The sequence below is a fragment of the Chryseobacterium sp. SIMBA_028 genome, from assembly GCF_046535285.1.
In the GTDB taxonomy this organism is placed as follows: Bacteria; Bacteroidota; Bacteroidia; order Flavobacteriales; family Weeksellaceae; genus Chryseobacterium.
The window spans coordinates 172,144-229,814 of the sequence record NZ_JAWRWZ010000005.1; the positions used below are offsets into that span (position 1 = coordinate 172,144).

At 35.9% G+C, this 57,671-nt stretch carries 56 protein-coding genes and 1 riboswitch (2 of these 57 only partly in view); of the genes, 26 read left to right on the forward strand and 30 right to left on the reverse strand.

Annotation, left to right across the window (positions count from 1 at the left end; all coding sequences use genetic code 11):
- The 5 genes from SCA31_RS08425 to SCA31_RS08445 all read right to left on the reverse strand — a co-directional run.
- A protein-coding gene (locus SCA31_RS08425; protein ID WP_410696502.1) for a chorismate-binding protein crosses the window boundary here: on the reverse strand, positions 1–657 show its 5' portion. The gene continues 312 nt to the left of window position 1, outside the view; only the first 657 of its 969 coding nucleotides appear in the window; it begins with the start codon at positions 655–657; its stop codon lies beyond the left edge, outside the window.
- A 258-nt stretch (positions 658–915) separates the two neighbouring features.
- A complete protein-coding gene (locus SCA31_RS08430) occupies positions 916–1,344 on the reverse strand; it encodes a PaaI family thioesterase (RefSeq protein WP_410696503.1) in 429 nt (142 codons plus the stop codon).
- A 37-nt stretch (positions 1,345–1,381) separates the two neighbouring features.
- Positions 1,382–1,978 carry a 1-acyl-sn-glycerol-3-phosphate acyltransferase gene (locus SCA31_RS08435; protein WP_410696504.1) on the reverse strand — a complete coding sequence of 199 codons (597 nt, stop codon included), beginning with the start codon at positions 1,976–1,978 and terminating at the stop codon, positions 1,382–1,384.
- Positions 1,979–2,294: 316 nt separating this feature from the next.
- Complete coding sequence (locus SCA31_RS08440; RefSeq protein ID WP_410696505.1) at positions 2,295–4,019, reverse strand: PspC domain-containing protein; 1,725 nt, start codon at positions 4,017–4,019, stop codon at positions 2,295–2,297.
- Positions 4,020–4,030: 11 nt separating this feature from the next.
- Positions 4,031–4,360 carry a PadR family transcriptional regulator gene (locus SCA31_RS08445; protein ID WP_002977573.1) on the reverse strand — a complete coding sequence of 110 codons (330 nt, stop codon included), beginning with the start codon at positions 4,358–4,360 and terminating at the stop codon, positions 4,031–4,033.
- A gap of 598 nt (positions 4,361–4,958) precedes the next feature.
- On the opposite strand from SCA31_RS08445, the gene SCA31_RS08450 reads away from it, so the two are divergent.
- Both SCA31_RS08450 and SCA31_RS08455 read left to right on the forward strand, forming a co-directional pair.
- Complete coding sequence (locus SCA31_RS08450) at positions 4,959–5,651, forward strand: XAC2610-related protein (protein WP_410696506.1); 693 nt, start codon at positions 4,959–4,961, stop codon at positions 5,649–5,651.
- Between the two features lie 7 nt (positions 5,652–5,658).
- Positions 5,659–6,249, forward strand: coding sequence for an HD domain-containing protein (locus SCA31_RS08455; protein WP_410696507.1), 591 nt, complete (start codon positions 5,659–5,661; stop codon positions 6,247–6,249).
- 106 nt (positions 6,250–6,355) lie between these two features.
- Here the strand turns inward: SCA31_RS08455 and SCA31_RS08460 are convergent, their stop codons facing one another.
- The gene (locus SCA31_RS08460) at positions 6,356–6,739 is read right to left on the reverse strand and encodes an acyl-CoA thioesterase (RefSeq protein ID WP_076352366.1); all 384 of its coding nucleotides are present in this window, start codon (positions 6,737–6,739) and stop codon (positions 6,356–6,358) included.
- 114 nt (positions 6,740–6,853) lie between these two features.
- Positions 6,854–7,035: riboswitch (cobalamin riboswitch) on the reverse strand.
- A gap of 33 nt (positions 7,036–7,068) precedes the next feature.
- The gene (locus SCA31_RS08465; RefSeq protein ID WP_410696508.1) at positions 7,069–7,866 is read right to left on the reverse strand and encodes a hypothetical protein; all 798 of its coding nucleotides are present in this window, start codon (positions 7,864–7,866) and stop codon (positions 7,069–7,071) included.
- A 238-nt stretch (positions 7,867–8,104) separates the two neighbouring features.
- Between SCA31_RS08465 and SCA31_RS08470 the strand changes: the two genes are divergently transcribed.
- A complete protein-coding gene (locus SCA31_RS08470) occupies positions 8,105–9,154 on the forward strand; it encodes a T9SS type A sorting domain-containing protein (RefSeq protein WP_410696509.1) in 1,050 nt (349 codons plus the stop codon).
- Positions 9,155–9,214: 60 nt separating this feature from the next.
- On the opposite strand, the gene SCA31_RS08475 is transcribed toward SCA31_RS08470, so the two are convergent.
- Positions 9,215–11,365, reverse strand: coding sequence for an endonuclease MutS2 (locus tag SCA31_RS08475; RefSeq protein WP_410696510.1), 2,151 nt, complete (start codon positions 11,363–11,365; stop codon positions 9,215–9,217).
- 59 nt (positions 11,366–11,424) lie between these two features.
- Between SCA31_RS08475 and SCA31_RS08480 the strand changes: the two genes are divergently transcribed.
- The 4 genes from SCA31_RS08480 to SCA31_RS08495 all read left to right on the forward strand — a co-directional run bounded on the left by SCA31_RS08480 (position 11,425) and on the right by SCA31_RS08495 (position 13,937).
- A complete protein-coding gene (locus SCA31_RS08480) occupies positions 11,425–11,655 on the forward strand; it encodes a hypothetical protein (RefSeq protein WP_410696511.1) in 231 nt (76 codons plus the stop codon).
- 13 nt (positions 11,656–11,668) lie between these two features.
- Positions 11,669–12,178, forward strand: coding sequence for a GNAT family N-acetyltransferase (locus SCA31_RS08485; protein ID WP_410696512.1), 510 nt, complete (start codon positions 11,669–11,671; stop codon positions 12,176–12,178).
- A gap of 72 nt (positions 12,179–12,250) precedes the next feature.
- The gene (locus SCA31_RS08490) at positions 12,251–13,258 is read left to right on the forward strand and encodes an acyltransferase family protein (protein WP_410696513.1); all 1,008 of its coding nucleotides are present in this window, start codon (positions 12,251–12,253) and stop codon (positions 13,256–13,258) included.
- 37 nt (positions 13,259–13,295) lie between these two features.
- A complete protein-coding gene (locus SCA31_RS08495) occupies positions 13,296–13,937 on the forward strand; it encodes a uracil-DNA glycosylase (RefSeq protein WP_410696514.1) in 642 nt (213 codons plus the stop codon).
- Here the strand turns inward: SCA31_RS08495 and SCA31_RS08500 are convergent.
- Both SCA31_RS08500 and SCA31_RS08505 read right to left on the reverse strand, forming a co-directional pair.
- Positions 13,924–14,421, reverse strand: a complete 498-nt coding sequence (locus tag SCA31_RS08500) for a hypothetical protein (protein ID WP_410696515.1) — start codon at positions 14,419–14,421, stop codon at positions 13,924–13,926. The genes SCA31_RS08495 and SCA31_RS08500 overlap by 14 nt on opposite strands.
- Positions 14,422–14,437: 16 nt before the next feature.
- Complete coding sequence (locus SCA31_RS08505; RefSeq protein ID WP_410696516.1) at positions 14,438–14,929, reverse strand: DUF456 domain-containing protein; 492 nt, start codon at positions 14,927–14,929, stop codon at positions 14,438–14,440.
- A 117-nt stretch (positions 14,930–15,046) separates the two neighbouring features.
- On the opposite strand from SCA31_RS08505, the gene SCA31_RS08510 reads away from it, so the two are divergent.
- From SCA31_RS08510 to SCA31_RS08550, 9 genes are all read left to right on the forward strand, one after another.
- The gene (locus SCA31_RS08510; protein ID WP_410696517.1) at positions 15,047–16,309 is read left to right on the forward strand and encodes a mechanosensitive ion channel family protein; all 1,263 of its coding nucleotides are present in this window, start codon (positions 15,047–15,049) and stop codon (positions 16,307–16,309) included.
- Between the two features lie 142 nt (positions 16,310–16,451).
- Entirely contained in the window at positions 16,452–17,171 is a 720-nt protein-coding gene (locus tag SCA31_RS08515) for a pyridoxine 5'-phosphate synthase (protein ID WP_410696518.1), read from the forward strand.
- A gap of 157 nt (positions 17,172–17,328) precedes the next feature.
- Positions 17,329–18,108 carry an alpha/beta fold hydrolase gene (locus tag SCA31_RS08520; protein ID WP_332560987.1) on the forward strand — a complete coding sequence of 260 codons (780 nt, stop codon included), beginning with the start codon at positions 17,329–17,331 and terminating at the stop codon, positions 18,106–18,108.
- 114 nt (positions 18,109–18,222) lie between these two features.
- Positions 18,223–18,444 carry a microviridin/marinostatin family tricyclic proteinase inhibitor gene (locus SCA31_RS08525; protein ID WP_410696519.1) on the forward strand — a complete coding sequence of 74 codons (222 nt, stop codon included), beginning with the start codon at positions 18,223–18,225 and terminating at the stop codon, positions 18,442–18,444.
- An 87-nt stretch (positions 18,445–18,531) separates the two neighbouring features.
- Positions 18,532–19,488, forward strand: coding sequence for an MvdC/MvdD family ATP grasp protein (locus SCA31_RS08530; RefSeq protein WP_410696520.1), 957 nt, complete (start codon positions 18,532–18,534; stop codon positions 19,486–19,488).
- A complete protein-coding gene (locus SCA31_RS08535; RefSeq protein ID WP_410696521.1) occupies positions 19,481–20,485 on the forward strand; it encodes an MvdD family ATP-grasp ribosomal peptide maturase in 1,005 nt (334 codons plus the stop codon). The genes SCA31_RS08530 and SCA31_RS08535 overlap by 8 nt, the downstream gene beginning before the upstream one ends.
- A gap of 275 nt (positions 20,486–20,760) precedes the next feature.
- A complete protein-coding gene (locus SCA31_RS08540; protein WP_410696522.1) occupies positions 20,761–21,774 on the forward strand; it encodes an NAD-dependent epimerase/dehydratase family protein in 1,014 nt (337 codons plus the stop codon).
- On the forward strand, positions 21,771–23,540 hold the full coding sequence (locus SCA31_RS08545) for an AMP-dependent synthetase/ligase (protein WP_410696523.1): 1,770 nt from the start codon (positions 21,771–21,773) through the stop codon (positions 23,538–23,540). Before SCA31_RS08540 ends, SCA31_RS08545 begins: the two co-directional genes overlap by 4 nt.
- Positions 23,541–23,604: 64 nt before the next feature.
- Positions 23,605–24,663 carry a diphosphomevalonate/mevalonate 3,5-bisphosphate decarboxylase family protein gene (locus tag SCA31_RS08550; protein WP_410696524.1) on the forward strand — a complete coding sequence of 353 codons (1,059 nt, stop codon included), beginning with the start codon at positions 23,605–23,607 and terminating at the stop codon, positions 24,661–24,663.
- Between the two features lie 42 nt (positions 24,664–24,705).
- Here the strand turns inward: SCA31_RS08550 and SCA31_RS08555 are convergent, their stop codons facing one another.
- Positions 24,706–25,746, reverse strand: a complete 1,041-nt coding sequence (locus SCA31_RS08555) for an endonuclease/exonuclease/phosphatase family protein (RefSeq protein ID WP_410696525.1) — start codon at positions 25,744–25,746, stop codon at positions 24,706–24,708.
- Positions 25,747–25,897: 151 nt separating this feature from the next.
- Between SCA31_RS08555 and SCA31_RS08560 the strand changes: the two genes are divergently transcribed.
- A complete protein-coding gene (locus tag SCA31_RS08560) occupies positions 25,898–26,338 on the forward strand; it encodes a nuclear transport factor 2 family protein (protein ID WP_410696526.1) in 441 nt (146 codons plus the stop codon).
- Between the two features lie 31 nt (positions 26,339–26,369).
- Positions 26,370–26,747, forward strand: coding sequence for a VOC family protein (locus tag SCA31_RS08565; protein ID WP_410696527.1), 378 nt, complete (start codon positions 26,370–26,372; stop codon positions 26,745–26,747).
- Between the two features lies 1 nt (position 26,748).
- Here the strand turns inward: SCA31_RS08565 and SCA31_RS08570 are convergent, their stop codons facing one another.
- A complete protein-coding gene (locus SCA31_RS08570; protein ID WP_076352345.1) occupies positions 26,749–27,132 on the reverse strand; it encodes a DUF1634 domain-containing protein in 384 nt (127 codons plus the stop codon).
- The gene (locus SCA31_RS08575) at positions 27,132–27,962 is read right to left on the reverse strand and encodes a sulfite exporter TauE/SafE family protein (RefSeq protein ID WP_410696528.1); all 831 of its coding nucleotides are present in this window, start codon (positions 27,960–27,962) and stop codon (positions 27,132–27,134) included. The genes SCA31_RS08570 and SCA31_RS08575 overlap by 1 nt, the downstream gene beginning before the upstream one ends.
- Positions 27,963–28,059: 97 nt before the next feature.
- Here SCA31_RS08575 and SCA31_RS08580 point away from each other — a divergent pair, with 97 nt between their 5' ends.
- Positions 28,060–28,611, forward strand: a complete 552-nt coding sequence (locus SCA31_RS08580; RefSeq protein WP_410696529.1) for a DUF1543 domain-containing protein — start codon at positions 28,060–28,062, stop codon at positions 28,609–28,611.
- Between the two features lie 25 nt (positions 28,612–28,636).
- On the forward strand, positions 28,637–29,749 hold the full coding sequence (locus tag SCA31_RS08585; RefSeq protein WP_410696530.1) for a 5-(carboxyamino)imidazole ribonucleotide synthase: 1,113 nt from the start codon (positions 28,637–28,639) through the stop codon (positions 29,747–29,749).
- 84 nt (positions 29,750–29,833) lie between these two features.
- Here SCA31_RS08585 and SCA31_RS08590 read toward each other — a convergent pair whose 3' ends face one another.
- From SCA31_RS08590 to SCA31_RS08605, 4 genes are all read right to left on the reverse strand, one after another.
- On the reverse strand, positions 29,834–30,535 hold the full coding sequence (locus tag SCA31_RS08590) for a hypothetical protein (protein WP_410696531.1): 702 nt from the start codon (positions 30,533–30,535) through the stop codon (positions 29,834–29,836).
- Positions 30,536–30,578: 43 nt separating this feature from the next.
- The gene (locus SCA31_RS08595) at positions 30,579–32,702 is read right to left on the reverse strand and encodes a cation:proton antiporter (protein ID WP_410696532.1); all 2,124 of its coding nucleotides are present in this window, start codon (positions 32,700–32,702) and stop codon (positions 30,579–30,581) included.
- A 6-nt stretch (positions 32,703–32,708) separates the two neighbouring features.
- Positions 32,709–33,272, reverse strand: a complete 564-nt coding sequence (locus tag SCA31_RS08600; RefSeq protein WP_410696533.1) for a hypothetical protein — start codon at positions 33,270–33,272, stop codon at positions 32,709–32,711.
- Between the two features lie 89 nt (positions 33,273–33,361).
- Entirely contained in the window at positions 33,362–34,270 is a 909-nt protein-coding gene (locus SCA31_RS08605; protein WP_410696534.1) for a DMT family transporter, read from the reverse strand.
- A 234-nt stretch (positions 34,271–34,504) separates the two neighbouring features.
- On the opposite strand from SCA31_RS08605, the gene purE reads away from it, so the two are divergent.
- Positions 34,505–35,008: a 5-(carboxyamino)imidazole ribonucleotide mutase gene (gene purE, locus SCA31_RS08610; protein WP_410696535.1), complete on the forward strand. Its 504-nt coding sequence runs from the start codon at positions 34,505–34,507 to the stop codon at positions 35,006–35,008.
- 53 nt (positions 35,009–35,061) lie between these two features.
- Here the strand turns inward: purE and SCA31_RS08615 are convergent, their stop codons facing one another.
- From SCA31_RS08615 to ahcY, 4 genes are all read right to left on the reverse strand, one after another.
- Complete coding sequence (locus tag SCA31_RS08615; protein WP_410696536.1) at positions 35,062–36,633, reverse strand: BspA family leucine-rich repeat surface protein; 1,572 nt, start codon at positions 36,631–36,633, stop codon at positions 35,062–35,064.
- 153 nt (positions 36,634–36,786) lie between these two features.
- A complete protein-coding gene (yiaA, locus tag SCA31_RS08620; protein ID WP_410696537.1) occupies positions 36,787–37,179 on the reverse strand; it encodes an inner membrane protein YiaA in 393 nt (130 codons plus the stop codon).
- 247 nt (positions 37,180–37,426) lie between these two features.
- A complete protein-coding gene (locus tag SCA31_RS08625; RefSeq protein WP_410696538.1) occupies positions 37,427–38,227 on the reverse strand; it encodes a hypothetical protein in 801 nt (266 codons plus the stop codon).
- Positions 38,228–38,325: 98 nt separating this feature from the next.
- The gene (gene ahcY / locus SCA31_RS08630) at positions 38,326–39,639 is read right to left on the reverse strand and encodes an adenosylhomocysteinase (RefSeq protein WP_106915141.1); all 1,314 of its coding nucleotides are present in this window, start codon (positions 39,637–39,639) and stop codon (positions 38,326–38,328) included.
- 165 nt (positions 39,640–39,804) lie between these two features.
- On the opposite strand from ahcY, the gene SCA31_RS08635 reads away from it, so the two are divergent.
- Both SCA31_RS08635 and SCA31_RS08640 read left to right on the forward strand, forming a co-directional pair.
- On the forward strand, positions 39,805–40,323 hold the full coding sequence (locus SCA31_RS08635) for a pyridoxamine 5'-phosphate oxidase family protein (RefSeq protein ID WP_410696539.1): 519 nt from the start codon (positions 39,805–39,807) through the stop codon (positions 40,321–40,323).
- 179 nt (positions 40,324–40,502) lie between these two features.
- Positions 40,503–41,117, forward strand: a complete 615-nt coding sequence (locus SCA31_RS08640) for a 4'-phosphopantetheinyl transferase superfamily protein (RefSeq protein ID WP_410696540.1) — start codon at positions 40,503–40,505, stop codon at positions 41,115–41,117.
- Here SCA31_RS08640 and SCA31_RS08645 read toward each other — a convergent pair.
- The 3 genes from SCA31_RS08645 to porU all read right to left on the reverse strand — a co-directional run bounded on the left by SCA31_RS08645 (position 41,098) and on the right by porU (position 48,691).
- Positions 41,098–43,362 carry an FUSC family membrane protein gene (locus tag SCA31_RS08645; protein ID WP_410696541.1) on the reverse strand — a complete coding sequence of 755 codons (2,265 nt, stop codon included), beginning with the start codon at positions 43,360–43,362 and terminating at the stop codon, positions 41,098–41,100. The two genes, SCA31_RS08640 and SCA31_RS08645, sit on opposite strands and share 20 nt — an antisense overlap.
- Positions 43,363–43,573: 211 nt before the next feature.
- Positions 43,574–44,734, reverse strand: coding sequence for a type IX secretion system outer membrane channel protein PorV (gene porV / locus SCA31_RS08650; RefSeq protein WP_410696542.1), 1,161 nt, complete (start codon positions 44,732–44,734; stop codon positions 43,574–43,576).
- A 60-nt stretch (positions 44,735–44,794) separates the two neighbouring features.
- Positions 44,795–48,691 carry a type IX secretion system sortase PorU gene (gene porU, locus SCA31_RS08655; RefSeq protein ID WP_410696543.1) on the reverse strand — a complete coding sequence of 1,299 codons (3,897 nt, stop codon included), beginning with the start codon at positions 48,689–48,691 and terminating at the stop codon, positions 44,795–44,797.
- 165 nt (positions 48,692–48,856) lie between these two features.
- Here porU and gldJ point away from each other — a divergent pair, with 165 nt between their 5' ends.
- A complete protein-coding gene (gene gldJ / locus SCA31_RS08660) occupies positions 48,857–50,458 on the forward strand; it encodes a gliding motility lipoprotein GldJ (protein WP_410696544.1) in 1,602 nt (533 codons plus the stop codon).
- Between the two features lie 66 nt (positions 50,459–50,524).
- Positions 50,525–51,796 (forward strand): UDP-N-acetylmuramoyl-tripeptide--D-alanyl-D-alanine ligase, encoded by a 1,272-nt coding sequence (locus SCA31_RS08665; RefSeq protein ID WP_410696545.1) that lies wholly within the window; start codon positions 50,525–50,527, stop codon positions 51,794–51,796.
- Here the strand turns inward: SCA31_RS08665 and SCA31_RS08670 are convergent.
- Positions 51,789–52,400, reverse strand: coding sequence for an NUDIX hydrolase (locus tag SCA31_RS08670; protein WP_410696546.1), 612 nt, complete (start codon positions 52,398–52,400; stop codon positions 51,789–51,791). The two genes, SCA31_RS08665 and SCA31_RS08670, sit on opposite strands and share 8 nt — an antisense overlap.
- Positions 52,401–52,595: 195 nt before the next feature.
- Positions 52,596–53,159: a hypothetical protein gene (locus SCA31_RS08675; RefSeq protein ID WP_410696547.1), complete on the reverse strand. Its 564-nt coding sequence runs from the start codon at positions 53,157–53,159 to the stop codon at positions 52,596–52,598.
- A 131-nt stretch (positions 53,160–53,290) separates the two neighbouring features.
- Here SCA31_RS08675 and SCA31_RS08680 point away from each other — a divergent pair, with 131 nt between their 5' ends.
- On the forward strand, positions 53,291–53,680 hold the full coding sequence (locus SCA31_RS08680; protein ID WP_076352325.1) for an orotate phosphoribosyltransferase: 390 nt from the start codon (positions 53,291–53,293) through the stop codon (positions 53,678–53,680).
- A gap of 54 nt (positions 53,681–53,734) precedes the next feature.
- On the opposite strand, the gene SCA31_RS08685 is transcribed toward SCA31_RS08680, so the two are convergent.
- The 4 genes from SCA31_RS08685 to mdlD form a co-directional block, all read right to left on the reverse strand.
- Complete coding sequence (locus tag SCA31_RS08685) at positions 53,735–54,778, reverse strand: anhydro-N-acetylmuramic acid kinase (protein WP_410696548.1); 1,044 nt, start codon at positions 54,776–54,778, stop codon at positions 53,735–53,737.
- A gap of 2 nt (positions 54,779–54,780) precedes the next feature.
- Positions 54,781–55,380, reverse strand: a complete 600-nt coding sequence (gene lptC / locus SCA31_RS08690; protein ID WP_076352323.1) for an LPS export ABC transporter periplasmic protein LptC — start codon at positions 55,378–55,380, stop codon at positions 54,781–54,783.
- 1 nt (position 55,381) lies between these two features.
- Positions 55,382–56,662 (reverse strand): hypothetical protein, encoded by a 1,281-nt coding sequence (locus SCA31_RS08695; protein ID WP_410696549.1) that lies wholly within the window; start codon positions 56,660–56,662, stop codon positions 55,382–55,384.
- A gap of 197 nt (positions 56,663–56,859) precedes the next feature.
- Positions 56,860–57,671 carry the 3' portion of an NAD(P)-dependent benzaldehyde dehydrogenase MdlD gene (mdlD, locus tag SCA31_RS08700; RefSeq protein ID WP_410696608.1) on the reverse strand. It continues 556 nt past the right edge of the window, so the window shows 812 of its 1,368 coding nt (coding positions 557–1,368); its start codon lies off the right edge, out of view; the stop codon is at positions 56,860–56,862.

Consider the following 57,671-nt stretch of genomic DNA (forward strand, 5'->3'; position numbering starts at 1 on the left):
TTTTATGGTCGTTTTAAAATCTGTACGAAGATGTTTGATATTCCCGGAGATATGGTCATATGTCTGAGATTGTTGAATTTGACCAGAATAGTTCTTTAAGATATTCTGAATGTAAGTGGTAACTGGTTTCTGTTCTTCAATTTCTTTTTCAGACCATTCTTCCAAGACAGGAAGGGTGCCTGCCAGAGCCATGGTTTCAAATTCGTGGGTTACTTTATTGAATTTTCCCAATACCTCTGAAAAAGCCCCCATCCAGGCATTTTCACCATCATTAAAAAGATATCGGAATGCATTAGGGTAGGATTGGCATAAATTCTTAAAACTCTCTTTATAATCAATGATATTAAAATCTGTAAAGATCTTTCTGCGTGAATACACAAGTTTGGGAAGATCGTTTTCCTTAATAACCTCAATAACCTGTTGTAAGGTGTTGCAATATTCCTCCTTAGTTTCAGCAGTAAAGTTGGTCATATCATTGATTAATGATTCACTGGTGATCTGAGTATTATTAAATTCCTCCTGATCAACTTTGATAATGTTTCCATGAAAGCCAATCTGAATAAGGCTGTTGTAGGAATAAAAATTGACTACATTTTTATAGGCTTTTTCATCTGCGGAATGCAGACATTCGTCGAAGGGAAGTTTGAAATAAATCATTAGCTATGAATGGATTTTGAAAATCACCGGCCGGAAATGATATAGGAAATTCCGAGGTTGATTTTCCTTTCTGCAAAGGTATTATTAGTCTTAAAGATCTCAAAATTAAAAGAGCTGTTTTTTAATGAAACATTGTTCATTTCTGGTTGTATTTTCAAAGAGCTTATTATTTGATCTTGTAAAAATAGGAGCTATGGCTGGTATAAAAAAAGACTCAAAAAAATTGAGTCTTATAATTTTGTACATTTATTTTCCTGGCTATCTCAGAATGATGTTATTGGTCATTGTGGTATGATTAATAAGGGTTCCTTTCTCATCCCTGATCTCAATTTCAGAGACATGCATGGTTTTCCCTTTTCTGATAAAACGTGCGGTAGCAGTTACCACTCCGTCTTTTTTACTTTTTAAATGGTTGGAATTAATATTGGTTCCTACCCCATAATATTTTTCACCGTCAATGAAGATGTTGGACAGGCTTGAACCCAAAGTTTCAGCCAAAACACAGCTTGCTCCTCCGTGCATGATCCCAAAAGGCTGATGCGTTCTTGGAAGCACAGGCATGGTAGCGGTAAGAGTTTCGTTTTCGAGATCAATATCGATGAATTTTATTTCAAGGGTTTTTGCCAGAGTTACGTCTCCCCAGTTATTGATAAATGCTAATATTTCTTCTTTTGTTTGGCCTTTCATTGTGTGATGAATAGATGATTAATAAATAACTTTACTTCTAGCTTTTAGTTTCCTCCCCATTCCCCATAATATTAGGGTTCCAGTTGGCAGGGATTTTAGGACCAATATCATTTTTTATATAATATTCCTCAATCTCCTGCATGATCTCTGCAAAAGGAACGGATGCAAGTCTTTCGTAAGGGATGGTGTACCCTAAATATACAATATTTCTTTTGAAATCTCCTGCTGCCAGTACAATAGGAACCTTTGCTGCCAGAGCCATATGATAAAACCCTTTTCTCCATTTCGGAACCCAGCTTCTTGTTCCTTCAGGGGTGATAACAAGGCTGAAGTCTTCCTTTGCAAATTGATTGGCTACAAAATTAACAAGATCATTTTTCTGGCTCCTGTCTATACCTATTCCTCCCAGTCCTCTTACGACACTTCCGTACCATGCTTTAGTATGAGCATCCTTAATGATAATTTTTAATGGCTTTTCTAAGGACCAATAGGCAAGGTTTCCTAAAATATATTCCATATTGTGGGTATGTGGTGCTACCACAAGGATGCATCTGTTCAGGTTTTTAGCATCGCCCTGCAGAACGACCTTCCATCCTAATAATTTTAACATCAGTTTGCCTATCAGCTTTTTCATAGATTTTTGAATTAAAAACAAAAAAAAATATAACCAATTATTGGTTATACTTTTACAAATATATTGAAATATTATTGCTCTTAAAACAAACCGTTGATTAAATCTACGATTTTCATTACGAATTCCATTGCAAATTGTATCATGATAAGAGTGTGTTTTTGGTTGTTTGGTTATTAAATTTTAACTATACGAAATTAAACTATTTTTTTCACATAGAGAACTAAATACTAGGTTTTTTCACATTTTTGAGAGAAGAAGGATGTGAATTTCAAACGGTTGCCATCCATTCACATCTTCTACCACTCTCTAAAGTTAATTATTTAGTTTGTATGGAAATTTCGTTTTTTCCGTCCTTTATTTTGATGTCCACATCCTTATTTATTTTCTTAATATCGGATGCTACGGAATCAATTACTTTCTTAGCCTGGTTATTAGGAACTTTTTTACCATTGATAATGATACTGTCCTTATCATCAGAATTATATTCTATGCTAGAACCATTTACTGTGATTTTATTTTTTTCGATTCTTACACCGTGGTGGTTCTCATCTCTGGCTTCATCGTTATCATTGATACCGTCACCATCCAGATCTCCGTTGAAATCAATTCTGTCCTTTTTTAATGGAACTACAACGGCTGTTTGAGGAACTACAAGTTCATAATCTACTCTGTAGTCTCTGAATCTGTGATCGTAAGGATATTTGATGTAGTTAGGAAGAATAACTTTATTGTTTACCACTTCTACAGGAACTGTCAGCTGAAGTGGATAGTTATATCCGTTTCCTTCTTTTTTGATGATCAGATAGGGGGTTTTTACATCAGGTTTTCTGGTTACTTCTACAGAGATATAGTCTTCTTCATATACTGAATTTTTGTCTGAATAGATATCATCATCATATGCCTTGTAGTTCTGTGGAATGCTTACTTGCTTTATGTCTACATAGATGGTATCAGATGTAGTATTGATGGCTATGTTTTCTGTATCTTCCTTGCTTCCTTTATAGATCAGGTTTTTCTTCGCCATGCTAAGTCCAAAGTAAGTTCCCAGTCCGATCAGAAGAAGAAATAAACCTCCTATTACCCATCCGATATTTCTAAGTTTTGTTTTCGGCGAAAAGATCTTGATGCTTAATAAGCTGAAAAGAATAGCCGGAATTAAACTTCCAATTACCATAATGGCTGCCAATACCTTGTCCAGACCATTATCGTCCATATAAAATCTTATTTGGTTGGCTCCTGGAAAATCAGTATCCATTCCGAAAAGTCCAAACAATACAAATACTCCGATAATGCTTCCTACTGCCATCAATACGAAGAATCCCCCTACGATGTACTTGAATACATTCCAGATACCACTTCCGGCATTGTTGATGTAAGGTTTGTTTTCTGTGTAGATTTCTCCGACCCTCTGAGTAGATTCATTGGCAAATTGTACCAATTTATTAGACTCATTTTTAAGATTGTCGAAGTTCATAGGCTTTCCCTGCATTTTCAGGAAATCTGCTGCTGTTTCAGCTTTTGGAAGTACAATCCAAAGAATTACATATAAAAGTCCTATTAATGAAGAAGAGATGGCCGCTGTGAAGATTCCTAAAACGAAAATCCCTAGCCAGATAGCTCTCATCGCAGTAATATCCATTCCTACATACTGAGCTAAACCTGCACAAACTCCTGCAATTTTTTGTTTTTCAGGATCACGGAACAATTGTTTTTTGTCTGTGTAACTATTTCCTGTGTTGGTCGTATTTTTAGTTGTATTTTTTTCAGAAAAATAAGCCTCTTCCTGTTCTTCAATCTTCTCAGGGGTTCCGATCTGTGCGATTACTTTTTCTACGTCTGTATCGTTTATCACTTCACGTTTTCCCAGAGAATCTCTGAAAATCTCCACCATTCTTATTTCTATGTCATGCATTACCTCATCTGCTTCAGAAGCATCCAGTGAGCTTCTTAGGGCGTTCAGGTAATCGCTGAGCTTTATATATGCGTGTTCTTCTATGGTAAAAGAAAAACCTGCGAGTCCTATTGAGAGTGTCTTGTTCATAGCTTTGTTTTTTAATTTTGTTGGGTGATTTGGTTTACTGAGGCTGTCAGCTCATTCCACGTATTGAGAAGTTCATCCAGGAAAAGTTTTCCTTTTTCTGTAATTTGATAATATTTTCTGGGTGGTCCCCCGGTAGATTCTTCCCATCTGTAGGAGAGAAACTCTCCATTTTTAAGTCTTGTAAGAAGAGGGTAGAGGGTCCCTTCCACTACATCCAGTTTTCCTTTTTTCAGTTCATCTATAAGATCGGAAACATACATTTCGCGATTATTGATGAGACTTAGAATACAGAATTCCAGAATCCCTTTTCGCATTTGCGCTTTGGTATTTTCAGTATTCATCTTTGATAAGTTTTGTTAATTAGTTATATATTTTAGAAAAATACCCCTAGCTAGTTGGGCCTATTCTAATTTTACATTACAAAGATATGTAAATAAAATGGTATTATGCAATACAAAGTAGTGAAATTTTTTAAATAAATTATTTAATTATCTGATAATCAGTAATATAATTTTATTTTGAATTTTCATGAAATCATTTTCAAGGCAAAATAATTGATTTTAATCTTGAAAATTGAGTACTATGGGTTGAGAAATGGAATGAGATAAGATTTGTTTTAGTTTAAATAGGATGGCAATCTCAAGGGTTTTATTGCGGCTGATATTTTTTGCTGAAGATCAAACTGATTGATATACAATGATAATATTATTGATAATTAGACTTCATAGCCCTGATAGGAGCGGCTACCCCACAGCATATTTGGATTTTGGAGCAGGAGCGAGGAGTATGAGCGGATAGCGGGAATAGCTTCTAAAAATTAAATGTCTGATTTCATATTCTGAGATATAATGCCGTGTGAATTTTGAGGTAGATCGAAGGATTCGTATTTTTGTTATGGAGAGTTTTATAGAAACAATTGAATTCACATTTACTATTACTATGAATATTTTAAATTACTACAAAAGTTTATCAGCCTTTATTTTATTAGGCCCTGTGTGTTTTGGACAGTATCAATTTGAGGTTAAAGATGCGTCGAAAAACTATGATGCTGTAATCCATATTGGAAACTGTGATCACGATGGGTGTATGGGTAAAGGAACTGTGGAGTTGTTTGATAATAAAAACGCCAAGGTGCAAACTTTTACGTCTGATAATCTGGTGTTAAGTTTTGGAAATGATCAAAAACCTATACCAGGAAAAATGACTCAGCTAAGCAAGGAACAAAGCCCTGTGGTTTTTGATGACTTTAATTTTGACGGAACGGAGGATATAGCGATAAGAAATGGAAACCTTGGGAATTATAGCAGTGCTTCCTATGATGTATATGTGTTCAACAAGACAAGGATGGCTTTTGTGAAAAGTAATGAACTTACAGACATTGCTTCCAGCTATTTTGATCTTTTTGAAACAGATCCTGTTCGTAAACGTTTGATTTGCTATGGAAAGTCGGGATGTTGTAATTTTTTTACTACAGAATATAGGGTAATTCCGAATAAGGGACTGGACAAGGTGCTTGAAAAGGAAGAGGATAAGAGTGATGAACGGTATGTAAAAGTGATCACACAAGAAAAAATAAATAATAAATGGGTTACTAAAACCAAGGTATATCCAGCAGAAGAATATAATAAATAAAAGTAAGATGAAGATACAGAAAGAGATCGATTTTATCCTGGCAGTAGATGCCCTGAAAAATGTTCAAAGAAGAAACTATAATGCAGATGACTCCCGAAGAGAGAATACGGCAGAACATTCGTGGCAAATCATTATTCTGGCACAAATTCTTTATCCATATGCTAAAAACCGTACAGATATTGATTTACTGAGGGTAATAAGAATGCTTTCTATTCACGATCTTGTAGAGATTGAGGCAGGGGATACTTTCTTGTTTGATGAGAAAGCAATGGTAGGAAAATTTGAAAGGGAAAAAATCTCTGCCCAAAAGATCTTTGGAATTCTGGATGAGCCTTTGCGTACGGAGTTCTTTAATCTATGGCTGGAATTTGAAGAGGAAAAAACTCCTGATGCTATTTTTGCTTGTGCTATCGATAGAATTATGCCTTTTATACTGAACTCTCATACTTCAGGAAAAAGCTGGACGGAAGCCGGCGTTACAGAAAAGCAGATCAGAAATATGCTTGAAAATGCAATTACCAGAGCATCGGACGAGATGGGTGAAGCATTTGAACTCTTATTAAACAGAAGTTTGGAAACTGACAAAGTGGTAAGATAATAAAAACAGCTCAATATTCGGTCTTGTTTTTCTGATAGAAAGAGGCTGATTTTTATCACTGTTTTGGAAAAATTTCGGGCGGCCAAAGGCCGCCCGAAACTTATTATTATAGTATTTGAATTGGTTTTTTGAATTCGTCAATTGCTACAAAGGTAAAATCACCTACAATTGCTTTTTCTCTTTCGTAGGAGTACATTTGTTCTGTAAAGATCTCCACACTTACCTTCATACTTGTTTTTCCAACATGTGAAACTCTTCCAATCAGCTCAACAATAGTTCCGGCAGGAATAGGTTTTTTAAAATCGATCTTGTCGCTGCTTACCGTTACCACTCTTTTTCTTGCAAATCGGGTAGCAGTGATAAAGGCTACTTCATCCATCAGCTGCATGGCAGTACCTCCGAAAAGAGTATCGTAATGATTGGTCGTGTTTGGGAAAACCGCTTTAAAGATTCTGGTTTCGGCTGCTTCAATTCTTTCTTCTGTAGTCATATTTCATTATTAATTAAGGCGAAATGAAATAATATCAAAACAACAGAATAATGACAGGAATCTTGGAAATCCCTGAAACAATCCATCAGATCAATAAAACTTCAAATCGCGAAAGTTTCTTGTTTAAGAAAAGGCAGGTCTCCTGACTTGTAACATCTTTTATCTCCTTCCCATGCCTCGCACAGTGGATCTTTTGATAAAGATTTCAGTTACTTACAGTTGCGCGACAGTCCGTGATTTTCACACGGTTCCCTTTTAATCTGCGGTTAGGCAGAACCAGTTTCTGTGATGAATAAGCGTTAAACTTTTTCGGTGCAAAAATAATGAATTTATTCCGGATTATGATAAATAATCTGGCTGATCACTCTTCCTTTCTTGATCGTCCAAAGAGTGGTATATCTGTTTTCTCCTGAACCATTGATCATATAAAGGAAAATATTGTCATTGTCCAAAGAAGTAACCCCTATGTTGTTGAAATCCATGGTAGGCTGGAACATATTTTTGATGGCTTCCCTTACAAAAACAGATCCTCTTCCGGGTTGTTGTACTCTGATGGACTTAATTTCCGTCATTCCTTCAGGAAGATCGTTTCCTATTCCCCAAGGCTTTACCTTATCAATGGTAAGAAGCTTTCCTTCAGCATCTTTTTCCTTTTTACGGTAGCCGGCGTTGGATGGATAAATATCGATGACCACTTTGCTTCTTTGAGAAGTAAGAACTTTGGGATCAGAATTATCTGTGAAAATTAATGATTTTCCATTTTTAGATTTTGAGGGAGTGTAGGCTGGAAGCTGATCAATATAAGCAATACGTTCCTTGTTGACCATTCCTTCCTTGTCAAGAGTTTCATAGCGTACAAATGGCTTCTCGTCATCCTGTTTTTCAGGATATTTGATCCAGATCCATTCCGTTTCTCCCGGAGCAGGCTTTACATAAACAAATACATCACCTTTACGCATACGGATCTTATCTACAATTTTTCTGTAGTTATCCTTATGTACACGTACATTGGCATATCCTTCCTCTGCTTTTACAACACCAAAAGGAACTTTATTCTGCCCCTTAACGAGTGCTAAAGAAAAAATACTGAAAGCAGATAAGTAGAATGCTTTGTTGACTGAAATCATTATAACAGATTTTTAATTCCCCAAATATATAAATTAAATGTATTCCTGTTAGTAGATTCATTTTATATAAATCTTAATATTCATTTTTTTTAAAGAAAACTTATTATTTGATTTAATATATGATTTTTTGATGTACAATAACTGTAGAATGTATTTAGTGGTATTTCAGAATAAGACTTCATAACCAAAGAAAAAGAGTTAAATTTGAATGATTTTTTTAATAAAACTACTATAACTCATGAGAAATACACTTTACTTATTAGTGTTCCTATTAACAGGAGCACTCAATCCAAACAAAGCTTTTTCGAGAAATATCGAAAGCTTTACTTTTTTGTCAGTACCTACAAATGTTAAAATATCGGGTATCTCTAGTACGTCTGCTGTAGTGAATTGGGATGCTATTCAAAATTCTAATAATTTTTTGGTAAAATATAGGGTTTCCGGTTCAAATGTTTGGACATCCGTTGCTGTGACGGGAAATACTGCTACTCTTGAACCTTTAGTACCATGTACACCTTATGAAGTTCAGGTCACAGAAGTTTCATCAGGAGAGAACTCGTCATCTGTATTTTTTTCTACATATAAAAATTATTGTACATCAAGTTCTATAGATCCAAATATAGGCCATCTTTCAAATGTTACTGTTACACCGGTTGGTGGACCTGTAATGGAGAGTAATTCAGGACCTTCAACTTATACAGATTATCGTAATGATGGCTACCCGCGTAGGGTCTATCTTCAACCAGGTAGTATGGGAAATACTATAGCTATACATCCTACATGGACAGCTCCCAAACCAATAAGAAGACCAGATATAGTTGCTTGGATAGACTTTAATGGAGATGGTGCTTTTGAAGTTGATGAAAGAATAACGGGAATTTCATTTTATCCCAATCTTTATACTTTTAATGTTCCTACATTCTTTAATACTGGAGACTGCGGCGTTACAATGAGAGTAGCATTGCTGCCTTATATTAATTCCTGTGGTACTAATAATTTTGGAGAAACTGAAGATTATCAGGTGTATTCTTTCAACGGTACTTTATCTATTGATGAAATAAAAGCTTCAGAAAAAATAAGTCTGTATCCCAATCCTGTTTCTGATATTTTAAATATTTCAGGAATACAATCACGCACAGATTTTGAAATTTTTAACACAAGTGGACAAAAAGTGTATAACGGAAAAGTTTCTGATAAGAAAATTGATGTTAAACATTTTTCTAAAGGAATTTATTTTATCCAGTTTAAAGATAAAAATTTAACCAATTTAAAATTCATCAAAGAGTAAAAATAGAAAGAGAGTACTGAAAAGTACTCTCTTTTATGATTTGAATAATCTTCAAACAGATTAAATTCTCTCTAATTCTTCAGAATCAATGGTTGTCTTGAAGGTTCCGTAATTAACGATCACTTTGTTTCTGGAAATTTTCTCAATGGTTCCAACACTGGTACTTCCTGTGATACGGACACGCTGGCCAATTTTCATCCAAACTGCACGATCGGTTTTGCGTTTTTCTTCCAGCTTTTCGTTGGTTTCAGTGATTTTCTCAATGACTTCTTCTTTTTTAAGCTGTTGAGTAATCTTTCTCTTCACTACCTGAAGTCGCTTGGTTTCATCTTTATCAGCTCCAATTTTCCTGAATTTTTCCTGTTCTAAAATTTTCACGAAATCCTTTACCACATCCTTTCGTGATTTTCCTTTTACGTAACTGTCGATAAAAGCTTCAATCTTATTTCCAAACTGTAGTTTACGGTGTTCTTCTTCATAAAGCTTCTGGAAATTGAAAAGTTTCTGCTGAAGCTGATCATTCAGTTTTTGGAGATTATCACGCTTATCTTCTACAGATTCTTTTCTTTCGGCAAGATCTGTTTTCAGTTTTTCAACTTCATATTTTTCCTGCTGTAGCTTTACAATAGTTTTATCAAGATTAACAATATCATGCTCTACCTTTTTCTTGGCCGAATGAATGATAAACCTTGGGATTTTATTCTTTTCCGCCACTTCAAAGGTAAATGAACTTCCTGCCTGGCCAACTTCCAGTTTGTACATTGGCTCAAGGGTTTCCTCATTGAAAAGCATAGCCGCATTCTGAGCATTGGGAAGTTGCTCTATAACCAATTTAATGTTGGTGTAATGCGTTGTAATAATCGCGAAACTCTTTTTATCATAGAAAAACTCCATGAAACTTTCAGCTAAGGCACCTCCCAGTTCAGGATCAGATCCCGTTCCAAACTCATCAATCAATAAAAGGGTATTGGCATCAGCCTCGCGGATGATTCCGGACATTTTCTTTAACCTCGAAGAGTACGTTGATAAATGATTTTCAATAGATTGATTATCACCAATATCGGTCATTATCTTTTCGAAGAAAAACATTTCGGACTTCGGATGTACAGGAACCAGAATACCACTCTGAATCATCAACTGCAATAACCCAACTGTTTTCAACGTAATGGATTTTCCTCCGGCATTAGGTCCGGAAATACAAATGATCCTGTTGTGTTCCGTTAAAGCAAGTGTCTGTGGGTGGATGGTCTTGTTTTCAACCTTATTTCTTAACCATAACAGCGGATGGAATGCATCTTTCAGTTTCAACGTTTTATGGCGGTTGATCTTCGGAAGAATTCCATTAACCTGTTCTCCAAATTTAGCCTTGGCTCTTGTAAGATCAAGATCAAAAATATAAATCTGATACCTCCAAAGCTGAGGTTGAAATTCTGCCAGTTCTGCGGTAAGCTTTCTGAGAACCTTGTCGATCTCTTTTTTCTCTTCCTCCTCATTTTCACGAAGTTTGAAGTAATGCTTTACTACACTGTCCGGTTGGATATAAGTTATGGAACCTGTTTTTGAAATCCCCAGGGTTCTTCCTGCAACTCTTTTCTTAAATCCTGACTTTACGGCTAAAACTCTTTGGTCGTCAATAATTGTTTCTCGTATGTCGTCCAAAAAGTCACTCTGTCCATAGGTGGTAAGAGCGCGGTTGAAGTTTTCCTGAATTGCTTTTTTAGCATGCTGGATTTCGGTTCTCAAATCTTTTAAGGCCGGAGATGCTTCGCTTTTTACCTCACCAAAACGGTTAAAAACCTTATCTACCTTATCAATGATCTCTTTTCTGAATTCCAGTACAGAAATTTCTTCCAACAAAGTAGGAAATGTTTCCGGCATGGTAGGGAAGAACTTTTGTAATCTTCCGATCTGTTCCGTGATGGTTTTTATTTTGATGAAAGCACTGTTTTCCAGACGGTAATTCTCAATCAGCATCAATTTCAGCTCACTTTCAATATCTTCATATTCATCAAACGGAATTGCATTTGAACTTTCAAAACTCGACAGATATTCTGATGTTTTTTTCAATGAAAGTTCCGCCTCGTCAATTTCCATGGGACGAAGTTGAAGAATTTTTTCTCTTGTTTTCGGAGAATACGCAAATGGGGAAATTTCCGCGAGCAATTGCGGAAACTCTAATTCGTCTAAATCTTCTTTATCTATATACACCATGCAAAGTTAGTGAGAATTTTGATTATTCTGTATATTTGAGTGATTTACAAAATTCATCCATGAAACCACTTCTTCTTATTCTGTTTTTTCTGTCAATTGGCATCCAATCTCAGATAAAAAAGGAGGGAACAGAAAAATCGCGTCATCTGAATGCACAGAAGAAGATGGTAATTCCGGTAATTAATGACCATCCGGAAAAATATGATACTGATCTTTTTTCTAAAGAAATAAGAAAGAATGTTAAGGATAGCATCTATATTACAGACATGAAAAATTTATTAAAACCTTAATAAAGAAGATGAAATGAAACTGGAAACTGAAAGATTGATTTTAAACGGAATTAATGAAAGTCATGTAGAAGATATTCTGAAAATCCGAAGTAATGATGTAATTAATCAATATGTAAAAAGGAATTCACCAAAAACCAATTATGATGCTTTGGAGTTTATTTTACATATTAAGAGAAAAACTCAGGAGAAAGAGATTGTTTTCTGGGGAATCTCCTATAAAGGCTATCCAAGACTTATTGGAACTATTTGTCTATGGAAATTTTCGGAAGACAGGAAAACAGCAGAGGTAGGGTATGAATTATTGCCGGATTATCATCATCAAGGAATCATGACAGAAGCATTAAAAGTTGTTTTGGAATTTGGATTTAATGAATTGAACTTACAGAATGTGCTAGCTTTTACGGATAGGCTCAATACTAATTCGCAATTGCTGCTCTTAAAACATAATTTTGTTTTGGAAGAAAGTGAAACAGTTGAAAATAATCCTGATAATGTTATTTTTAGTTTAAAAAAGCCATTCTGAGGGATTGTTCCTTGAATCCATCAGGTTTTTTTTTATCTTTATCGCCAGACAGATCAATATTATACACTATATATGAAAAATGAAATAAAATCCTTGACCGGATTGAGGGGAATTGTAGCATTGTGGGTGACTTTTTTTCATTTTTACATTTATAAAAATAATTTTATTGATAATATCATAGGAAAAGGATATGTAGCAGTAGATATTTTTTTTGTCTTAAGTGCTTTCTTATTGACTATTTCTTATACTGAGAAGTTTAAAAATCTGGATTTTAAAGGAGTACAAATTTTTTACAAAAAAAGAGTCAATAGGATCTATCCCGTATATCTTGTATCGGTTGTATTTATAGCATTGTTTTTAATCGATATTTCTACCACCAAGTTTTTGATCAATGCAGCATTGGTGCAATGTCTTTTTGATCCCGAGTATTTACTCATGTCTGTTTACTGGTCGTTAAGTACAGAGTGGGTATGCTATCTTATATTTCCTTTCATGCTTTATTTCATCATGCTTTATAAGATTCGCAGCGAAATATTGATTGTGGTAAGTCTCCTTTTGAGGTTCATTCTTCCGTATCTTCCAGATCATCTATATATTGGTGGTGACATTTCAACGTATGGAGGAATGTCTTCAAAATATCTGGATATTCCTGACGGATTAAACTCTTTAATAAGAACTGTTTCTTCCTACCTTTTAGGAATAGGGATTGTTTCCTTTAAAGGGATTACCATGAAAAGAAACAATTACTTTATTTATGTTTTAGTAATCCTTTTCATAGGGTTGCTCTTTGTAGAAAAAGGGCTGTTCTTAATTCCGCTATTGTCTGCCCTTATCATAAGACATCTTTATTTTGAAGGTGGACAAAATCTTGTCAAGTCATTTTTAGAAACAAAGGCAGTATATCTTTTGGGGAATATTTCCTACTCGCTGTACATTATACACTATATCATAAGAAAGCAGTATTTTACCATTGTGGAGACTATTTTTGTCAATAATCTTTTATTAATCTTACTTTCATTGGTGTTGTCCTATTTTTCCTATATTTTGATCGAAAGAAAAGTGAAGATATTTAAGGTTTAGGCTATGCTTTTATTTTAATATTAATTATTTTTGCAGCATGACCTGGACAGAAATTTTAGCCCCCATAAAAAGTACCGAATACTTCAAAACCCTTTGGGAAAAAGTAAAAAACGAATATGCAAGCACGAAGGTTTTTCCCCCGAAAGATCAGATCTTCAGAGCCTTGGAGCTGACTTCATTTGACGATATTGAGGTGGTTATTATTGGTCAGGATCCTTATCATAACGATTATCAGGCCAACGGGTTGTGTTTTTCAGTTTCTGAACAGGTAACAGCACCACCATCCCTTAAAAATATTTTCATTGAACTGAAAGATGATCTTGGAGTGGTAAGAACTTCAAAGGAATTAGATGACTGGGGAAAACAAGGTGTGCTTCTTTTGAATGCAACACTTACGGTTCGTGCACACACCCCCAATTCTCATAAAGACCTTGGCTGGGAGCAATTTACCAATTTTATTATCAAAGAAATTTCTGATAAAAAAGAAAATGTGGTCTTTGTATTGTGGGGAGCCTTTGCACAAAAAAAAGCCGAACTTATAGATCCGGCTAAGCATTTTATTTTGAAATCGGCGCATCCGTCACCATTCTCTGTTTATAGAGGTTTTTTTGGAAGTAAACCATTCTCAAAAATTAATGAATATCTTGTTTCCAAAGGGAAAAAGCCTATTGCGTGGTAGAATCGGAAGTTTTTCCTGTTTTTTTGATGGAAATCCCGATCTTATATTTTCCGTTTAATGCCGTTGTTCCTTCATCTGCCTTAGGATAAGGGGTTACCTCCTGCAGTGTAATCGTATATCCGTTAAAATCGGCTGACTGTCGATAGTTCCTATTTGGGTAATCCATACTGGCAAGATTTAAAACCATAGGTCGGGTAGAGGTTCCCATGACTTCAACCTGAGCAAGAGCCACACCGGCCCAGATACAGTTTACCCCTTCAGGACAGCGGCTGTCCTCAGAGATTCCCTTGAAAGTAACATTCATTTGAAATTCTTTCAGGAATTTATTTTCACCCTCATTCAAATAAACAATGCCGTTCTTTTGATCAGGAGTTGTATTGGCAGTCATTTCAGAAGTTTTTGGAGTTGTTTTGGTTTTCTTTTGGGCATCGCATCCTGTTAATGCGAATATTCCCAGACTAAGTATGATAACTTTATGAAACATGATTTCTCTTTTTTTGTTAAATAATATCAAACATATTCAGAAGTACTACCAAAAACATTGCCACACCCACTACAAAGCTGAATCCGGTTCCATAAATAAACCCGATTAATGCTCCTTTGGTAGATTGCAAAGCCTTGTTCATATCCTTGCTGTCATGAAGAAGTTCCCCAATAAATACCCCTGCAAACATTCCGATCAGGAAACCTAAGGGAATGGGAATAAATATTCCAACAATAGTTCCTATTACAGATCCGATGCTTCCCCAGCGCGTGCCTCCATATTTCCTGTTGGTTTTTGCAGGAATTACATAGCTCAGCACTACAGAAGCTAAGGTAAGAATACCAAATGCCCAGACATAGATCATCGGAAGATCAGCATCCGTCCCGAATTTATAGATCAGCAATCCGCAGATACTTAGTAATAAGCCGGGAAGAACCGGGAGAAAAGTTCCCAATATTCCTACAAATAATAAAACAAGACAGAGAATATTAATGATAGTTGTATCCATTTTTTTAAATATAAACGAAGATATGAAAAAAGTAAATTGATAAAAGGTTTAAAATTTGGGATGAAAATTGATAATGAATAGTAAATTCATCATTCTTAATTTTATAAATTTGCTGTAATGAAAAATGAAATACAAGATACCCGAGATTTTTTACAGAATATAAGTGATCAGATCCATTATTTTGTGAGAGATCACGTATATCCTGATCTGGCACTTCCTATTCAGATTATGCTGAAATTTATCTTTCTGGCAGGGATGATCTATCTCTTGGATTTTGTTTTTAAATTCATTGTCAATACTATTTTCAAATTCTTTTTTGATAAAGAGAAATTTCCCATTTTAAAGTCAATCTATGATTCAAGAATAACTAATTCTGTAGTTCACTTGGGAGCACTGAACTTTGCTGGATATGCATTGCTTTCTGTCTTCTACAGACATCCGAAAAGCTTTGCATTACTGGAGATCATTGTGGGTGTGGCTACTATTTTTGTGATTGCAGGGTTGCTATTTAGAGCATTAACTGCTTTTAGAAATTACTTTGTGATTAAGCAGGATTATTACAAGATCATGACGCTTAATGCCATCTCGGAAACTGTAAAAATTTTTGGAATCTTTGTTCTTTCCGTAATAGGAATCTGTTTGATCTTTGGGATTAAAGGCGGAACAATTTTAGGAAGTTTAGGAGCAATAACAGCCGTTTTGGTTTTGGTTTTCAGAGATACTATTTTAGGATTTGTTACCGGGCTTCACGTTGCTACATCCAAGAATATGAAAGTAGGTGACTGGATCAGTATCCCCAAATACAGCATTGAAGGAAACATAACGGAAATCAATCTTTTGACTACAAAGATTACCAATTTTGATAAAACAGTTTCTACAATTCCAACCTATGATTTATTGACCACAGAGATCAAAAATCTTCAGGTGATGTCAGAATCCAATACAAGAAGAATCAAAAAATCTATTTATTTCAATATTAACTCCTTTAAATTCCTTACTGATGAAGATATTGAACGATTAAAGGAAATTAATTTGATTGCAGATTACCTGGAAGAAAAAAGACAGGAGATCAAAAAAGAAAAAGAGAACGTGAGCTACAATGATAAGGATATCAATGGAAGGCAGCTTACCAATATCGGTGTTTTCAGATATTATGCACAGAAGTATATAGAAAATGATCCCGATATTGAAAAAAGCGGAGCCAGAATGGTCCGTCAGCTGGAGATTACCCCACAGGGGCTTCCTCTTGAAATATACTGTTTTGCCAATGATTCAAAGTGGGAACATTTTGAGCAAATTCAGGCAGATATTTTTGACCATTTGCTGGTAGCTTCAAAGGAATTTGAACTTCAGGTAATGCAGGTAAGTGTAAAAGTGTAATAAAAAATTAGAGATTATAGACTAGTTAAGTCTTAAATCTTGCTTAAAAAATAATAAAAGAGTCAGTATTAGAAGTTAATCTTACTATATGATATGGTAAGTCTGCATCCAAAATCTGACGTCTAATATCTTAAATAAAAAAATGACAAAACTAAGCGTAAACATTAATAAGATTGCGACCTTAAGAAATGCAAGAGGGGGAGAAACACCAAGTGTAACAGAAGCAGCGATAAAGATCCAGGAATTCGGAGGACAAGGAATTACCATTCATCCAAGACCTGATGAAAGACATATTACAAGAAAAGATGTCTATGATCTGAAACCATTGGTTACCACTGAGTTCAATATTGAAGGGAACCCGCATCAGTCTTTTATTGATATGGTGCTTGATGTAAAGCCTGAGCAGGTAACACTGGTTCCTGATGCAGATGATGCAATCACTTCCAATGCAGGCTGGGATACTAAAAAACATTTGGATTACCTTACAGAAATTATCGCAGAGTTTAAAAATGTAGGGATCCGTACTTCAATTTTCCTTGATCCAATGCCTGAGCTGGTAGAATATGCAGCAAAAACAGGCGCAGACAGAATTGAACTGTATACCGAAGCTTACGCAAAAGACTATTTGACCAATAAAGAACAGGCTATAAAACCTTATTATGATACAGCGGTTGCTGCTACTGAGTTTGGATTAGGAATCAATGCCGGACATGATCTGAGCCTGGAGAATCTAAAATATTTTGCAGACAATATCCCCAATCTACTGGAAGTATCAATCGGGCATGCTTTAGTTTCCGAGGCGCTTTATATGGGACTGGAAAATACGGTTCAATCTTATTTGAAGAGATTGGCAAAGTGGTAATCAATAATAGAGAAGTTAGAAAGTAATGATAAAAGGTTTGGAGAAGGGTGATGCCTTTTTCCACCCTAATAGTATCAGATTGGAAATGAATATTGAAATTTTTTGCAATCTTTAGATCATCTAACGCCTAATTTCTCGCCTCTAATTTCTAAAAAATATGGAAATCTTAAACTCAAAAATATTTGGTGAAGCTTCAACTGCTACACCACTTTTGGTATTCCACGGATTGTTCGGAATGCTTGATAACTGGGGAAGTTTTGGAAAAGACCTTGGAGAATATCTTCCGGTACATTTAATTGATCTTAGGAATCACGGAAGAAGCTTTCATTCAGAGGATATGTCCCATGATGATCTGGCAGATGATATTGCCCGTTATATGGATCATTACGGTATTCAAAAGGCTCATGTTCTGGGACATTCTTTAGGCGGAAAAGCCGTCATGCAGTTTGCCATAAAATACCCCGAAAGAGTTGAAAAGCTCATTGTAGTCGATATTTCTCCAAAAGCTTATCCGCCACACCATCAAGGGATAATAAAGGCGTTAGAGAGTGTCGACTTTAATACGGTGGGTTCCAGAAATGATGTGGAAGCTGTTTTAAATCAGTATATTCCTGAAAAATCCACGATACAGTTTTTAACAAAGAACCTGTATTGGGATGATAATAAAAAGCTAAACTGGAGATTTAACCTTAAAACGTTATCTGAAAAGTATAATGAATTTGTTTCCAATGCGGTAAAATTTGGAATCTTTGATGGGGAAGCCTTATTTATTGCCGGTGAAAAATCGAATTATATTCTTCCACAGGATGAATATGGGATAAAGCAGCAGTTTCCAAAGGCTAAAATTGTTACTGTGAAAAATGCAGGACATTGGGTACAGGCTGAAAATCCTGTAGATTTTGCTAATGTGGTTAAGCAATTTCTAGGATTAGATTAATTATATACTGTTATTTTTGTTAATATGTTAAAATTTTCTTAAAACGAAAAAATATTTCTCCATGAGTTGAAAATTGTGTATTTTCGATTATCAAAAAAACAAACATATTTACTTATGGAAAACAAAAACTCAAAAAAGAAGCCGTTTTTCGCGTCATTTCTTGAAAAACAACTTAAGGATCCTGAAACAGTAAAAGGAGGAACGGATATTATCACGATTCCTGAAAGAGATACTATTACAAAGCCTACCATAGACAATGTAACATCTCCTCAAGCTGATTTGCAGCATACTATGAAATATCCTTCTGATGGTGATGATGATGCAATCTTACTATAAAATGATTATTTTACAGTAACATATTAACAAAATTGTAATAATAGGGAAACTTAAACTTTAAGTTTCCCTTTTTAGTAAAACAGGCAAATGATTCTCTGTATCACCCACTCGCAGGATTTTTATACTATTGATCTTTTCTTTCAATACCTTTCTTCTAAAAATATTCCTTATTTCAGATTGAATTCCGATCAACTTAATCATCTTCAAAAAATGAGTATCAATGAAAATTCATTTGAAATTACTGATGAATTGGGGAAGATCATTCATTCTGATGATATTAAGGGAGTATGGCACAGAAAAGCATGGCGGATAAGTATTCCGGAAGAACTGGATGAGAACTATGAGAAGATCTTTCAGAATGAATATGGAAGTCTTCGTTATAATCTGTTCACTACTCTTGAAGATATTCCGTGGATCAATCCTTTTGAAAAAGAAAAGAAAATTGATGGAAACAAGATGCTTCAACTGAAAATTGCTGAAAGAAATCACCTTACCATTCCCAACACTGTTTTTTCTAATGATGAAGAGAAAATAACAGCATTCTTTCATCAATATTGCTCAGGAAAAGCAATTGCCAAGCTGCATGGTGTACAATCAAAAACCATGAGTGGTGAAAATTTGATTTCTACTATGATTATTGAGGAAGAAACCCTGGAACACCTTTCTGATATTGCCTATTGCCCGATGATTTTCCAGCCTTACATTGATAAAGAATATGAATTGAGAATCATGTATGTAGATGGAGACTTTTTCACGGGTAAGATTAATAACAGTACCCATGCAGACTGGAGAGTGAGTGATGAAAACTACTTTTGGTCAGCTTATGAATTACCAGAAAATATCAAAATAAATTTGACCTCCATGATGAAAGAAATGGGGCTTTATATGGGAGCCATTGATGTGATCAAAGGAAAGGACGGAGAATATTATTTTCTTGAAGTCAATCCGCAGGGAGAATGGGGAATGCTGCAAAAGGAACTGGGGTTTCCGATAGCAGAAAGAATTGCCGACAACCTTATCAAAAGAATTAATTTCCATGAATAAAATTTTAATTATAACACATACCGCAGATAATTTTTCAATTGAAAAAGTAACAGAATATATTGCAGATAACCACTGTGAAGTTATTCGCTTTGATGTTGATTTGTATCCTTTAGAAAATAAATTGTCTACCATTTTTCAGGATGGAGAATGGGTGAGTATTCTTGAAACACCATCTGCAAAGTATCGTCTGGATGATATTTCAGCAGTATGGTACCGAAGAGCCTACAATATTGGAAAAGGCCTGAAAGAAGAAATGGAACCTAAATTTTTCGGGGCAGCAATGGGGGAGATTCGTAATACGTTATTCGGGTTTCTAGAGTCTATTGATGCTTATTCACTAGGTAAGCCGAGTGTTTACAGAAGACTGGATAGTAAGGAAGAACAGTTGAAATTAGCTTATAAAATAGGTCTTTCAGTTCCGGAAACCTGTCTTACAAACAACCCGGAAGAGGCAAGAAAGTTTATTCTTAAACATCAGAATGTTGTTGCTAAGATGCAGACCGGTTTTGCTATTTATGAAGATGGTGTGGAAAACGTGGTTTTTACCAATGTGGTAAAAGAAGATAAGCTTGAAGAACTGGACTCCCTTTTATATTGTCCGATGCAGTTTCAGGAGATGATTGAAAAGAAAAGAGAACTTCGGGTTACCATTGTAGGAAGAGATGTCTATGCATTTGAAATTGATTCACAACAATTTGAAGATGCAAAGGTTGACTGGAGAAAGGATGGTGTGAATTTACTTGATAAATGGACAAGAACAGAGCTTCCGAAGGACGTTGAAGAGAAACTGTTGGAGCTTCTGGATATTTATAACGTAGACTATGGTGCAATAGATATTATTGTTTCTCCTGAAAATCAATATTACTTTATTGAAATCAATGCCGCAGGAGAGTTTTTCTGGCTGGATAATCTTACAGAAGGAAATCTGATCTCCAGAAGTATTGCGGATGTTCTTTGTGATAAAGCTCCAAGAAGAAATAATGTAGTTTTAGCTTAAATAATAAGATATTTTTTAAATCACAAGAAGCCCTGGAAGTTTTTAATTAAATACTTTCAGGGTTTCATTTTTTTACAATCCTTGAGGTTTAGACTATTTTAAGCTTCATAATTCTTGTTTTCAGAGTGATAATATTGGTTAAATAAAGTTGAGTTTTGCTTTAAAAATCGCAAATTTGCAAAAGCAGTTTTTCAAAGGAACTTTGGCAGGAACCTGAAGAATTGCCGGATAGAAAATATTGTCATATTTTAGTCAGCAATCAAGTAAAATAATTAATGGTTTTTGTAACGGGTGCAACCGGAATTCTGGGAAGAATAATCGTGCTGGAACTTCTAAAAAGAGGTGAGAATGTGCGCGCTTCCAAGAGATCTGGCAGCAATTTAAACGAAGTAAGGCATTCATACAGCTTTTATACAGAGAATCCTGATGACTTTTTCAATAAAATTGAATGGGTAAATGTCGATTTTGATGATATCGACTCTTTGAAAGATGCTCTGAAAGGGGTGAATGAGGTCTATCACTGTGCCGCAAAGGTAAGCTTTCATCCCAAAGATGAAAAAGAAATGTACCATACCAATATTAAAGGTACAGAAAACCTGTTGTTTGCCTGTGAGGCTTCTGAAGTTAAAAAATTTCTGCATGTAAGTTCTGTTGCGGTGTTAGATAACTTTAATGAAAAGGGAGAACTGGATGAAGAATCTGAGTTTAATCCCAAATTAGAACATTCTGCCTATGCCATATCCAAGCATTTATCTGAAATGGAAGCATGGAGAGCATCTGCAGAAGGGCTGAATGTTGTTATCATCAATCCGGGAATGATCGTAGGAAGCGGAAACTGGAGCCAAAGTAGTGGGGAGCTCTTCTCAACATTTGAAGACAATAGTTTTACCTTTGCCGGCGGTTCTGCTTATGTAGATGTAAGAGATGTTGCAAAAACAGCCATTGAATTGATGGAAAATAACATTTTTGGAGAACGATTTATCATTGTTGCTGAAAATAATAAATATGCAGATCTGGCAAAACAGATTAGAACCCGATTAGGTCTTAAAGAGGCAAGAATCCTTACAAGATCTCAACTGAATATTGGAAAATTTGCCAATACATTATTCGGATGGCTGATTCCAAAACTGAGAATGGCTACAGAATCAAATATTGAGGCTATATCCTCATTCAATACCATTTCCAACCACAAAGTAAAGGAAAAACTTAACTATGAGTTTATTCCTGTAAAGGAAAGTATAGACTTTCACCTGAACAATTATATTAACGACAAAAAGCTGAAGAAATGAATCTTGCAGAGGCAATTATCCTTAAAAATGTAGAAAAACATCCTATAAAAGCAGCAATAGGCTTTAAGAAGAAAGATGAAGCTTGGAAAGAGCTAAGCTGGAAAAGATTCAGTGAAATTATCTTTAAAATGGCCAATGCATTGAAAGAAGCAGGGGTTCAGGAAAATGATAAAGTCGCTATTTATTCAGACAATTCTTCAGAATGGATGATCGTTGATTTGGCTGCAATGGCTATTGGAGCGGTTACTGTTCCTATTTATTCTACTAATAATGCTGAGCAGGCAGAATATATCATCAATGATTCCGGAGCTAAAGCCATTCTGGTAGGAAACCAGATGCAGTATGATGCCTGTCTGGATATTTTACATAAAGAAGAGAATAACCTGGAAACCATCATTGTTTCTAAAAAAGCAGTGTGGATCAAGAAAGAATTCAATAGTTTCTATCTTGAGGATTTTATCGCAAAAGCTTCTTCAGAGTTAGAGATCTGTAAAAAAGAATATGATGACATGGCAACGTTAATCTATACTTCCGGAACAACCGGAACTCCAAAAGGGGTGATGCTTACTCACGGGAATTTCATTAAGGCATTCGACTCTCACTTTGAATTTTTTAAATTTAAAAACTTTGAAGAAGAGCTTTCATTAGCCTTTTTACCATTAAGCCACGTCTTTGAAAGAAGCTGGAGCTTACTTTGCCTATACGGAGGAGCAAGAGTGTATTTTCTGGAAGATCCGAAAAATATTGCAAAGGCACTGGAAGAAGTAAAGCCCACTACCATGTGTGCGGTACCAAGATTTTTCCAGAAAGTATATGCCGGAGTTCTTGAAAAGGCAGAAGAGGGTTCATCATTAAAGAAAAAAATCTTTGATTGGGCCTTAAAAACAGGATGGGAAACTGCAGAACTAAGAAGAAATGAAAGATTAATTCCTTTTGGATTAAAATTAAAAGAATCTGTTGCAGATATGCTGGTCTTCAGTAAGATTAAAGATAAAATGGGGGGCAGACTATGGTTTTTACCGTGTGGAGGAGCTTCTTTATCCCCTGAAGTAACCCGATTCTTTGAATCAGTAGGAATTCACGTTACGGTAGGATATGGATTAACTGAAACTACAGCTACTTTAACTCTTTTCCCTTTGACTCACTTTGAACATGCTACCAGCGGAAAACCATTACCGGGTGTAGAAATCCGTATCGGTGAAAGTGACGAGATCCAGGCAAGAGGAAATGGAATCATGAAAGGATACTACAACAGACCTGAAGAAACCCAAAAAGTGTTTACAGAAGACGGATGGTTTAAAACCGGAGATGCAGGTAAGTTTGATGAGAAAGGTAACCTGATCATTACAGACAGAATTAAAGACCTGATGAAGACTTCCAATGGAAAATATATTGCTCCGCAACAAATCGAAAATCTTCTGACCAATAACAATTTTATTCAACAGATTATGCTGGTGGCTGAAGGAAGACAGTTTGTTTCAGCACTAATCGTTCCTAACTTTGAATTTCTACAGGACTATATCAAAAAGAACAATATCCCTTTCACCAATTGGGAGGATGCTGTGAAAAATGATAAGATAGTAAGCCTTTATAAAGAAAAAGTTAAGGAATTACAAAGCCACCTTGCCGACTATGAGAAAGTAAAGAAATTTACCTTAATGCCGGCAGAATTTGATATCAATACGGGAGAAATTACTCCTACATTGAAAGTGAAAAGAAATGTGGTTCTTAAAAAATATGCAGATATTATAGAGAAGATGTACTAACAAGTACAAAGGTAGTCTCTATTTAATCTCCAATTTTTATCTGTATTATCACTTAAATTAAACTATGACAACACAAGAATTTATAGGAAAAGAAAATTTCACCATTCATACACAGACGGTTTCAGAAAGCTGCCCGTCCAATATTGCCCTGATTAAATACTGGGGAAAATATGACAATCAGATTCCTGCAAACCCAAGTATCAGTTATACTTTAAACCATTGTAAAACCAATACTACAATGGAATTTTTAGCAGATGAATCTTTTTCTGTTCAGACTTTTCTGGCTGGAAATGAAGAAGTGAAATTTGCTGAAAAAATAGAAAAATATTTCAAAAATATCGAGCAATATCTTCCGTGGATATTGAAAGGGAAATATATCATCAGAACAGAAAATACATTCCCACACAGTTCTGGAATTGCCAGTTCTGCATCAGGATTTGGAGCGATTGCAAAATGTCTGATGGCTTTGGATGAAACATTTACAGGGAAAAACTCTGATGAAGAGTCTCTGAGAAAAGCCTCATTTCTAGCAAGACTGGGAAGTGGAAGTGCTTGTAGAAGCTTATATAACGGACTTGTGGTTTGGGGAGAAACTGATGAGGTTAACGGAAGTTCAGACCTGTTTGCGGTACCATATCCTGACACGGAAATTCATGAGGTATTCAAGAATTTTAATGACTGGGTTTTATTGATTCATGAAGGACAGAAAAGTGTTTCTTCAACTGTAGGACATGGCTTAATGAATACCAATCCATATGCAGAAAGAAGATTTCAGGAAGCAAGAGAAAACTTTGTTCCTATGAAAGATATTCTGAAGTCGGGAGACATGGAGCAATTTATCAAATTGGTAGAACATGAAGCGCTTACTCTTCATGCGATGATGATGATGAGTGATCCTGCTTTTATTCTGATGAAGACAGGAACACTAGAAGTGATCAATAAGATCTGGGATTTTAGAAGAGAAACAGGGCTGTCATTATTCTTTACGTTGGATGCAGGAGCTAATGTTCACCTTCTCTTTCCAAGTAATGATTCTGAAGAGAAGATCAAAGCATTTATCGAAGCGGAATTATTACAACACACTCAAAAGAATGGAGTAGTGAAGGATGTGATGAAATTCTAAAAACGAAAAAATATTCAATAGGGTGGGCTTTAGCCCACTTTTTTAATCCTCAGTAACAATAGTTTCCCGTTCGCCATCTTCTTTCTTTCCTTCTTCTATCATGATTTCGGCCTCTGCTTTCTCTTCAGAAGTCGCTGTTTCTATAAGCTCTTCCTGTTCATCATTGTGATGATCTATGAAAAACTCACAATATACCGGCAGGTGATCTGAGCCAAAATTCTCCAATGTCTTCAGCTGTTTAATAAAAATATCTTCACTGTGAAACATCAGATCGATAGGAAACCTTAAAAGACGGTATTTCGCATGAAAGGTGGAAACAAAAGAATGCCCGATTCTCGGATCTATCAGATGACTTGTTTTTCTGAAAAGTACAGATGATCTTGACCATGCAACATTATTGAAATCTCCCACTACAATAACAGGTTTTTTGATGTCTTTTACACAGTTGGCTGTGCTTAGAAGGTCGCCATCTCTTTCCTTTGATGTTTCTTCTTCCGTAGGACTTGGTGGTGGTGGGTGAACTCCAAAGAAGACAAAAGAAAAACCATCAGCTGTTTTCATATGTACCTCAATACTTGGAATATCATCAGCTACGAAATAATGAGTCTTCGCTTCTTTGATTTCAATTTTGGAATAGAAATGCATACCGTAGGTGTTTTCAAGGGTTACCTTATGCTGGTAACTATATTCTTTCTCTAAAGGTCTCATTGCTTTTTCCCAGTCACCATTGCTTTCCATAGTCATGAAAAAATCAGGATGATGCTTTTTAACAAGTCCAATGAATTTTTCATACTCTTTATTGAACTGATAGACATTAGCTGAAATAAAGTGTAATTGATCAGAAGATTTGTGACGCTGTCTGTGCTTCTTTACGGGGTAGAAACGGGTGTACTTGATAAGAGTATAGCTATGATGAACAAACAAGACCAGCAGAACACCCTGGTAATACCATAAATATTCTTTAGAATCACTAAAAAAACCTAATAGAAAAGTGAAAAAGATAAGATATGTAACCTGTATTTTAGCAAATTCCGGAACTCTGAATATCCAGTGAGAATGCTGAATTTTTGGCAGTATTGTCATGACCAGAAGGAGTATGGCCAAAGTCAGATAAATAATCCACATATAAAAGCTATGAAATAATTTTGATTACAATTTAAGAAAAATGATTTTTAAAATCTGTTAATCAATTTAAATTTTATTTTATCTATTTTTATTTATCTAAATCTATTCTATGAATAAAATTATAGCACTGTTACTGCTGATCAGTATTTCAGCTTTCGGTCAGCAAAATAAGGATATTGAAAAACCGATCCGTAATTTGTTCCTTGCGATGAAAAATGCAGATCCAGAACTTATGAAAACTGTATTTACAGAAAATGCCATTTTGCAGACCATTACAAAAGATGGTACTGTGAAAAGTGATCGTATACAGGATTTTGTAGCCTCTGTTTCTAAGTTTTCAAAAGATGATCTGGAGGAAAGAATTATCATAGAAGCCATTCATACAGATGGTAATCTGGCAAGTGTTTTTACTCCATATTCTTTTTATCTGAAAGGGAAGTTTTCACATTGTGGGGCCAACAGTTTTCAATTGGTAAAACAGAATGAGGAGTGGAAAATTCAGTACATCATTGATACCAGAAGAAAGGACAACTGCAAAGAGATAAAATAATAAAAATAAGAAGTAGTTTAAAATTAAAGAAATGAAGATCCATCATATTGCAATCATCTGTTCAGATTATGCTGTTTCAAAGAAATTTTATACAGAAATTCTAGACCTGAATATCATTCGTGAAGTATATCGTGAAGAAAGACAATCTTACAAGCTTGATCTTGCTATTGGAGATCATTATGTGATTGAACTTTTTTCTTTTCCAAATCCTCCCAATCGTCCATCCCGGCCGGAAGCATGTGGTTTAAGACATCTTGCTTTTTCAGTGGAAAATGTAAGCGAAAAACGAAATGAACTTGTGGAAAAAGGACTGGTTTGTGAAGAGATCCGAATAGACGAGTTCACCGGAAAAGAATTTTTCTTTACCCAGGATCCCGATCATTTGCCGTTGGAGTTTTATGAAATGTAAATTAGTGTGCGTATCCTGCAAAGAAGCTTACCGCCATAATCGCTAAAACAATTGAGGAAATGACTACATAGACGTAGTCTTTTTCTTTTAGATACCCTATTAAAGCAAAGATAATCCTCATCAAAGGAGTGAAAATCAATAAAAGGATTCCCAGTTGGATAATGCCCATTCCTTCTCCCTTGGATAAAGAGTCCCAAAACTGGCCCCATACTTTTTCAGAAGAATTACCTACAACAAGGTTGGTGTATTTTTTAGGCATTTCAAAGCCTTCAGTAAATAACTTGATAAAGCCAATAAACGAAGTGGCCACAGAAAGAATAACCCCCAATCTCAGAAGATTTCCTACGGAACGGTTCAGATCTACGTCTGTAAAATTCTTTTTCATTACCTGAAGCTTTTGTTGATACCGTTATACATCATGTAAATTGACAAAATGGTAATGACAATAGCGAAAAATACTTTTAGCTTTTTTGTCTTGGAAACCATTAATGTTTTTGAACCTATGAAACTTCCTATTACAACGCCTATTACTACAGGTGCTGCAATTACAGGAATAATTTCACCTCTTTGAAAGTAGATCAATGCACTGGCTACAGCGGTTACCCCAATCATAAAGTTACTGGTCGTCGTAGAAACCTTGAATGGCAGCTTCATCATATTATCCATTGCCAATACTTTCAATGCTCCGGAACCTATTCCTAAAAGTCCGGACATGGCTCCTGCAAACATCATCATCAAGAATCCGGGAACTGTATTTCTCGCAGAATAGCTTTTTAAAACTCCTTTATCAGGAAAAGTTCCGTAAAGCTTCAGCTTTTCTTCCAGACTTCCTTTCATTAAAGGTTCCTGGTGATCAGGCTTTCCTTTAAGGTTTAAAACAACCGTGAGAAGAAGAATACTTGCGAAAATAATTCCGATGGTATTCGGGTTAAGCATTCCTGAAACTAAGGCTCCTACAATAGCTCCGGCCGTAGTGGCTATTTCGAGGAACATCCCGATCCTCATATTGGTGAAACCTTCTTTTACGAAAGCTACAGCAGCTCCCGAAGAGGTTCCGATTACAGAGATAAGGGAAGCGCCGATGGCATAATGCATTGGAACACCAAAACCCAGCGTTAATAAAGGAATGATAATAACTCCACCTCCTAAACCCGTAAGTGACCCTAAAAGACCTGCGGAAATAGCGCCAAGGAAGAGTATGATGATTTCTGACATACTACAATTAATGTTACAAATATAAAATTATTGTAGTAGTCTGCCAAACATTTGAAAAAGATAAATTTAACGTATTTTTGCATGTATGAAAAGTGAAATGAAATTATTTTATATTATTCTTGGAGCAACTCCTAAAGGAAGAAATATAGAGCAACACGATGTATTTTTCGGGATTGCAGAGAACCTTAAGGATTTGGTTCCTGATATGAAAGACTTCTGGAAAGAAGCAGAGGGGAAAATTCACCTTGATTGTTATCAGGAAGTGAAGTTTGCAGATGGGTATGAAGTAAAGATTGTAGAAAAAGATGAAAAATCATCTGAAGAGCAATTGTATTTCCTTAATTTGGGAGGATACAAAAGAGGATTTTTCGAGGAATTCCATGAGCAGCATTTGATGGTGGGACAATCAATGGGAGAAATCGTGAAAAGAGCAAAGGCTACTGAATTTTATCAAACCATGGGATTTGGGGGAGCAGTAAGCCATATTGATGACAAGCATGGAGTGGATATTGATGATATTTTCAATGTGAGTGATATTCTTCCTGAAAAAATGAAAGAAAAGTATTCCATTGTTCTTCAGAAATCTGATGCTGAAAATCAGGAGAACCCAATGGGACTTGGATACTTAAAAATTGATAAAATTCAATAAGAAATAAATCTAATAAAAATAAAAAATGAAAATAGGAATTCTGGGTGGCGGACAGCTGGGAAGAATGTTGATACAGAGTGCATTGAAGTATGATGATGAGTTTTATACACTGGATCCGGCTTCTGATGCGCCATGTCATAATATCTCTTATTTTACGCAGGGAAATTTCAATGATTATGAAACCGTTTTGAACTTTGGAAAAGATAAAGATGTTGTTACCATTGAGATAGAACACGTAAATGCAGATGCATTGGCGGAACTTGAAAAACAGGGAATCCGAGTGGTTCCTAATGCCAATATTATCAAAACCATTCAGCAGAAGATTCTTCAGAAAGAATTTTATAAAACTCATGATATTCCAAGTCCGGAATTTCAGGTGGTATGGAATAGTGATGAAAAGATTATCATGCCATTACCCTTCGTTCAAAAAATGAATACGGGAGGCTATGATGGAAAAGGTGTACAGGTGATCAAAACGGAAGATGACTATCAGAACCTATGGAAAGAGGCTTCTGTAATTGAAAGTCTGGTGGATATTGACAAGGAGCTTTCTGTAATTGTTGCCAGAAATGAAAGAGGAGAAACCAATACTTTTCCGGTAACTGAAATGGTTGCAGATCCAAAACTTAATTTGTTAGATTTCAATGTTTGCCCGGTTCTTCTTACGGAGGATGTTCAACTGCAGATTGACTCTATTACAGAGAAGTTTTTAAGTACTATCAACTCTCCTGGACTTTTTGCCATCGAATTGTTCCTTGATAAAGAAGGAAAAGTCTGGGTAAACGAAACAGCTCCAAGACTTCACAATTCTGGGCACCAGAGCCAGGAAGGAAATACAAACTCACAGTTTGAGCAGATGTACCGTGTGGTGAAGAATCTTCCTTTGGCAGATACAGATGCTATTACCTACAGTGGAATGCTGAATCTGGTAGGTGCAGAGGGATATGAAGGAAAGGTAGTGTATGAAGGAATGGATGAGGTACTTAAATTACCGGAGACTTATATTCATTTATACGGAAAAACAGAAACCAAACCGGGAAGAAAAATGGGGCACATTAATGTGTTGGCAGATTCCAGAGAAGAGCTTATGGAAAAGCTTGTCATGGTGAAAGGAATGGTGAGGGTTATTGCAGAATAATTGAACTCAAAATATAAAGAGCGGCCTATTTCAAACATTGAAATAGGCCGCGTTTATTCTTATACTTTTTAAGTCTGCTACTACTTAAAAAGGCATCTTAACAACTCTTCCCTTATATTCTCCTTTTACAATTTTAAAAAGGGCTACATAGCCACCGGCACCGTCAGAGTTGAGCATGGTGATATACAAGGTATCATTTTTACGGTCAAAATAACAGTTGGTATATTCATTACTGACATTAAAAAGGTTTTCAATTTCTTTGCGGGGAATATTAATCTTTTTATCTCCAATCTGTACTGTAATTGACTGGTAATGGGTTTGAGGAATTGTTCCGTCAGTGCCCCATATCGGTTGACCTTTATATTTGTCTTCAATTTTTTGACCACTATAATCTGAAGTAGAAAAGAATTTTTTATTTTCCTTATAATTGAATTTTTCAGAGAGGATATCTACCTTAATATTTTCGGATTTAAAAACAGCCTTCTTTTCATCACGTATCACTGGAGTTACCTTTTCATAAGATTCTATCAACTTCAGCCTTGAACTATGAATATATCCGCTGGTTTTTTCATTATAATCTATAGAAAGCCAGTCTGTATTGGGTTGTTCAGATTCAAAAGCATAGACAATCTCATCCGAATTGATCTTTCCTGTAATCTTACTTTTTGCATCTCCGTTTTCCCTTACATTCACATAGCCGTCTTTGTCCACAATCTTTGCAAATTGGGCAAAGGATAATGGTGCGCTCAGAGTAGCTGTGAGAAGAAATATCTTTATTGTTTTCAATGTTGTTTGATATGAATTTTAATTGGAATAAAAATACCGGTTATTATTTGAAAATTTTCTGAATCACGTTTCCAATTTCCACAAAATCTCCGTGGTTTCCTACAGATCGTATTTCGGGACTATTTTTGTCATATTCCGAGAATGGGAAAATCAGAAGATAATTATTATCGTTCAGGTTTCTGTTCAATAATTCAGGAATAAGTCTCATTCGTGGAATATAGGACTGCATCCCTCGTTTTGCCATGAAAATAATCAGAGCTTCATCATCTTTCAGCTGGGCTGCAGTTCTTTCACCATCCTGCCAGGTAGTCATAATGATAAATTCAGCTTCTATATTGGCTTTTTTAATGATTTTCTGAAGGATGTCCACGATGTTTTCAGGAGCGTAAAAAACTACGGTAGCCCCAGAATTTCGGGCAATGTTCCAAACCCTTAAAAGCGCATGGAAGAATCCTGCTTCCTTATGAGCATTCTCAGGAATCATTACAGCGTATCTTTTGATGGTAGAAAGAGGCTGGGCGGCATGGTATACCAAGACATTTACATCGTCATTCTGAAGATAGCCGTTGTACAGATTATAAATGAAAGATGGGGAAAACCCTTTTTCATCTTCCAGACCAATAATAAGATCTGTGATATTCTGTTCCTTAATGACATTATTTACCCCGTTGATGACGTCATTATCATATCTTTTAAGAGCCTGTAGCTTTACATCAGCTGCAGCTGCGGCATCCGTTGCCTGATGAAGAAGTTTCTCCGCATTTTTAACGGATGACTCATTTTTATCTTCATTGATGACATTTAAGGCAAATAAATCCTCTGTATTGGAATGTGCTTTTATCAGAATTCCTAAATTAACCATTCTCTCAATTGTCTCTTCATGATTGATGGCCAACAGAATGTTTTCTTCCTCGTGGCTGTTTCCGGAAACAGTATCTTCATTATCGGCTTCTGCAATTTTTTGAGCGCTGGCCATTGAAATAAAGGAGGAGATGGTACATGAAATAAGGATCAGTAAAATACTTCCGTTCAGAACGTGTTCATTCAATAATCTTACAGGTTCTCCTGTTTCAGTTTCAGAAAGAATAATATTATACCCTACCATTACAGAAGCCAGCGTCGCAGCAGCGGAAGCAGAACTTAATCCGAAGATTAATTTCCCCTCTTCCTTGGTTAGTCTGAAGGTCTTTTGGGTAGCCACTGCAGAAATATATTTCCCTCCAATGGAAGCTACAAGCATAATTCCGGCTACCTCAAGAGTTTCCCAGCTTTTAAAGAATACCTTAAAATCAATCAGCATTCCAACGCTGATCAGAAAGAATGGAATAAAGATGGCATTTCCTACAAATTCTACCCTGTTCATTAGAGAAGAAGTATGAGGAATAAGCCTGTTTAAAGCCAATCCTGCAAAGAACGCTCCGATAATGGCTTCTACACCTGCCAATTCGGCAAGCATTGCTGCAAGATAAATCATCACCAGTACAAAAATATATTGTGAAATCTTGTCATCTACCCTTTTGAAAAACCAACGTCCTATAATAGGGAAAACAATCAAGACAATCAGTGCAAAGACAATAAAGGAAACAGATAGTTTAACCCAAAATTCTGTTCCTACATCTCCCTGAGACATCCCTACAATGATGGCAAGCACCAATAAAGCAAGAATATCTGTAATCATGGTTCCTCCAACCGTAATATTGACTGCTTTGTTCTTTGCGATTCCCAATTTACTCACCAATGGATAGGCAATAAGCGTGTGGGATGAAAAAAGGCTGGCAAATAATATAGAGGTAAGCATGGAGAAGTGAAGAAGATAATATCCACCCAGATATCCCAATACAAAAGGTACTATAAAGGTATAAATACCGAAGGTGAGGCTTTTCCATTTATTCTTTTTAAAATCACCCATGTCAATTTCCAGTCCGGCCAGAAACATGATATAGAGAAGTCCGGTGGTTCCGGTAACTACAATACTGCTGTCTCTTGATAATACGTTAAAACCATTGGGACCAATGATAGCTCCGGCAATGATAAGCCCCAACAGGTGTGGAACTTTAATTTTATTTAGCAATAGAGGAGCAGCAAGGATGATAATTAGTACCAATAGGAATTTCAGTACCGGATCTTCAATAGGAAGACTCAGATTATGTATACTCAGTAAAATCATAAGTGCTTATTTTGTAGAACGTACTAATTCAACAGAGAACTTGGCTGTACAGCCGTCAGAGATAACCGTTCTGGTTCCCTTGATCTTGTTGTCGGAAATGTCATTAAGAAGAACACTCATTTCTACATTTTTTTTGGCTGTAGAATCGGTCTTGAAAGAAAGTTTGATCTCATTATTTTCAAACTTTCCGGAATATAATCTTACCAGATTGTTATTGTTGATGATTTTGGTGATGGGCCGGGTAGAGTCATTATCGAATTCCCAAAGGTCTGTACGTTGATCACCTATTGCATAGTCACTGCAATTAGATTCTGTACAGATCACCTTTCCATTCCAGGCTCCGGAAATTTCTGTTGGCCAAATTGCAATTTTCACCGAATCCTTTTTTGTGAAGATACTGTCTCTCATTTTTAAGAGTGACTGGTACTCAGATTCTTTTTTTGCAAATATCTTTTCTTTCTCCAATAATTGTTTCTCTCTGTCTGTCAGATTCTTCTCCTTTTCCTTGTAATCACAGCTTACCAAAAGAAAGGAACTTGTAAGAAAGATGAAAAATGTGTTTTTTAGCATATCGTGTAGGTTGAGTATACAATATAGGAAAAAAATGATGGTGAGACAAATTACACATCGGTAAACTACCTGTCAAATTCACCATATTTTTATTGTACTGCTTTCTGCTTTTTAGACATTTCCGGTTTGTAATTGATGATAAACACCCCACAGATAATCAAGGCTGCAGCTAAAATAAACTTGAAAGAGATAGGTTCATCCATAATCAGCCAACCCAAAAATATGGCAATAATGGTATTGATATAGGCTAAAATAGAAACCTGTACCGGAGAGATCTTCGTTAAAGCATAGTGGAATGCGAAAAAGGCTGCAACGGATCCGAAAATAGAAAGATACAGCATAGCGGAGATGCTTTTCAATGTCCAGTTTCCGAAATTATAATTTTCTGAAAACAGAAATGCGAAAATAACCTGAACAACTCCCGCAAACAAAAACTGATAAAATAGATTAAGAGTAATATTACCGCTTTGAATATTTAATTTTTTGGTAAAAATTGTTCCGGAGGCCCAACCTGAAATAGCACAAAAAAGAAAAAGCATTCCTGTTCTGTAATCAGGGTTAGCCAGATCTTTCAGTCCGTCCCAGAAGACAAAAAGCACACCACTAAAGCATATCAGGACTCCAGCCAGGGCACGGAGACTAAATTTTTGTAAACCAATGGCAAGACTCCCCAGGAAAACTAAAATTGGGGCACAGGCACTGATAAGCGAAGCCAGGCTGCTGGTTACGCTTTCTTCTGCTACCGTAACCATTCCGTTGGCTATAATAAGCATAAGGGAAGAAAAAATGATCTGATATTTTAGATTTTTCCAGCCAATCCATTTAAATTCTTTTCTTGAAAGAAGAACGAAAAGCATGATGATGGAAGCAAAAAGTTGACGGATTCCAGCAACAAACCATGCAGGGATGGTTTCTACGGCAATACGGATGGCCAAAAATGTAGTTCCCCAGACAATAGCAACAGTAAGAACGGCAAAAATAAGTTTATAATCTTTCAAGGAAATTGTGGTGTAATGGGCAAATTTACCTGTTTTAAAATAAACATTATGGATGCAGTTGCATTAATTTTTACAGGTACAGATTTAAATAATGAATTTATATATGGTTACTAAATGTGTGAATTGATTATTTAAACCTATTGCTTTCTTTTTGATTTATATTTTAAACTTTTAGACTAAATTTTAGTGACAGGTTTAAATTTTTTATCTTTGAACATCTAATAAAAATTGAAGATGGTAGGAATTATTATGGGCAGTCAGAGTGATCTGCCAATCATGGAACAGGCTGCAAACTTCCTGAAAAGTCTGGATATTCCATATGAATTGACGGTAGTTTCAGCACACAGAACACCGGAAAGAATGTTCGATTATGCGAAGACAGCCCATGAAAGAGGTTTAAAGGTAATTGTTGCTGGGGCCGGTGGTGCTGCCCATCTTCCGGGAATGGTGGCAAGCTGTACAACGCTTCCAGTAATCGGAGTTCCGATTTTGTCTAGCAATTCTATTGACGGATGGGATTCTGTGTTATCAATTCTTCAGATGCCGGGAGGAATTCCTGTGGCAACAGTAGCTTTGAACGGAGCATTGAATGCAGGAATTTTAGCCGCTAAGATTATAGGAAGCGGTAATGAAGAAGTGGCCGAAAAACTTCAAAAGTATCAGGATTCTTTGAAAGATAAAGTGCTGGGAACGGTAGATGATATTAAAAATCAGCATCCTAATTATTTCGACAAATAGTTGTAAAGCTTAAAAATAAAAGCCTCACTGGTTACGGTGAGGCTTTCTTGTTTTTATTTTTTGATGAATTTAAAAGTGTAGTTTTTATCTTTTGTACTTATCTGAATAATATAATTACCTTTTGTTAAAGACTGCACATTGATAAAGTCTTGAGATATATCTTCTCTAAGAACCATTCTGCCACCTGCATCAAGAATGCTATAACTTTTAATATCAGGTAAATTCCTGAATTGAATGACATCATCTACCGGATTAGGGAAAATAGAGGGCTGATGATGATTCAATGAGCTTTCATGGGTACCCAAACGATCACATTCAACAATGGTATCACCGCTAAATAACCAATTTTTAGTATTGAGGAGAGTATTTCTGGCATTTACGGTATAGGTATCTCCGGAGTAGGGAGCTGGGGCTACACTATAAAGGGTAATATTATTGGGAGTATTGGGATTATAAGCCCATCCATATAGGGTGGTGCTGTAGTTGAAGCAGTCTATTCCCGTACTTGCTATCATTGCGTTTGCTGATACTAATGAATTCAGGTTCCAATTTTTTAACGTCTGATTGAACTGTAAGGCTTGATTAAACATTGTATTCATATCTGTCACTTTACTTACATTCCAGGTATCTAATGGCTGGTTGAACGCTTTTGCAGAATGAAACATATGGCTCATATCTGTTACATTAGAAGTGTCCCAGGACTTTAATGGCTGATTGAAATTAGGAATTAAATGAAACATAAAAGCCATATTCTTTACTTGGGAAGTGTTCCATTGGTCAAGAGGCTTGTTGAAAAGATAACATTCTGCAAAGGTATAGGCCATTGTAGTAACATTGGATGTATTCCAGCTGTTCAGATCTTGATTAAATACCTTTCTTTTTATAAACATATAACTGATGTCTTCTGCTGCTGACATATCCCAGGAACCAATATTAGGATTGAAATTGTCTGTAAATAGAAAATTATTGTTTGTATATCCAAACATATATTTAAAAATCTTAATGTGAGAGGTATCCCAGTTTTCCATTGAATTATTTGCCAATAAAGAAAACGCATTGTAAAACATTAAGGTGGCATCAATAACGTTGGATAGATCAGGGGAATCAGTTGCTGTTATATCCAGAAGTCCGCATTGTGAAAATGCACTTTTCATGGAAGTCCATTGAATGTTTCCCCATTGCTCGATTTCAATAATTTTATCAGCGCTTCCTATTGCTTTAAGATTAGGCATTTCAAAAATTGGATTAGGGAGAAAAATATCTTCTGAAAATTTTATTTGCTTAAAAACTCCATTGCCATTGGTGACTTTTACTCTGTAAGTTGCTTCAGTATGGTTGGGATTCAGGGAGGTTCCAAAATCTATTAATACAGATGCAGTAGAAGTCACATTAGTCATTATCCCTGTGTGTTGAGGGTAGCCAATCTCTTCCCAGCTTATCAAATAATTATCTCCAATCCCCGGAAACCATATCTGATTTTCACCAAGTGGAGATGGAAATTGAGGATTGCTCAATGGTAATTGTGAGGTATTATTGGGTTTCCAGATGGTAATGAATTCGTTCTGGGCCTTGGTTATCTGGAATGTGATGAAGAAAATAATAAATGGTAAAAGTTTTTTATACATATCTATATTTTGTGAAATAAATATATAAATAATTGAAAAATACAGCAAATTATTAATTAAAATATGATGATATTGGGTTTTTGTACCTATTGTTGGTGTAATCGTAGGATGTTCCATAAAATAAAAACTCTCCGAATCTGGAGAGTTTTTGTATTATTCTTGAAGCATATTATCCCTTGTATTTTTCTGGACGGCGATAGCCCCAAAAAGGGCGAGGAGAAATGCAAAAGCATAGAACCCTTTTTCACTTGGAAGTATGGTCGCATTCCAAAGTCCGATGGCCAGTAGTATAATAGAAGATAATGTTGCAAACCAGCAGATCCCATAGTAAATATCGGTTACCTGAATATTTTCTAATTTATCACGCACCGCTTTTTGTAAGGATACAACTGCAAATAAGCCGTATAATAGAATGGTAAAATAGTAGCCCTTCTCATTCAGCAGCATTTCAGCTCTTACAAGACCTACAATATAACCAATCATTCCTGCTCCTAATGCTATCCAGGATGCTGCGACAAACGCATTCGATACTCTTTGTTTTTTCATGAATTAATGTTTTGTTTAAGGAGCTAAATATATTCATTTTTTGCAAACATCGGTATGGCTATGAGAAAATATGGGAAAAATACGGGACATAGACAAAAATTTTAGCCCCGATAGAAGTGGGTACTCCACAGCAAAAGCAAGGAATTTGATGGATTAGGATAGGGAAAGCAAGGTGTGAGGAGTATGAATGGATAGCAGGATTAGCTTATATAAAATAAAAACTCCCCAAGAATGGAGAGCTTGTTTATTATTGGATAATATATTCGTAATTATATTGAGCGGAAAGGCTTCCGTTGGCTTCTTTTGAGATTACCTGTACGGGGAAACCTGCGCTGTTGTATTGTATGGTAGATGTTCTGTTTTGACCTTCTATCCAGTTACCAGTAGTTTTGCGGCTTATCTTTTCATTCAGATAATTGTTTTTGCTTATAACAAGAGCTCCTGCCATTGTAGTTTTTAGATATTTGTTTAGATTGGTATAGGGGTTCTGTTTATCATCATAAGAGTAAACAATTTTAGTGCTAGAATCAGATCCTCCACCCGTTGAAATTTCTGATAAAATATTGTTTCCATTATATACATAAGTATCAACAATCGGATCGGAGCAGGTCGGTGATTGGCAAAGAGAGGTAGAGGTCACCTGCCCGTTGGTATTATAAGTATAGGTTATCGTTCTGTTGTTATAAGGGGTAGCGTAGATTGCTTTAACCGTAGTCAGCTGATCTCCATTATAAATATAATCTGAATAATAATCTAAAGTACCATCTTCTCTAAAATAAGTGGTTTTTGAAGGTTTTCCGGCACTGTCATATTCAAAAATAGAAGCTCTGTCTTTTGATATAGTTTTGATTAACTGCCCCTGACTGTTATAACTCAATGTTGCTACGGAAGTTTCAGGTTTGGATGGATTGTCATAATAAACTGTGGTCACCTTACTTAATAATAATTTTTCTGTAGGTCCACCTGCATCATTATCATCATTACTGTCACTACAGCTGTTAAAAAATAGAGTAGCACCGGCCAACCCCAGAAATAAGTAATTCTTCATGTTATTTTTGTTTCAAAAATAAGGAATACCAGTAGGTTTGAACAAAAAAAATCCCACTATTTCAAGGTAGTGGGATAATATCATATTTTAAGTAAATCTTAGTATCTGTAGTACTCAGGCTTGAATGGCCCTTTTACATCTACTCCGATATATTCAGCTTGTTCAGTAGAAAGAGTTTCTAACTCTACGCTTAATTTCTTAAGGTGTAAAGCAGCTACTTTTTCATCTAAATGCTTAGGCAGCATATATACTTCGTTTCCGTACGCTGCAGAGTTGTTCCAAAGCTCGATCTGTGCCAAAGTCTGGTTAGAGAAAGAGTTAGACATTACAAAACTTGGGTGTCCTGTAGCACATCCCAGGTTTACTAGTCTTCCTTCAGCAAGGATGATTACTTCTTTTCCTTCGATTGTATAGATGTCCACCTGAGGCTTCACTTCAGATTTAGTCTGACCGTAGTTTTGGTTTAACCAAGCCATATCGATTTCATTATCGAAGTGACCAATGTTACAAACGATAGCCTTATCTTTCATTTTAAGGAAGTGTTCTCCTCTTACGATGTTGAAGTTACCCGTTGTAGTAATGATGATATCAGCATTGTCTACCACAGTATCTAATCTTTTTACTTCATATCCGTCCATTGCAGCCTGAAGCGCACAGATTGGGTCAATTTCAGTAACCGTAACAATAGAACCAGCACCTCTGAAAGAAGCAGCAGTACCTTTACCTACGTCTCCGTATCCACAAACTACCACTCTTTTTCCTGCCAACATTACGTCAGTAGCTCTTCTTACAGCATCCACTGCAGATTCCTTACATCCGTATTTGTTGTCGAATTTAGATTTAGTTACAGAATCATTTACGTTGATAGCAGGCATTACTAAAGTTCCGTTCTTCATTCTTTCGTAAAGTCTGTGAACTCCAGTAGTAGTTTCTTCAGAAAGACCTTTGATATCTTTTGTAAATTCAGGGTATTTATCAAAAACCATGTTTGTTAAATCTCCACCATCATCCAAGATCATGTTTAATGGCTTTCTGTCTTCACCAAAGAATAAAGTCTGCTCAATACACCAGTCAAATTCCTCTTCATTTAATCCTTTCCAAGCATAAACCGGAATTCCTGCAGCAGCAATAGCAGCAGCAGCATGATCCTGTGTAGAGAAAATATTACAAGATGACCAAGTAACTTCAGCTCCTAAAGCTACCAATGTCTCGATAAGCACAGCCGTTTGGATCGTCATGTGAAGACATCCGGCAATTCTTGCTCCTTTAAGCGGTTGAGATGGTCCGTATTCTTCACGGATAGACATCAAACCTGGCATTTCTGCTTCTGCAAGGGTAATTTCTTTTCTTCCCCATTCTGCAAGGGAAATATCCTTAACTTTATAAGGAACGTATTGTGTTGTAGTACTCATATGTAATGAATAGATTTAAATTCAGTTGATAACGAAAGGCAAAATTACAATTTATAATTAAGATAAAAAAACGACAGATCAATTTCAGTTTTATGAGATTAAGCATGACTTAAAATTATTTAGTCTTAATCTAAATAACTACTTTTATCTGATAAATAATATCTTATGAATCATACCAATACAGAGAAAAAAACAAAACCTGTTGCTCCCAAAGTAAAAGAACTGATCGCTAATACAAAAAGTGTAATTTTGGCTACTGTAGATGCAGAGGGAAATCCCAATTCCAGCTATGCACCATTTGTACAGATAGAACAGACATTTTATATATTGGTTTCTTTTATGGCAAGACATACGAAAAACCTTTCAGAAGGAAGAAAGACTTCTGTAATGTTTATTGAAGATGAATCTGCTACAAAACAGATCTATGCCCGTGAACGTCTGACGCTTGAAGCAACAACTTCTCAGGTAGAAAGAGATTCAGAGATGTGGAATAATGTTATTGCAAAGCTTAAAGAAACCCATGGTAAAGTAGTAGATGTTATTTCTGAAATGGGAGATTTTATCCTGATTGCTTTACAGCCGGTAAAAGGTTCCTACGTAAACGGATTTGGAAGTGCTTATTTTGTAGATTCAAATCTTGAAATTGTTGAACATAGAAATGATGTGAACCATCAGTCCAAATAATAAGATAGGAGCAGGAAGTTAGAAGTTATACTAATGGATTATTTCTTTCCGATCCAAACAAGCTGTACCGTTTCTTCTGCCGGCGAATTATAGCTTTCGTTTTCCTGCTCTTAATTTTCTATTTTTCATCCATTTTCTCTTTCCACATCTTTTCACTATTTTTATCGAATAAAAAAACGATGCCCCTTTACCGAGATTTTTCAGATGATAATGCCACAATCCTTGTTTGGAAGTATGATGAAAGCGAAGAACTTGATATCAATGAACTTCTGGAAACGGAGAATGCCGAAAAAGTAAAAGATTATCATCCTAAAAAATTACTGGAGGTATTGATGGTGCGTAAGCTTTTAAAAGGTTTAAAACCCCACTCCAAGATTTTGTATAAAGAAAGAGAACCTTTTCTTTCTCCCAATGATGCGGAAATTTCCATTACCCATTCCTTTCCTTTTGCTGCCATTGCTATTTCTAAGAATAAGATAGGAATAGATGTAGAGAAATTTAATCCTAAGATTTTAAGAGTGATAGATAAATTCACGTATGAAAATGAACGGGGTTTTATTCCGGCGGATAAGGCGGATACTTTTTACACCATTATCTGGAGCGTAAAGGAAAGTATGTACAAGATCCATCATTCCAAGTATTGGTCCTTAAAGAAAAATTATGAAGTGAAGTCATTTGAACTGAAGCATCTTCATAAAATAAGCTGTAGGGTATACGACGAACAGTTTTCAGATGAATTTAAGGCCAGAGTGGAATTTTTTGATGACTACTGCTTCACGATTGTGGAGGAGTAGCATGCTTCTCACTTCTGTATTTTTCAATGACCTTTCTCTGTTCTTTGGCCACATCATAGATTAGTTCCAGAATATCATGAATATTTATAAGCTCCGTTAGATGAGAAATCTTGTCGGGATCTCTTCTGTCCACAATTTCGTTTTCCTCAATCTCGGTTTTTCTTTTCATAAGCATATCTTCAATGGAAGAGTCTTCTGGCTCCAGACGGCTTTCCATCTTAAGGGCTTCATTCACATCTTCCCCGTTTAAAAGGGCTGAGGTCTGTTGCATTTCTGCTTCTATTTTTCTACTCCAGCTCTCAGCATCTATCTCTGGATATTGTTCATTGTTTTTGGAGTATTGAGACAAAGATGCGGTGTACGCTGTGACAAGATGTGATGTTGCCACAAACTGATGAACGACTTCCAGTTTTTTCTGCTGATTTTTAGGATCAGAAATCATTCTCTGAAAATTATCGGAAAGGTTTGCCAGTGAAATGATTGCATTTTTTCGTTTCATCTTATAATCTTCGATATCAAAATCTCCCTGCAGAAACTTTGAGATCACACTCTGAAAATAGATGAGGTTATCTGCAGCAGATTTTTTCATCAGATCAAGGTTTTGTGTATGCTCCCAAACAGGCAATACAATATAAGAAACTGCAAAGGCGATAATTCCGGCAATGGCAGTATCCAGAACCCTATCCTTGAAGATAATGTTTACTTTTCCAGGATTTAAGAAATTAAAACTTAGGAAAACATAGATTGTCATGAATAATACGGCCCAGAAATAGCGTCCTTTCAAGAAACTGAAGCACATAATCATACTGATAAGCAGAATGGCAAACAACACTCCATTGATATGTATAAAATGCAGAATGATATAGGCAATTGTAGCTCCGGTAACGGTTCCGTAGAGACGAAGCAAGTTTCGTTGCTTGGTAATGGAGTACGCTGGTTTCAGGATAGCTGTAATGGTAATTAATATCCAATAGGTGTGTCCAAGTCCCAGTAAATCAAACATCGAGAAAATATAGCCAAGTAACAGAGCTGTTGTAATTCTTATGGCGTGGCGGAACTGGGAAGAAGATAATGAAATATTATTCCTTAGAACCTTAGAGTTAAGCTTCGGCTCATTAGACATAAACTTTTTAAGGTCTAATCCGGTAGATAAACTTTTTGCCAGCTTTACGTTTTGGGAGAATACTTTATAAATCTCGTTGATCTCTTTTGTAATTTCATTGATGCGCATCAGGATCTGACGCAGAACCATGAAGTTTTCCAGACTGTCTGAGGACAGCTGCTTATTTCGTAGTTCAAAGTAATTATAATTAAGATTTTTTAATTCAAGTTCAAGATTAAACATCGGTTTTGCTCTTGTTCCGCTTTGGAGGGCAATGCCAATATTGGTTATTTCTTCAGCAAGAAGATTCAGATAATCATGAATGTTAACAAGGATCATACTGTCCTCAAAGCTTTGCTGTAACTTTTGGTAGTCACTTTCAGAGGTCATCAGCTTCTCATGAAGGTCCATGGAATTCAGAAACATCAGCATCAACAAACGGCTGGTTGTTGTAGATTCATTAACGATGGTTCTGGTTTTGAAAACAGTTTCTCTGGTTTCCTCCTGGAGGTTTTTTATTTCAATCTGCTTTGCAATAACCTGAGTTGTAAGCTTGTTGAAGTCCGGATTTTTTTGATAGTAGTTGGCCTTGATTTTTAAAAATTCTGCCAGCTGAAGATAGTTTTCACCAATCATCTGACCTGCCAGTTTATAGGGACGGATGGTGGTTACCACAAGGAATATCAATAAAAACCAGATGCATCCGCAGGCAAAGATCAGCAAACTTTTAAAAATGTCACTTCCTGTAAGATGTCCATCAATAAAGATCGCCAGTACAACAAGTGATAAAGAACCTACAGCAGCCAATCGCTGGCCATATACCCCAATCAGGGAGAAAAACATACCGAATATAATGATCTCAAGGAGTACAAGCACTCTAAAATTCATCACCAGACTTGCAATCAGGGCAACAAAGACAAAACAGCAGATTGCAAAGGCAAGTGCATTTCTTCTTCGGATGAAAGGCCCGGGTTGGTCGGTAAGTGCTACAAAGCTGGTTCCAAGAGGGAAGAGGAAGTATTCTTTTAAAATTCCAAAGTGGGCGAGAACCAGACAAGGCAGAACAGTGGCTAATGTAATTCTGATGGCAGAATACAAATACTGACTGGTTACAAATTTCTTTAGCTCTGCCGAATAATTCATACTACAAAAATAGCTATTGAATTTAACAAAATAGCCATAAAGAAGAGACTTTTATAAACTTAAATATTATATTTTTTTAATAATGGTGGTCTTTCAGAAATTAACGGGCGAAATGGATTAAGCATTCAGGATTGATAGAAGTAAGGGCCAATAGTCACAAAAAAAGCCTCATACATATTGATGAGGCTTTTATATATAGTTGTTACAGTTCTTAACGATCGTTGTTGGATGTTTCTTCTCCAATGTTCCAGGTAAGTCCGAAACGAAGTGTGTTATCCAAAGCACTGTTTACTTTTGACATATTGATCAGGTAGGAAAGATCCAGCCCAAAAGAACGGTACTTCAACCCAAGACCTGCTGTAGCAAACTGTCTTGCTCCCTGCTCTTCACTTTCATGGAAATAACCTCCTCTTACAGAGAAAGCATTGTCATATGAATATTCCAAGGCTCCACTATACATGATACTGTTCTTGTTCTTGAAAGATTTTCCGATACCCGCCATTGGGCCTACGTTTGGAATTTCGTATCTAGGTTGTCTGTCCGGGCCGATTCCTGCATATTCAGATCCTGGAACCAAAAGCTTTGATCCCTCGAAGCTAATTCCTATTCTATTAAGATCATCCATATACATATCATAACCAACCCCTAATCTTGCCATGGTAGGCAGATAAGATCTTGATTCTTCGTTTCCTGTATAATCTAGTTTAGGACCTAGATTCTGTACTGCAAAACCAGCATTCAGTTTACCGTCATATCCTCCAAAACTTGAGAATCTTTCGGAAGTGTAGTATCCTGAAATATCTACAGCAAAAGAGTTTGCCGCTTTAAGTGTAGTATCTGTATTGAATCCTCCGGCTAAGTCTGAACGGATAAATCTACCTGTTACAGCCATTGAGTAGGAATCTGAAAGTTTCAAACCATAGGCAACATCAATAGAGAATTCATTAGGTTTAGATACCCCCATTGACGTAACGTCTGAACCTACCAACTGAGTCAGGTCTACCTGTCCCATATTGAAATAATAAATACTTGCAGAGATGGTAGATCTTTCATCTTGTCCCAAGAATTTATGGAATGCACCATATAATAAGAATACATCATTGGTAAGCTTGCCCATATATGGTGTATAAGATAGACCTACGGAAGAACTTGTTCTGCTAAAAGGATATTTAGCTGCATTCCAGAATTGTGAGAATGCATCAGGCGAGGTTACTACCCCTTGATCTCCCATACCTCCTGATCTTGCGTCTGGTGCAATTCTTAGGAAAGGAGCTCCGGTTAGTACAGGGTTTATTTTACCTAAATCTTGCGAATAGCCTAGAAAACCAGCACTTAACCCAAATCCTAAAAGCAGTTTAGTAGTTAAATTCATATGTTGTCTTTTATATATTATCAGTTTTTTATTAATATTATTATCTATTGTATTAATTAATTATTTCAAAAGTACCATTTTTTCTACAGCTGTAGCACTTCCTTTGCATTTTTCTTGATTTTGACTTTTTGCAAATATCTTAAAAATATACGTACCTTTTGCAACTGTAGCTCCAAAATCATCTCTTCCATCCCATTCTATAGCCTGGCGAGGGGTTCTAAAGCCCTGTAGGAACGGTTCTGCAACTACCGGTTGAGATAAAGTTCTTACCAATCTTCCGGTTATTGTGTAGATCTGTACATTCACATCCAAAATATCGTCACAGTTATGTTCAAACTGAATATACGTCTTATTGGTGAATGGATTTGGCCAGTTCAACGGACGGTTTATGGTCAGATGTTGGTCAGACTCATCCTTAACCTCAAAATTTAACGTAGTAGTTGTTGAATTATTGTTTATATCCCAAACTTTAAATGTCAATTGATGTTGTCCAATAGCAAGATTTCTGAAAGGGTAGGTTACATTCCCTTTTTGATAGTCGGCAAGACTTGGATTTAAACATCCGTTTCCTTCACCTGAAGCATAGAAATCATTTAAGATAACAGTATTGATAATTTGGCCATCCAGATATACCGTAATATCGTGGCCTATCCCTGATCCTGTAGAGTTGATTCCTGTGTCATCCGTAAGGCAGGCTAACAACATAGGGTTTTGGTTTGTGATTCCACCATCTGCGAAGTTGGTGTTATTCATATATAATTTTACTTTTGGCGGCTGATTGTCATTGACTCCGTTAGGGTTAATGTCACCTACCTGTACAGACTGGTTGTTGAATACATCCATTACCTTATTATCTGCATATCCCAATAGTCTTCCTTCTCCTACAGCATAATTAATATCCTTTGGAACATAGAATTCTGCGGTAAATACTCCGTTTACTGCCATTCCGGAAGCCTTTACAATAGCACTTCCTTCTTCTGTGTATGATAGTATCGGGGATAGTGACCCGTTGTTATTCAGGGTCTTTTTATTTAATCTTTTATCAAAAATATTGATGGAAACTCTACCATTAAATGTATTGTTTAAGGTTCCGTTAGGATTGTTGATGTGTCCTTTGATTTTCACAAAGTCTAATCCTCTGATTAATCCCGGAACAGGAGTTTCAATATTGTCAATCTCTAATAACCTTTGAGGTCTGCTTAATTTCATTGCAGGGTCACCCAGGAAATTTACCCTTAGGTGGTTGGCATTGGCTCCTTTTTCTTTTCTTGCATTTAAGTGTGCATACCCTAGGGTATTAAAGTCATCACTATTTAATTTGAATATATTTCTAGTGAAAACATCCGTGAAATCACGTCCGTAATCTACCCCGATGGCGCGGCTGGAAGTAATCATGGAAGCAGGACCTCCTTGCTTAAGCTTCATAAACTGCTCACCAGCAGAATTTGTTGCAGGCTCATCCCATAAAGTAAATTCACAGGTTATAGTAGATACAAGCGGAAACCTGCTGTATACATTAGAGAAGTTATTAGAGTTCTGGATTTCAGTACTTGTTAATACTCTTTCCTGTGCCCAGCCGTTGATTCCTCCATGTCCGAAATAAAACAGATAAAGACTGTTACCTATACTATTAGATATAGCCTGGTTTACCTGTGGATATCTTGGCCCTCCTGATGTACTTTGAATCGTAAAGGCATCCTGATATAATTTTTTGACATTATATTCCTTAAGCGTTTGCACACCTGGCTGTTCAAAAAGACCAGATAATGTATTGTTCATTACATTATGGAAAGGTCCTCCGCCTTCTCCATTATCATCCACTACGAAGTCAAGTCGCATACGCCATTCTCCAAAAGGACTGGATTGTCCTGGAAGTGAATTATAATATGCCAGGGTTTTGTCAATCATGTTCCCTGCTTCCGTTATATTGGCTGCCGGAATTCTACCTACAGGAAGATCCGGTAAATTATGTTCAACGAATAAGGTTGTTTGTGGCTGAGTCATTACAATATAGTCATCTGTAACGAATGAAGCTATATAATCTGAAGAGTGCTCACTCTGATAAGAAGTAACAACGTTGGTGTTATTGGGAACTCTGTTCTTATAATCATAGGATGTGTCACCAAGGATAAATACATACTTCAGTCTTCCGGCCGGAGTATTCAGCTTGGTTACGAAATCTCTTACAGCCGTAAGATCTTTACTTCCGTTCCCAAATTCCTCATAGACTTTGTTTACATCTACAATTTCTACCTTATAGTTATTCTTTGTCTGATGATAATTGGCAAGTCTCTGTGCCTGTCCCATCATTTCAGGTACAGTAAGGATCAGATAATCTATTGCCTGCAATGCAGAAAGATTCTGATTAGATATTCTCCCTACGAACTGTGGGGTATAAGCCGCATCAGCACGAAAAGCCACAAACTCATTATTGAAGTTCTGGTCTGCAGCGATATAAGCAAAGTTAAAAGATCCTGCTCCCGCTTTATTGACTCTTCTATTAACGTTGGTAATATCTGTAACATCCCATACCTGTTCCAAACTGGATGCATTGGAAACACTAAATCCATAATTTGTACTACTTCCACTTAGAATAGAGTAATCCCTGAAGTTCATTTGAGAACCATTAAACGATAAATTCTCCTTATACTGTACTTCAAGATAGTCAAGGTAGAATGTTCCGTTAGGGTTTTTAGCAATATCCGGATTATATTTAAAGGTAATCTGGTTTCCTGTAAGGTTGGTTGTTGTTCCGGAATATAATATCGGGAAGAAAGTATATTGATAGCTGCTTGTATCGGTAGAAACAGTTTGAGAAAATGAAGGAAGATCATTGAATTTAATCTCAATAGAGTTCTGTTGTGATCTGTAGCCTATTACTCGTGTTCTATACCTTATTAGATCATTGGGCTGAATAGGAGAATTGGTAGTAAGGGTGATTACCTTTTCAGAACTGAAAGGAGAATCTTCTACCCATGTTCTTCCTACTTTCAGGAGATTTTTCTGATCATTATTGATGACCTGGTAGTTGTCATACCTTGTAATCAGTTGTGGAGGGAGAGTTCCGTCAATAGCCTGAACTCTTTTTCCCATACCTTTATCAAAGTTGATATAATAATATGAAAAATCATCATATATATTTTTTACATTGTTGCTGGTGTCAGATCTTGTCTCTTTTCTCTTAATACCGTTTCCGTTGGAGGTGTCATAAAGATTATATCCATCTGGGCCCTGTGCATAGAAAAGAGCATAATCGCTATCATTCCATACCCCGTCATCTTCACCTACCACCTGAATAGCATTTTCTTGTAGTGAATTGTATCTTGGGTCTTGATTAAACTCAGGAAGCATATTTCCACCATTTCCGTAAATTCTCATGTTTTTTGGATTTACAGAAGATGGATTAATTCCATTATCTCTTAAAAATTGTGTGGTTACTTTAAATACTCCGGACTTATCTACTTTTATTTTGTAAAAGTTCCCACTTGCCAGTGGATTACCGGCTGTTCCTATCTTACTTACACCTCCAGAAATATTCAATGGAGTAGAGGCTTCCGAAACATTAAAGGAAGAAAGTCTTTGGACACGTCCTTTTACATTTTTAAATAAAGCAACATTAATACTTGCATATCTTTCTCCATCTAATGTATAATAAACAACATCTGCAATATCGTGATCAGGAAGGCTGCTTTTGTCTAATTCAAATAAATCCTGGTTGGAAACACTGTCCCAGGCAAAGTCAGAAATCTTTAGCTGGTTTTCTCCTATTTTTTGCTTAGTTACTATAAAAACATTATTTTGGCTGAAAGAAAAACCTTCATTTTTGAAATTGGGAAGATTTAATTTTGTGTCACCAAAATCCTGGATTTTGGAACCATTCCATTCTATGGTGTTTCTTTGAGCGTAAAGTACTGTTGTAAAAGCGATTAAGGATAAAAGCGTGATTTTTCGTCTCATGTTTATTATTGAAATTGCTAAATTACAAAATAAATCAAAATTTTAGAATTAAATTGTGATACAATAAAATTAAATTGTTAACGTTTTTCAAAAAAATCAAATCTTTATTTGATTTATTGAATAATTTATTTTTTCTTTGTACTCTTGAAAATATTTATATCGACTATGAAAAAACTAAAGTTGTTTTCATTAATAGCATTAAGTTCTACACTTGCATTAACCAGTTGTGGCGGGTCCGGAACCAGCAAAGGTGGTGGTACCAAAAAATTTGTCAGTAAAACGGGTTGGAAGCCAAACGAAAAACAGGGTTGGTTTTTTGCAGGAAAGCAACAGAAGCAGAAGGGTTGGCCGGGAATGGTATATGTAGAAGGTGGAACTTTTACAATGGGATTAGTGAAAGATGATGTTATGCACGATTGGAATAACACACCACGCAGAATGCAGGTGAGTTCATTCTTTATCGGTGAAACTGAGATTACTAACTACGAATACCGCGAATACCTTACATGGTTGAAGTATGTATTCCCTCCAAGTGACCCTAGTTTTAAGGAAATCTATAATGGTGCTTTACCAGATACCTTATTATGGGACAACAAACTATCTAGAAACGATTATAATGAAACCTATCTGCGTTCTCCGGAATTTGATTACTATCCGGTTGTAGGGGTTTCTTGGACTCAGGCAAACAGATACTGTGAATGGCTTACAGACAGAGCAAATGAAAAAGCTTTGATGCAGGCAGGTGTTATTGCTAAGGATTTATATATCAACGAATCTAATAACCAAGGAGGTACTGCATTCAATATGGATAAATTCAAAGCGAATGATCCTGAAATGCAAGGGTATATCAACGAAAAAAGAATGCAGCAAAAATCTGGTATGAAAACAACCAACCAGAGATTATTATCTGCAAACAGAGCTCCAAACTCTGCAATGGTTCAGAAATTCAGACTTCCAACAGAAGTTGAATGGGAATATGCAGCTCTTGGTATGGCTAAGAATAGAGAATACAACCAATACCTAGGTAAAAAACCTGAAATCGAAAGATTAAGAGGTACCAAAGGAAAGGAGAGAGGAATGTTCCTGGAAAACTTTAAAATGGGTAAAGGTGACTATTCAGGGATCGCAGGATGGAAAAATGACGGATCTGCACAAACTTCAGATGTAAGACAATATCCATCTAATGACCTAGGAATCTATGGGATGTACGGTAACGTTGCAGAATGGACTGCTGATGTGTACAGACCTATTATTGATGAAGATTACAACGACTTCAACTACTACAGAGGAAATATGCCTCAGGCTATTGTAAGAAACGGTGACGGAACTTATAAGATGGTAGATGAAGGAACTATTAAATATGATACATTAGCTGACGGAAGATTAGTATATAAAGGACTTCCTGGGCAATTTGAAAGAGAAACAATCGCTGACTACAGAAACTATAGAGATGGAGACAGACAGTCTTCTCTAGAGTACTATAGAGCTTCAGATTCTACTGCAGGATTCGATATGTATAACGCTCCTAAGAAAAGCTTCGTTGTAGATGCTAATGGTAGAGTGAAAATGCAGAAAGATGGCAAGGATAGAACTTCTGGAATTTCTAACGATGTTAGAGTAGTAAAAGGAGGATCTTGGCAAGATACAGCATATTGGCTGGATCCGGGACAAAGAAGATATAAAAATCAAGGTAGAGCTTATGGATGGATTGGTTTCCGTGTTGCACAAGATGCTAGAACCAACGAAAAAGCTAGAACTAGAAGATAATATTTATCAAAAAAAATACTTAAAAAAAACCTTCCGGATTTTCGGAAGGTTTTTTATTTTTGAACTATGAATATAGAACAATTTTATCCTTTATTTTTGAAGGCCAATAAAGTAACAATCGATAGCAGAAAAATAGGCGGAAATGATATCTTTTTTGCTTTCTCCGGTGATAACTTTAATGCAGCAACACTGGCAGAAAAAGCCATTGATGAGGGTGCCCTGGCTGTAATTGTTGAGCAATCTGAATTTGAAAATAAAGACAGGAATATTTTCTATGTTCCATCTACACTAGAATTCCTACAGCAATTGGCTATCCACCATAGAAATCTGCTTAAGATTCCTTTTATTGGGCTTACAGGAAGCAACGGTAAGACCACCACAAAAGAACTTATTCATGCTGTGCTTTCAGAAAAGTTTAATGTACAGTATACCTCAGGGAATCTGAATAATCATATTGGAGTGCCTCTTACCATTCTTTCTATAAAGCCCGAACATGAAATGGCTGTGATTGAAATGGGAGCCAATCATCAGAAAGAAATAGAATTTCTTTGTACAATTTCAAAACCTGATTTTGGATATATTACGAACTTTGGAAAGGCTCATCTGGAAGGGTTTGGAGGCTTCGAGGGAGTGATTAAAGGAAAGTCTGAGCTTTATGCTTACCTTAAAGAGAATCATCAAACCATTGTTGTTAATGAAAATGACCCGATTCAGGTTGAAAAAACAGTGGGGTATTCTCCTACCATTACGTTTGGAAAAGAAACTGCAGACTATAATTTTGAAGCATTTTCAGAGGATCATTTTGTAGGATTGATCTATCAGGCAGAAAAGGCAGTTTCAAAACTGACTGGAGACTATAACTTTACCAACCTTTGTGCTGCAGCAAGCCTTGGACTTCACTTCGGAATCAGTTTTCAAGAAATAAAGCATGCCGTAGAACAGTATACACCAACAAATATGCGTTCGCAGGTTGTAAAGAAAGAAGGCAGAACGCTCGTGCTGGATACATATAATGCCAATCCAAGTTCCATGACTGCCTCATTGAATAACTTTATCACTTTTGAGGGCAGTAAAACCATTATTATTGGTGATATGCTGGAATTGGGTGCTGAGAGTGAAAAAGAGCATCAGAACATCCTTAATTTGGCTCAGGAGCTTAAATTTAACGAAATTATTACCGTAGGAAAATACTTTAAGGCAATAAATCCTTCAGATCTAGCTTTTGAAAGTACAGCTGCTTTGATTGAATATCTTCAACAACATAAAATTCAATCAGAAAATATACTACTGAAGGGATCAAGAGGAATAGCTCTGGAAAAGGTAATAGAATTTATTTAGCCTTTGAAGCCCAGAACTCCTTTACAATAAGTTTAATATTCTGGAATGTGCTTGGGAAAACTTCATCTTCAATCTGAGTGGTGTTTTTCCAGGCAACTTCAGTAATGCCTTCTTCTATCTGTGGTTTTGAAGTATCTTCTCCATCGAAATTCATTTCAAACCAATGGGTACATTTCAGGATTTTGTCACCATTTCTTTCTATATAGATATGGTAGGTAGTATTAATGAATTCTGCAAGCTCTACATCTACCAGTCCGGTTTCTTCTTCAATTTCCCTTACGGCAGACTCTTCTCTGGATTCTCCTTTTTCCATTTTCCCTTTCGGAAGATCCCATTTACCTAGTCTTTTGATGAAAAGCATTTCTCCCCCGGGATTATTCACAAGGCCGCCTGCAGCTTCTATAATTCTGAATAGCTTTTGGAACTCGTGCCAGATCTCATCAATATTCTCTCCAAAAACATTAAGTTCCTTTACAGAAGTATTCTCCAGAAGATCCAATGCAATCTCTAAAGTCGTGAAACTTTCATACTCAAGGTTTTTTTCAAGTTCCTCGGAATGCTTAGATATCAATAATTTTTTTTCGTTCACAAAAACTTTATACATTTCTAATATTTATTGAGGGTATTGATAATCAGTAAAATGGATTTTGTAAAGATGTGAAAATATGCTGGTATTCCGACATGTTTTATTTTCTCTTCGCTACAATATATTCGCAAATATATAAAATAAAGCACAATATGTTCTGCTTAAGAGCTTTATTTTTACGTTCTATTGCGGGCTTTAGGAACATTTATATTATCAATCAGCATTCTCCTGATTATCCGTTCTTTCAATCTTATAATATAATACATCTTCACTAATCATAAAATGATAAGTAAGGTAATCATCCGTATTGAAAGAGGCCATATAGACATCCAGATCATCTGTATTTTGACTTTGCAAAAATTTTATAGCTTCATTATATTCGTTAAACTTATTTAGCTGTCCTCGAACAACCACGTTTATTTCAATCAGCTTTAATTTATCCGAGTAATATTTTACAATATCATACCAGTTTTTACTTGTATATTGTTTGTCTAGTTTAATTTTGCTATAAAAATTAATACTGCCCACTTTATCATTATCTTCTGTCTCTAGAAAAGAGAGATAGTAATACTTATTAATATGAACAGACTTAATGCTTATTCCAAAAGATTCTTGTTCAATCTTCTTTTGCTTGAAGTTCTTTAGTATATTATTTATAGGAGCCCCTATTTTAGATTTATACTTTTCTACATCAAGATAGGTTTGTGAAAAGCCGTAAGCAGGAATAAAAAGAACAAGGGCTATTAGGATTTTAGGCAGGCTTCTATTTTTTTTCATGATTTAATTGATTTGTCAATGATTATTTAGTTTTTTAAGTTTCTCAGGATGCTTAGGTATTAATAATTTTTTTTCGTTCAAAAAACTTTATACATTTGTAAGAAGTAAGAAACTAAAAACAAAAATAAAAAATGAATTTAGAAGGACGAAAAATTATTGTCAATAAATCATCTAAAGAGCTGTCGGAATTATTGAAAACGCCTGAAAATTACAAAGATTTTATGCCAGACGGTCTTCAAAAATTTGAAACAAAAGATAATGGCTTTAAGTTTGGACTACAGGGGATGCCGGAAATTGCATTGAAAATAGATGAAGTAACTGACCAAAAAGCTATTTTGAAGTCTGCAAGCTCAAGCTTGGATTTTTCATTAACAGCAACATTAAATCCTATCAATGAGAACCAGACTGAAGTTCAGATGTTGTTTGAAGGAAAATTCAATCCATTTATCAAAATGATGGTAGAAAAACCATTACAGAACTTTATCAATACGTTGACAGATAAGATCGAAGCTTATAAATAATAAATAAAAAACCTTCATGAAAATGAAGGTTTTTTTATGCTGTAAATTGTATTGTTAAGCAATTACTCCTGAGCTGTGGTCAGAAGTGCTTCCTGTGGCTGAAGATAAGATATTTATCTCGTTGTTTATTTTTAAAACACCCATAAATGCAAAGATCAGAGCTTCCTTATAATCAATGATCTCCTTTTCAGGGATGATTACCTCAGATTTTGTTTTTGCCTTTATTTTTTCAATTAAAAAGGTGTTATAGGCGCCTCCTCCTGTTATCAGTATATCCTTAATGTTATTTTTATTGATGGTATTTGAAATTTGCTGGGCAATATGTTCTGTCAAAGTAGCAAGTGCATCCAAAGAGTCTATATGATCAAGCAATGGAAATACATGCTGATTGCACCATTCTATACCCAATGATTTTGGATGTGGCTGTTGATAGAAGTCCAGGGAATTAAGTCGGGAGAGTAAATCCTCATTTATTTTTCCTTTTCTGGCAAGATCGCCGTTTTCATCAAAACCTTTATTGAGTTGTCTGGCTAATGTATTCAGGATAATATTAACGGGAGCAATATCAAAGGCTATCCTTTTTCCATTGTCTTGTAATGAGATATTTGAAAATCCACCCAGATTGAGACAAGCTCCATAATCTGAGAAAAGCAACTCATCACCAATAGGTACCAAAGGTGCTCCATTTCCTTTCATTAAAACATCCTGGCTTCTGAAATCGTAGATGACAGGCAAATTCGTTTCCAATTTAATAGCCCTTCCATCTCCGATCTGAAGGGTAAATTTTCTTTGAGGCTGATGAAAAACTGTATGACCATGAGATGAAACCATGTCGATATCTTCAAGTTGATGCTTTTCAATAAATTCCTTCACCTGCTGTCCCAGATAGAAACCATACTCCGAGTGGAGTTCCAACAGGTCATCTACGGAAAGATGAATAGAGTTTCTTAGTTTATTCTCCCAATCAATGGAATAGGGCAGGGTATTGGCGTTCAGGATCTCAAAGGTCCATCTGTCGTGTTTCTTAAATTCTACAAGACAAATATCCAAGCCATCCAGACTTGTTCCGGACATAAGCCCGATAACCCGAAATTTCATGATTAAGGAGTCGTTTTTTTATTCTCAGAAAGTCTTTTTGAACTGAAGTCTCCTGAGTTATTATAAAAAGTATATTCAGAGAAGTCATCCTTGGCAGTCATCCCATTGGCTCCCACTAAAGTAGAACCGTCTTCCATGGTGACATATACCGTATCTTTCGTATAGATTCTATTTTTCTTTTGATCCCAATAAATGCTTTGCATGGCAAATCTTTGCCCTTCATTCGTCTTGATCCTTACATCACCTTTTGCTTCGTAGAATTTTTTATATTCAAAAATACGAGCGTATTTCGCAGTAATTCTTCCCGGAATCTTGGGCTTCTTCTTATCGAAAAATTCAATATCTATCCCTTTTCTGGCCACTACATACGGACTGTCAATTAATTCATATTTTTCAATAATCGGGGCCTTGGCCTTTAGGACTACAAAACCAGAATCACGTTGTACGATATTGGCGTTATTAATGATCTGTGAGGGAAAGTTCTTGCTTTTGCTGCCTTTGTTTTTGGTAAGATCTTCCTCACAGGATGTCAATATAAAAAATATAGCACAACTAAAAAGGCATGCTATATTTTTATATACTATTTTTTTTGAAAAGTTCATTCTAGTTATAAAGAGACTTTCTGAACCATTTATCAGCAAAGTTAAAGCCGATTTTTAGGTTGATAAAGTTCTGGTTGATAAGGTTATCATTAAGAGTTCCTCTTTTACCTACTTCTACACCAAGTTCAAGGCCGCTCATTCTCGTAATACTACTGTTTTTGAATGGAAGCATTACACCGGCTGAAATACCAAATTTATTGATGCTGTTCCCTTCCAATTTCAGATTTCCTCTTTCATAGAAAGCTCCATATCTATAGACTACCCTTGAGAAGTAGTTTCTGAAGTTGTTATAGTTAGGTAAATACCATCCTCCGGCAGAAATTCTATAAGTATCCTGGAAGTCAAATGTTCTCCCAAAATAAGAAATATCCTCACCTTTTTTATAGTCAACCTGTCCGGAAACAAACCAATGGTTATCACTTCCATATCCTACCCCTACAGAAGCCTGTAATGGAAGTAGATTTTTAGATTTTGTATCTTGTTGTTCCAAGATCTTTTCATCAACTTTAGTTCCTGCTGCATCTGCATACCTGTAGGTACTGTTGATGTATTCAGTAGTCATATTGCTGGTGTTCCCGAAAGTAGCCGTAGCCCCTATTGTTAACTTTTTATCAGTACGAGTATTTAACTTCTGGTAGCTGGTACCCAATGTAAAGTTAAAGTTTCTAACTCTGTTTTTCGTTTCATACCCATTGATGTACTCAGAATATGAGGTACGAAACTCATTAAGGTCATATAAATCCCCAAAATAAAGATTGGCTCTTGCCCCTACAGAGAATTCCTGATTAATTTTGTAAGAAACGGCAACTGCTGCAGTGTTCAACGTACCACTTCCTTTAAATGCGTTATAGTATGTAGTACCACTCTCAGCAATCTGCTGGGTTGCTATATCATAACTTTTTGAACTATAAGGCTGATAGGAAATCCCCATTTTTACCCTTGAAGAGATAGGAAATGCCAAAGCAATATTAGAAAGGTAAGTTGAATGCTTTGTAGATTTCATATCGTTATAATTCGATTTGAAATAATTGTTTTCGTTGGTTGCCTCCAGTTTTATACTTGTAAGCTCGAAATTGGTGTTGTTTGCAGGGTTTGCAAAGTTGAAACTACTCGTAAAGTCACTTATATAAGCAGTAGATATACCTCCCATGGAAGCAGTTTCGATCGTATTATCATATTTTACATCTCCAATTCCATATGTTGCATAAGGCGAGTTGCTTAGACTCTGTGCATTAAGGAAATATCCAACCGATATGAATGATACTACAAAGATTTTTTTCATTCTTTATTTTTAAAACAATGCGCAAATATCTTAAATATTAATGAATTGTAAAAATTATATGTGGTTAAAGTTTGTTAAGGGCCTTTCTTTAAGAGAAAAATGCAATTTTTTATTCATAAAAATACTAATTCTGTTATAGAAAAAAGACCGTTTATAATCCTATAACGGTCTTTTTTTTAATAACAGGGTTAACAGAATTATTTCACCTGAAGTACAGAACGGCTATGGCTAAAACTTTCAAAACTGAATTTTCCATGATATTTTCCCATTCCTGAAGTTCCTACACCCCCAAAAGGTAAATAATGAGAACCTACATGAATAATAGTACTGTTGATTTCTGCATCACCACTTGTTGTATGGTTCAAAATATAATCTGCAAATTCCTGATTTTCCGTAAAAACATATAAAGCCAATGGTTTAGGTCGGTTATTGATTTCTTCCAGAGCCTCATTAATATCATCATAGATCATAATAGGAAGGATAGGCCCGAAAATTTCCTGCTGCATTACCTGATCATCCCAGGTGATATCATCCATTAAAGTAGCTTCAAAATGACGGGTTTCAAGATCATAGTTTCCTCCATAGATCACTTTTTCAGGAGCTGCTTCCAGATAACCGGCTAGATTCTTAATCTGATTCTGACTCACAATCTTTCCTATTTTGCCTAAAGATTCATCATTGTAAACAGTCTTTAAATGAGCCTTAAATTTTTCAATAAAGGCACTTTTTACAGATTCATGAATGTAAATATAGTCAGGAGCAACACATGTTTGTCCGCAGTTAATCCATTTTCCGTAGGATATTCTTTCCACTGCTTTATCAAGATCCGCATCTTTGTGAACAATGGTAGGTGACTTGCCTCCAAGTTCTAAAGCCAAAGGAATCAACTGCTCAGCAGCAGCCTTCATTACAATTTTTCCTACATTCGGGCTTCCTGTAAAGAAGATATAATCAAAAGGAAGGCTTAATAATAATGTATTTTCTTCAATAGCTCCCTGAATCACTGTTA

Excerpts from the sequence above, each read along its gene's own strand:
- SCA31_RS08430 (WP_410696503.1), bottom strand. The coding sequence starts at position 1,344 with ATGAAAGGCCAAACAAAAGAAGAAATATTAGCATTTATCAATAACTGG.
- SCA31_RS08435 (WP_410696504.1), bottom strand. The coding sequence starts at position 1,978 with ATGAAAAAGCTGATAGGCAAACTGATGTTAAAATTATTAGGATGGAAG.
- SCA31_RS08440 (WP_410696505.1), bottom strand. The coding sequence starts at position 4,019 with ATGAACAAGACACTCTCAATAGGACTCGCAGGTTTTTCTTTTACCATA.
- SCA31_RS08445 (WP_002977573.1), bottom strand. The coding sequence starts at position 4,360 with ATGAATACTGAAAATACCAAAGCGCAAATGCGAAAAGGGATTCTGGAA.
- SCA31_RS08450 (WP_410696506.1), top strand. The coding sequence starts at position 4,959 with ATGAATATTTTAAATTACTACAAAAGTTTATCAGCCTTTATTTTATTA.
- SCA31_RS08455 (WP_410696507.1), top strand. The coding sequence starts at position 5,659 with ATGAAGATACAGAAAGAGATCGATTTTATCCTGGCAGTAGATGCCCTG.
- SCA31_RS08460 (WP_076352366.1), bottom strand. The coding sequence starts at position 6,739 with ATGACTACAGAAGAAAGAATTGAAGCAGCCGAAACCAGAATCTTTAAA.
- SCA31_RS08465 (WP_410696508.1), bottom strand. The coding sequence starts at position 7,866 with ATGATTTCAGTCAACAAAGCATTCTACTTATCTGCTTTCAGTATTTTT.
- SCA31_RS08470 (WP_410696509.1), top strand. The coding sequence starts at position 8,105 with ATGAGAAATACACTTTACTTATTAGTGTTCCTATTAACAGGAGCACTC.
- SCA31_RS08475 (WP_410696510.1), bottom strand. The coding sequence starts at position 11,365 with ATGGTGTATATAGATAAAGAAGATTTAGACGAATTAGAGTTTCCGCAA.
- SCA31_RS08480 (WP_410696511.1), top strand. The coding sequence starts at position 11,425 with ATGAAACCACTTCTTCTTATTCTGTTTTTTCTGTCAATTGGCATCCAA.
- SCA31_RS08485 (WP_410696512.1), top strand. The coding sequence starts at position 11,669 with ATGAAACTGGAAACTGAAAGATTGATTTTAAACGGAATTAATGAAAGT.
- SCA31_RS08490 (WP_410696513.1), top strand. The coding sequence starts at position 12,251 with ATGAAAAATGAAATAAAATCCTTGACCGGATTGAGGGGAATTGTAGCA.
- SCA31_RS08495 (WP_410696514.1), top strand. The coding sequence starts at position 13,296 with ATGACCTGGACAGAAATTTTAGCCCCCATAAAAAGTACCGAATACTTC.
- SCA31_RS08500 (WP_410696515.1), bottom strand. The coding sequence starts at position 14,421 with ATGTTTCATAAAGTTATCATACTTAGTCTGGGAATATTCGCATTAACA.
- SCA31_RS08505 (WP_410696516.1), bottom strand. The coding sequence starts at position 14,929 with ATGGATACAACTATCATTAATATTCTCTGTCTTGTTTTATTATTTGTA.
- SCA31_RS08510 (WP_410696517.1), top strand. The coding sequence starts at position 15,047 with ATGAAAAATGAAATACAAGATACCCGAGATTTTTTACAGAATATAAGT.
- SCA31_RS08515 (WP_410696518.1), top strand. The coding sequence starts at position 16,452 with ATGACAAAACTAAGCGTAAACATTAATAAGATTGCGACCTTAAGAAAT.
- SCA31_RS08520 (WP_332560987.1), top strand. The coding sequence starts at position 17,329 with ATGGAAATCTTAAACTCAAAAATATTTGGTGAAGCTTCAACTGCTACA.
- SCA31_RS08525 (WP_410696519.1), top strand. The coding sequence starts at position 18,223 with ATGGAAAACAAAAACTCAAAAAAGAAGCCGTTTTTCGCGTCATTTCTT.
- SCA31_RS08530 (WP_410696520.1), top strand. The coding sequence starts at position 18,532 with ATGATTCTCTGTATCACCCACTCGCAGGATTTTTATACTATTGATCTT.
- SCA31_RS08535 (WP_410696521.1), top strand. The coding sequence starts at position 19,481 with ATGAATAAAATTTTAATTATAACACATACCGCAGATAATTTTTCAATT.
- SCA31_RS08540 (WP_410696522.1), top strand. The coding sequence starts at position 20,761 with ATGGTTTTTGTAACGGGTGCAACCGGAATTCTGGGAAGAATAATCGTG.
- SCA31_RS08545 (WP_410696523.1), top strand. The coding sequence starts at position 21,771 with ATGAATCTTGCAGAGGCAATTATCCTTAAAAATGTAGAAAAACATCCT.
- SCA31_RS08550 (WP_410696524.1), top strand. The coding sequence starts at position 23,605 with ATGACAACACAAGAATTTATAGGAAAAGAAAATTTCACCATTCATACA.
- SCA31_RS08555 (WP_410696525.1), bottom strand. The coding sequence starts at position 25,746 with ATGACAATACTGCCAAAAATTCAGCATTCTCACTGGATATTCAGAGTT.
- SCA31_RS08560 (WP_410696526.1), top strand. The coding sequence starts at position 25,898 with ATGAATAAAATTATAGCACTGTTACTGCTGATCAGTATTTCAGCTTTC.
- SCA31_RS08565 (WP_410696527.1), top strand. The coding sequence starts at position 26,370 with ATGAAGATCCATCATATTGCAATCATCTGTTCAGATTATGCTGTTTCA.
- SCA31_RS08570 (WP_076352345.1), bottom strand. The coding sequence starts at position 27,132 with ATGAAAAAGAATTTTACAGACGTAGATCTGAACCGTTCCGTAGGAAAT.
- SCA31_RS08575 (WP_410696528.1), bottom strand. The coding sequence starts at position 27,962 with ATGTCAGAAATCATCATACTCTTCCTTGGCGCTATTTCCGCAGGTCTT.
- SCA31_RS08580 (WP_410696529.1), top strand. The coding sequence starts at position 28,060 with ATGAAATTATTTTATATTATTCTTGGAGCAACTCCTAAAGGAAGAAAT.
- SCA31_RS08585 (WP_410696530.1), top strand. The coding sequence starts at position 28,637 with ATGAAAATAGGAATTCTGGGTGGCGGACAGCTGGGAAGAATGTTGATA.
- SCA31_RS08595 (WP_410696532.1), bottom strand. The coding sequence starts at position 32,702 with ATGATTTTACTGAGTATACATAATCTGAGTCTTCCTATTGAAGATCCG.
- SCA31_RS08600 (WP_410696533.1), bottom strand. The coding sequence starts at position 33,272 with ATGCTAAAAAACACATTTTTCATCTTTCTTACAAGTTCCTTTCTTTTG.
- purE (WP_410696535.1), top strand. The coding sequence starts at position 34,505 with ATGGTAGGAATTATTATGGGCAGTCAGAGTGATCTGCCAATCATGGAA.
- SCA31_RS08615 (WP_410696536.1), bottom strand. The coding sequence starts at position 36,633 with ATGTATAAAAAACTTTTACCATTTATTATTTTCTTCATCACATTCCAG.
- yiaA (WP_410696537.1), bottom strand. The coding sequence starts at position 37,179 with ATGAAAAAACAAAGAGTATCGAATGCGTTTGTCGCAGCATCCTGGATA.
- SCA31_RS08625 (WP_410696538.1), bottom strand. The coding sequence starts at position 38,227 with ATGAAGAATTACTTATTTCTGGGGTTGGCCGGTGCTACTCTATTTTTT.
- ahcY (WP_106915141.1), bottom strand. The coding sequence starts at position 39,639 with ATGAGTACTACAACACAATACGTTCCTTATAAAGTTAAGGATATTTCC.
- SCA31_RS08635 (WP_410696539.1), top strand. The coding sequence starts at position 39,805 with ATGAATCATACCAATACAGAGAAAAAAACAAAACCTGTTGCTCCCAAA.
- SCA31_RS08640 (WP_410696540.1), top strand. The coding sequence starts at position 40,503 with ATGCCCCTTTACCGAGATTTTTCAGATGATAATGCCACAATCCTTGTT.
- SCA31_RS08645 (WP_410696541.1), bottom strand. The coding sequence starts at position 43,362 with ATGAATTATTCGGCAGAGCTAAAGAAATTTGTAACCAGTCAGTATTTG.
- porV (WP_410696542.1), bottom strand. The coding sequence starts at position 44,734 with ATGAATTTAACTACTAAACTGCTTTTAGGATTTGGGTTAAGTGCTGGT.
- porU (WP_410696543.1), bottom strand. The coding sequence starts at position 48,691 with ATGAGACGAAAAATCACGCTTTTATCCTTAATCGCTTTTACAACAGTA.
- gldJ (WP_410696544.1), top strand. The coding sequence starts at position 48,857 with ATGAAAAAACTAAAGTTGTTTTCATTAATAGCATTAAGTTCTACACTT.
- SCA31_RS08665 (WP_410696545.1), top strand. The coding sequence starts at position 50,525 with ATGAATATAGAACAATTTTATCCTTTATTTTTGAAGGCCAATAAAGTA.
- SCA31_RS08670 (WP_410696546.1), bottom strand. The coding sequence starts at position 52,400 with ATGTATAAAGTTTTTGTGAACGAAAAAAAATTATTGATATCTAAGCAT.
- SCA31_RS08675 (WP_410696547.1), bottom strand. The coding sequence starts at position 53,159 with ATGAAAAAAAATAGAAGCCTGCCTAAAATCCTAATAGCCCTTGTTCTT.
- SCA31_RS08680 (WP_076352325.1), top strand. The coding sequence starts at position 53,291 with ATGAATTTAGAAGGACGAAAAATTATTGTCAATAAATCATCTAAAGAG.
- SCA31_RS08685 (WP_410696548.1), bottom strand. The coding sequence starts at position 54,778 with ATGAAATTTCGGGTTATCGGGCTTATGTCCGGAACAAGTCTGGATGGC.
- lptC (WP_076352323.1), bottom strand. The coding sequence starts at position 55,380 with ATGAACTTTTCAAAAAAAATAGTATATAAAAATATAGCATGCCTTTTT.
- SCA31_RS08695 (WP_410696549.1), bottom strand. The coding sequence starts at position 56,662 with ATGAAAAAAATCTTTGTAGTATCATTCATATCGGTTGGATATTTCCTT.